This window comes from Arthrobacter sp. zg-Y1116 (genome assembly GCF_024385485.1).
Lineage (GTDB): Bacteria > Actinomycetota > Actinomycetes > Actinomycetales > Micrococcaceae > Arthrobacter_B.
The window spans coordinates 171,863-229,533 of sequence record NZ_JANFLR010000001.1 but is presented as its reverse complement, the minus strand read 5'-3'; the positions used below and the strand labels follow the sequence as shown (position 1 = coordinate 229,533).

Below are 57,671 nucleotides of genomic sequence, written 5' to 3'. Positions count from 1 at the left end.
GGCCGGGCAGGTCAAGGGTCATCTTGAGCAGGAACCGGTCGAGCTGGGCTTCGGGGAGCGGGTACGTTCCCTCGTACTCCACCGGATTCTGCGTTGCCGCAACAATGAACGGTTCGGGCAGGGGACGGGTGACACCGTCCACGGTTACCTGGCGTTCTTCCATGGCTTCCAGCAGGGACGCCTGGGTCTTGGGCGGCGTGCGGTTGATTTCGTCCGCGAGCAGGATGTTGGTGAACACCGGTCCCTCCCGGAAGGAGAACCCGGAGGAACGGTTGTCGTAGATCAGCGAGCCGGTGACATCGCCGGGCATGAGGTCGGGGGTGAACTGGACGCGCTTGGTGTCCAGGTCCAGTGCCGCGGAAAGGCTTCGTACCAGCAGCGTCTTGGCTACGCCGGGCACCCCCTCCAGGAGCACATGCCCCTTGGCCAGCAGGGCAATGATCAAGCCCGTCACGGCTGCGTCCTGCCCCACCACCGCCTTGGCAACCTCACGCCGGACCTGCGCCAGGGCTTCCCGCACAGGGTCCTCTCCCGGGGACGGGGGAGGCGCCGGCGCGGTGCCGTTGGCGGCTCCGGAGGCTGCGGGGGCGTAGGGCTCGTACTGCTGGCTCATGATGAAGTGGCCTCTTCCTCTAGGTTTTTCAGGTCCCGGGCCCAGCGCACGAGTTCCGCGCCGGTTCCGGGCAGTCGCTGGTTGAGCAGATGGTCGGTCTCGGAATAGCTGCGGCCGGATGCGTTCGCCGTCGCACGCGTGACCGTGTCAACGCCGGCTCCCGGTCCCACCCGCAGGTGTGCCGCCAGGCGCGTCAAGGCCGCCGCACGCAGGGTGGCGGCCGCATGGGCCACAGCCTGGCTGTCCTGGTACAGGCGGGCCCGGCCCTCAGCGGTCTCGGCCGCATGGACGATAACGGGCAGGGGTTCCTCCATCAGCGGGCCGAGCCTGCGGCCCCGCCAGAACGCAGCCGCGCAGGCGACCAGCAGGAGCCAGAACAGGAGCGGATTCACCCATGCGGGCAGTAGGGAGAAGGGATCGGCGGGCGCTTCCGAAGGGGGAACGTCGAAGGGGCCGGCCTGGTACCAGACCAGTGTGTCGTCCGCGCCGAGCGTTCGAAAGGCCAGTGCGGCGTTGCCCTCGCGTGCGACGCTTTCGTTGGCGATCAGGTCGGCGCTGCCAAGCACCACGGCGGATCCGCTCGTGGTGGCCGCGTAGGAACCCGCGGCGTCGGTGCCCTGGCTGCCGGGAGCCGGGAAACAGGTGACCGGACCGCGGTAGGTTTTCCCGCCGGCTTCAACGGCACCGGCGGCCTCCGCATCCCGGTTGCCGCAGCCGGCGTCGAGCCGGTGACGGTCGGGATCCTCGGGAAGGAGCCCGGCGGAACGGATCTCGGGGGCGAAATCCGCCAGTTGCTCAAAGGACGGTTCCACGAGCACTACCCGGCCGGCAGCATCGGCGAGGTCCTGGCGTTGTTCACCGGTGAGGAAGCCCGAGGGGTCAAGGAACAGCAAAGTCGCCCCGGGATTATCCTCAAGGGCGGCCAGCGCTTCCGCCATCGTCTGGTGGTGCTGTACGTCCACTCCCCGGTCCGCCAGGATTTCGGCGGCAGCCATGGCTCCGTCCGGGGCAGGGTTGGCGGGGGAGAGCGCAGCGGTGTCGTGGTCAGCGCGTCCCCAGACGGAAGCAACCACAACTGCGCAGAGCAGCAGCAGAAGCAGAAGCGGGACCCGGTGCCGGCGCAGCCAGGCCGTGAACCTGCCGCGGCTCCGGGGCTGCCCGGGCTCCTCATTGCCGCCGCTGGCTTCAAGGCCGCCGGCGGGCGCCGCTTCACTGGCGGCCCGGCTCACTTCGGCACCGCCAGCGACGGCGGTTCAGCCGATGCCGGAGTTGCCGGCCGGGCTGCTTCCAAAGCCGTATCAAGGGCGGCTGCGCGTCCGTAATCCGGTTCCGCGGCAACCGCCTTCCCGTAGAGCACCTCATCGAACCGCTGCTGGATCCAGGTGATCCCGGGGCGGTGGTCCGGGAAGGCGGCGGCCAGCCGGGTACCGGCTTCGGCAGCCGTTCGGGCCGGCCGGGCATCGAAGATGACCCGTTCCTCCGCCGAGCGGACCATCGCGCGGAAAGACTCGGCAAGGGCATCATTCCAGCGGTGCTCCGCGGCGGCCTGCTCCGCGCGGATACGGTGGTCGGTTGCCCGTTCCACGACGTCGTGGGCGAAGACCCCGGTCCGCTTTTTCACGGACGCATTCAACCGGGGGCGAATCACGAGAATGGCGACGGCCACCAGCACGACGGCGGCCAGGACCAGTATCAGGACTCCGGGACCCGCGCCGAGCCCGTCCGCATCCTCGAACAACTCGTTCAGCCACTTGCCGACCCGTGCCCAGAACCGGTCGAGCAGGCCGGGTTGGGCTTCTTCGTACACGCGCTTGGACAACTCTTCGCGCGCCCAGTCCCGCGCCTGGTCTGCATCGGGCTCGATCGGGGCTTCCCCGGCGGCGCCGAACCATGGGCGTGCTGTGGACGGCATGTCTACTTCATGCCCGCAGGGGGACCATGCGGCGTGTTCCGGGCCATGGGCACGGCATTCCGGCCGGGCAGGAAGTCGGAATCCTGTGCCTGCGGATTCTCCTGATCCTTCATCAAGGCAAGGTCGAAGCCTTCCCGGCGGATGCGGAGGTCGACATACAGCAGGGCTGTGACGGCACTTTGGAAGCCGCAGGCCACCGCGGTCAGGAGCAGGGAGAAGGCGAAGATCAGGACAACGCTGACGCCGATGAGGACGGTGCTGTCCGTCAGGGTGAGCATGCTCGCGGCGAAGGAGAGCGGGACCGTAAGGACCTGGGACAGGACATTGACGATCAGGCTCGTCAGGGCCATGATCCCGAAGGTGCGCCACCAGTTGCGCCCGGTGAGGCGCCAGGACCGCCGAATCGCAGGAAAGACACCGATACCTTCCAATACCAGTGCTGCCGGTGCGAGGGAGAGTTTCACCGAGACCCACACCACCGCGGCAACCACCGCGAACAGGGCCGGTATCACCACGAGCAGCCCGGCTGCACCGAGAGTATCGATGATCAGGTAAACCAGCACGGCGAGGACCGTGACGCCCACGGCGGCACCGGCCAGCATCAGTAAGGCGAGGCCGGCAAGCGGACCGAGCGATCCGCGGGCCAGCCGCCAGACCTGGCCGAAGCCGGTCCGCAGGTTAAGGATGGACCGCACCACCGGAAGGACCAGGAGGCCCTGGACAATCAGTACCCCGGCCAGGGAGAGGCCGCCGAGGGTCGAAACCGCCCCGACGACCGTCCCCAGGACCGGCCCTGTGACTTCTCCGCTCGCCGATCCGCTCTGCAGCCACCCGTCTACGGAGACGAAGAAGCCCGCACCCAATCCGACAACCAGCAGCGTTATGACGGCCTGGACTACAAACGCGTTGCCGAAGGCGGCCAACGCGTTGCGGCGGCACGCCTGGAACGCGCCGTCCAGGATTTCACCCAGCCCCAGGGGACGCAGGGGAATGATGCCCGGTTTGGGCGGCGGCGTGTAGCCGGGCTGGGGGAGGGGGCCGCCCCGGTAGGGATTGGGCTGCTCCCAGGCGGATGCCGGGGGCGCGTACCCCGGTGCGGCGGGTGGCTGTGTCCACGCATTACCCTGCTGCTGCGCCCACGGGTTTACCGGCGGCTGAGGTATTCCGGGTGGCGGAGGAGCCTGCTGCGCCCACGGGTTTACGGGCGGTTGCGGCATTCCGGGCACGGGCCCCCGGGCGCCGTCGTTCTGCGCCGTGGTTTGCTGTCCGCTGTCCGGGCCGCTGTTGTTCCGGTTGTTGTGTTCTTGCTCGCTCATCCTCAGCCGTTCCCCCGCAGGCACTAGCGTCTGTTTACCTCGACTATAGTGACGCTCCGCCCAAACAGCACCCGGCGAGCCGTGGCGGGAAATGTGTCCCTTAGGATGATAGGGATTAACCTAGTCGGCTTTAACGCCGGGGGAGCGGCAGTCGATGCTGCTCCGGGCGCGCAGCGGCGCGTGAGTCAAGCAGCGGAAACAGGGAGCTATGAAGGCACGCATACTGGTCGTAGACGACGACGAAGCACTCGCCGAAATGATCGGTATCGTGCTGCGCAACGACGGGTTTGAACCGGTGTTCTGTGCCGACGGTTCCTCCGCACTTGAAGTGTTCCGCAACAGCAAGCCGGACCTGGTGCTGCTGGACCTGATGCTTCCCGGCATCGACGGCATCGAAGTGTGCCGGCAGATCCGCAGCGAGTCCGACACCCCCATCGTGATGCTCACCGCCAAGTCCGACACGTCCGACGTCGTGCGCGGCCTCGAATCCGGCGCCGACGATTATGTGCCCAAGCCCTTCAAACCCGCCGAACTGGTGGCGCGCGTGCGTGCCCGGCTGCGCCCGGGCGACCAGAAATCGCCGGAGACCCTGCGGATCGGCGAAGTCTCCATTGATGTTGCGGGCCATTCCGTGACCCGGGGCAGCGACAGTGTTTCCCTCACGCCGCTGGAATTCGACCTGCTCGTGGCACTGGCACGCAAGCCCTGGCAGGTTTTCACCCGCGAGATGCTGCTCGAACAGGTCTGGGGGTACCGCCACGCCGCCGACACGCGGCTGGTGAATGTGCATGTGCAGAGGCTCCGCTCAAAGATTGAACGCGACCCCGAAGCACCCGAGATTGTATTGACGGTGCGCGGTGTCGGATACAAAGCGGGTCAGAGCTAAGTTGCCGGGGTTCCTGGCCGGGATGGCCGGGAAATCCCCTAAATTGGACATGGCCCTGCAGGGCCTGGCGCACCTGCGCGATTCCTTCCGGCGCGCCACTTTCCATCGGATCGCCCGCCAGTGGCGGAGGTCCCTGCAGTTCAAGACAGTCGTTTCCACGCTCCTCCTGGTGGCGCTCGCCGGCGCGGGGATCGGTGCTTTCCTCTCCCATCAGATTGCCGATTCCCTCTATGAAGAGCGGCTGACCCAGTTCCGGACCGAAGCGACGGCCGGTCTGTCCAAGGTGAAGGACAACTTCCGGGATACCGCCGCGAGCGACCGGGAGGGTACCGACCGGCTGGTCATGGACACCCTTCCGCTGCTGGAAGGGCAGGGTGCAGACGCTCAGCGGACCTATCTGCTCACCCCGTTGCCGACCCAGGACCCCCTGTATGTCACGTCCTCGGTGAACAGCGGAACCATCACCGCCAGCGGCATTCCCGTGGCACTCAGCGACGCCGTTATTGCCAGCGACGCCACAGCGTCCGAGACGGATTACGTGTTCTGGTCTCCGCTTGAGCTCGCCAACGGAGAGCCCGGCATTGCGTTCGGCACCAAGGTCACACTGCCCCCGGACAGCTCCGAATATGCCCTCTACCTGATCTATGACCTGCATTCGATGCAGGAGACGCTCGACGACATCCACCGGATTCTCTGGATTGCCGGATTCCTGCTGCTTGCCATCAGCGGCACGATCGCATGGATCGTAGCCAAGGCCGGACTGGGTGCGGTCAGCGATGCGGCAGAGGTGTCGGAGAAGCTGGCAGCGGGGGAGCTGCAGGAGCGCATGGAGGTCAAGGGCGAGGATGAAGTTGCACGCCTGGCGGCGTCGTTCAACCGCATGGCCGGCACGCTCCAGGACCAGATCACCCAGCTGGCTACACTGTCGCGTATGCAGCAGGTGTTTGTTTCCGACGTGTCCCACGAGCTGCGGACTCCGCTCACCACGGTGCGCATGGCCGCGGAGGTGCTCTACGAAGCACGCGACAGCTTTGATCCGATGTACCGGCGCTCCACCGAACTGCTGTATCACCAAGTGGAACGGTTCCAGGCGCTGCTGGCGGACCTGCTGGAGATTTCCCGGTTCGACGCCGGGGCGGCCGCGCTCGATTTGGAACCTACCGATGTCTTCCATATTGTCCGTGACGTGATTGACGCCACCGAGCCGCTCGCGAACAACTGCGGCTCCGAGGTGGTTGTGGTCTCCAAGGAGGCGAGCTGCGTTGTGGACGCCGACCCGCGCCGGATCGAACGCATCCTGCGCAACCTGCTGGTGAACGCATTGGAGCACGGCGAAGGAGAACCCATCGAGATTGCGATAGCAGCTTCCGAGGATGCCGTGGGCATAGCGGTCCGCGACCATGGCATCGGGATGACCGAAGAGGACGCCGACCATGTCTTCGACCGCTTCTGGAGGGCGGATCCGGCACGTGCACGCACCACGGGCGGCAGCGGGCTGGGCTTGTCCATTGCCACCGAAGACACACGGCTTCACAACGGCTGGCTCGAGGCCTGGGGCGAACCGGGAAACGGATCCTGCTTCCGCCTGACGCTTCCCCGCCGTCACGGTGCAGGCTTTGAATCATCCCCGGTGCCGTTGTCTCCCCGCGAGGTCGTTGCCGGACCCCTGGCGCTCACTGCTGCGGCTCCGGCCCGGGAAGAGGAAATTGATGCCTACTAAGCGGAAGGTGCTGCCCCAGGCACGGCGGGGACGGGCCGGACGGATGCTGGTCCTGTGGCTCAGCATCGTCCTTGTCCTGGTCGGCTGCTCCTCGATACCCACCGTCGGACCGGTAGGCACGGCATCGGCGGAGAACAGCGGGGAAACGGGCGAGGATGCGGTTTTCTCACCCGAGGGCCCGGCCGAGGATGCCTCGCCGCAGGACATCATCCGCGGCTTTATGGACGCAGGTAAGGGCGCTGCCGACGATTACAGCGTGGCCCGGCAATTCCTGGCACCGGAAGTGGCGACTACATGGTCCCCCACGGAACGGGTGACCATTTACCGGTCCTCACGCATCGTGGCCATGCCGGAACCGGACCTGTTCCAGATCCAGCTGGAAGTGCAGGGGAGCGTGGATTCCCGGGGCATCCGGACGGACGCCCCGGAGGGCAGCACCGAAGCATTCCCCGTCCGGCTCGAAAAGGTGCAGGGACAGTGGAGGCTCAGCGCCGTCCCCGACGGGATCATCGTGTCCCTCGCCAGTTTCCCTGCGATCTTCATCGCCCATAACCTCTACTTCTATTCGAGTGACTACCAGTACTGGGTCCCGGATACGCGGTGGTTCATCCAGCGGGCCGGCATTGCCGCCAACATCGTCAAGGAACTCCTGGTAGGCCCGGCTCCGTACCTCCAGGGCGCAGTCCTCAGCGCCTTCCCTGCCGGCACCGCATTGGCACGCGATGCCGTTCCGGTGGCCTCGGGAGAGGCTGTCGTGGACTTCGCACCCGAATCGCTGCGGGACTCCAGCGACCGGAACCGCCAGCAGATGGTGAAGCAGCTTGAGCAGAACCTGCGCGGCCTCAACAACGTCACCTCCGTGAGCATGACAGTGGACCAGCGGGACGTTGACCTGGGCAAAGGTAGCGGCGAGCTGCAGTCCGCCGTGGCCGATCCGTCCGCCGGAGCCACCCAGATTGTGGTCTATCAGGACGAACTTGCCTACTACGCCGACGGTCCCGAGCCGATCGGGGATATTCCCTCAGTGGCGGAATACGGCCCCCGGCATCCGGCCATGTCGGTGGACGGATCGGTCATCGCCTTCCTGAACAGCCAGGAAAACACGCTGCTGGTGACGGGAACCGGACAGGACGTTTCCGTGGTGGCCGAGGCCGAAAGATTTACGGCCCCCAGCGTGGATCCACGCCGATGGGTCTGGACCTCCCAACCCACGGGCACCGGATCCCGGGTTCTCGCGATACCGCCCGGGGGAAACAGCAGTTCCGCGGCCGTGCTTTCCGCGCCGTGGCTGGAAGGTCAAACCGTGACTGAACTGCGGATATCCCGCGATGGTACGCGGGCATTGGTGGCGGCGAACCGGGACGGACGCAGCGAGGTCATGATTGCCGGCGTCGTGAGGTCACCCGAAGGTGTTCCCGTCTCCCTCACGGTTCCGACAATTCTTCAGGTGCCCCCGGAAGCGGGGGCCGTGGACCGGGTCAAATGGGCCTCGGAAGACACAGTGGTTGCGGTGCAGTCCGGTGCCGAGGAAGCCGCGCCGGTAATCCTCAGCACAGCACGCGTTCCGGATCCGCTTTCCGTGAAGGAAGGAATTACGGGACTGAGCGCAGGAAACGGCGCTGAAGACATTTTCATCCAGACCTCAGAGGGCATCTTCAACAAGGTCGGCAGTAGCTGGACGCTCCGGACGGAAGGAATCCGGGACCCGGCTTTCCCGGGGTGATGCAGCGCTCCTGATTTCCTCCACAGCGGCCTGATCGAGCCAATCGCCCGGTTGGATGTCCCCGGGCGGGCGGCACCGCCGCGCGTTGGGTCCGCGCCGGCCCCATCGTGGACGGATGGATATGCCGAACCGGCAGCTGGACCGGCTGCTTTACTCCCCGGCGGGACAGGGAATCGCCGCGGCGGTGTCCGGCTTGGCCGCCGGGCTTGCGCCTGTATCATGCGTGGCCTGCGGAGCGCCGGATCATTCTTTGTGCAGGATCTGTGCGGCGGGGATCCGGCGCGGCACGCTGCATCCGTATTCCGCGCAGGAAGGTGCCGGCGCCCTTCCAGCCGCAGAACCGGGAGCTCCGGTCCCCGGCACTGGTCCGGGTCTCTTTGTCCCGCTGCCGGTCCTGGCTGCAGGTGTGTATGCAGGCGGGCTCGCGCGGACCCTCCTGGCTTTTAAGAACCGGGGGCACACCGACCTGGCCGGGTTCCTGGCCCCGGCCCTGGCCGGAGTCCTGCAGGCCGCGGTAACGGATGCACGCAGAAGGGCGGGGGATATTCCACTGCTGCTGGTTCCGGTTCCCGGCACGGGCGGCTCGCTTCGCAGACGCGGCTATTTTCCGCTGGCACTGTTGCTGGCGCGGCTCCGGCGCCGGCGGTTGCTGCCGGCCGGCTGTGCCGTGGCTTCCCTTGTGTCCATACCAGCCGGGTACGGCCCTGCGGGCACACGGCTGCGGAGCCGCGGGGGAGGACCGGCCGGCGCGTCCGGCCCGCAAAAGGGACTCGGCCGCAACGCGCGGCGGCGCAACGTCCGGAACACCATGACCGCCGGTCGGTCCGGAGGACTAACCGGAGTCAACTGCCTGGTGGTTGATGACGTGCTGACCACGGGAGCCACTATTGCGGAGACGGTACGGGCACTGCGCCGGGCGGGCGCCCGGGTAGAGGGTGCCGCCGTCCTGGCAGCCACACCGGCCCCGGCACGTAACACAAGTCCCGCAGACCCTACCGTTCCGGGGCCACGTTCCATGGACGTCGGAAACGGAAACGAGGGACGTGAATAAAGCTCCACGGTGATCTAACGTGTTGAGTATGGATAGCTTCAAGTAGCGGGGCTATCCTGCGGCAACGGTCGCGAAGGCAATCTGGCAGCGGCCGTTGTTGTGTCACCGAAATCTATTGGAGGGCACCATGGAATTCATGATCAGCGGACGTAACGTTGCAGTCTCAGACCGGTTCCGCGAGTACGCCGAAGAGAAAATCGGCAAAGTGGAGGCGCTCGGCGACAAGGTCCAGCGGGTGGAGGCCAGGGTCACGAAGCAGGGCAACGTCCGGGACGCAGACAGCGCCCTCACCGTGGAAATCACGGTCACCGGCCGCGGTCCGATTGTCCGTGCCGAAGCAACATCCGGAGACAAGTTCGCGGCGTTCGACCTCGCGTACGGAAAGCTGCTGGAACGGCTGCGTCGGGCAAGCGACAGGCGCAAGGTGCACCACGGGCGCCACGCTCCGGTGCCCGTCCGGGTTGCCACCGCTGATCTTGGTCCCGTGAGCACCTCGGAGCCGCTCTACGCGCAGGTCGCGGCGGCCGCCGAGGAACGGGCCAACGATGAGAACGCCCAGAACACAGCAGAGGAAGACGCCACCGGCGACTGCCCCGTATTGATCCGGCGCAAGGTTTTCCCGGGTGCCCCCATGAGCCTTGACGACGCCGTGGACAATATGGAGATGGTCGGCCACGACTTCTACCTGTTTGTGGATTCCGCAACCGGCGCGCCTTCGGTGGTGTACCGCCGGCGGGGCTGGACCTACGGGGTCATCACCCTGGACTCCAAGTGCGCAGACGGTGCGGAAGAGCCGCGGGAAGAGACCCGCGGCTACCGCGTAGCGGAAACCCCCGTGGACGACCGCGCCACCGCCTGACCACCCACCGACTAGACCGTCCAGCCGGACGGCTCCCCTAGGATGAGGGGATGAAAACCCGGCTCTCGCTCCGACAGGCCCGCCGTACGGCGCTGGCGGCGCAGGGACTGGCTCGGGAACGGCCCGCCGGCCTTGTCACCGCAAGGCAGGTGGGCCGTACCTTTGAGCGGCTTGCCCTGCTGCAGATCGACTCCGTGAATGTGCTTGCCCGCAGCCACTACCTCCCGATCTTTTCCCGGCTCGGCCCCTACGACCAGGCAATCCTGGACCGGCTGGGGACCCGGCGGCCGCGGCGCATGGTCGAATACTGGGCCCACGAGGCAAGCTTTGTCCGACCCGAGCTCTTTGCGGACCTCCGCGCGGTCCAACGGCGGACCTGGATGACCGCCCATTCCCTGCCTTCCCCGGTTGCCGAAGACCTTCGTGAACGTATCCTCACGCTTCTGCAGACCGAGGGCAGGCCGTTGACCTCCCGCCAGGTCATGGACCTCCTCGGCCACAGCGCCGTGCGGGAGACTACCGGCTGGGGGTGGAACTGGAATGCCGCCAAGCGCGTGCTTGAGGATCTGTTCGCCGCCGGACAGATCGGATCCGCCGGGCGGACCCCGCAGTTCGAACGGTTGTATGCCCCGACTGCGCTGGTCCATCCTGCAGGCGCAGCGGCGCTGGAACAATCCGATCCCGAGCAGGCAGTGCTGCGCCTGACCGAGGTCGCAGCCCGGGCCCACGGCGTCGCGACGGTTCGGGGGCTTGCCGATTATTTCCGTCTGCAGCAGCGTGAGACGGCCATCGCTGCGGAGGTCCTTGCAAGGAAAGGCATCCTCGAGCGGGTGGAGGTGGCGGGCTGGCAACGGCCGGCCTACCTGCACGCGGAGGCGGTGGTTCCGAGGTCCGTGTCCGGCCAGGCGCTGCTGAGTCCGTTCGATTCCCTCATCTTCGAGCGGCGGCGGCTCGAAGAACTGTTCGGCTTCCACTACCGGATCGAAATCTATACGCCGCCCCAGGACCGCCGGTTCGGCTACTATGTGCTGCCGTTCCTGCTGGGCGAGGAAATGGTGGCCAGAGTGGACCTCAAAGCGGACCGCGCCGCGGGTATGCTGCTTGTTCAGGCAGCCTTTTCGGAACCGGGAGCACCGCCGCAGACGGCGCGTCAACTCGCTGCAGAGCTGCGGCTCATGGCACAGTGGCTGGGGCTCGGGCAGATAATGGTGAAACCCGTGGGAGACCTGGCTCCCGCCCTGAAGCTGGCAGTATGCAGGGAATAAAGGTCTTTAGGGAACAACGGACCTTCACGGTACGTCTCTCACGTAGACTGAGGACGCCAGATTTCGGCAACTAGATTGGGAGCAAATCAGTGGCATCACTACTCGAACGAGTTCTTCGTACCGGCGACAAGAAGACGCTGAAGACACTGCGTAACTACGCCGACGCGATCAACGTGCTCGAGGATGAGTTCAAGGGCATGACCGATGCCGAGCTCAGGGGTGAAACGGATCGCCTCAAGGAGCGCTACAACGGCGGTGAGTCCCTCGACGACCTCCTTCCCGAAGCGTTTGCCGCTGTCCGTGAGGCTGCCGGGCGTACGCTCGGCATGCGGCACTTCGACGTCCAGCTGATGGGCGGCGCCGCCCTGCACCTGGGCAACATTGCCGAAATGAAAACCGGTGAAGGCAAGACCCTGGTGGCAACGGCCCCGGCCTACCTCAATGCGCTGACCGGACGCGGCGTCCATATCGTCACGGTGAATGACTATCTCGCGGAGTACCAGTCGGACCTGATGGGGCGCGTTTTCCGCTTCCTCGGCATGACCAGCGGCTGCATCCTCTCCAACCAGGACCCCGCGACCCGGCGCGAACAGTATGCCGCCGACATCACGTACGGAACCAACAACGAGTTCGGGTTCGATTACCTGCGAGACAACATGGCCTGGAGCGCTGCCGAGCTGGTCCAGCGCGGCCACCACTTTGCCATTGTCGACGAAGTCGACTCCATCCTGATTGACGAAGCCCGTACGCCGCTGATCATCTCCGGTGCGGCCAGCGGCGACGTGAACCGGTGGTACACCGAGTTCTCCAAGGTCGTCCAGCGGCTGAAGCAGGACACCGACTATGAAGTGGACGAGAAGAAGCGCACCGTCGGCATCCTCGAACCGGGCATCGAGAAGGTCGAGGACTACCTCGGTATCTCCAACCTGTATGAAGCGGCCAACACGCCGCTGATCGGCTTCCTGAACAACGCCATCAAGGCCAAGGAACTCTTCAAGCGGGATAAGGACTACGTGGTCCTCAACGGCGAGGTCATGATCGTCGACGAGCACACCGGCCGCATTCTGGCCGGACGCCGGTACAACGAGGGCATGCACCAGGCCATCGAGGCGAAGGAAGGGGTGGTCATCAAGGCCGAGAACCAGACGCTCGCCACGGTCACCCTGCAGAACTACTTCCGCCTCTACGAAAAGCTGGCCGGCATGACCGGTACGGCCGAAACCGAAGCCGCCGAGTTCATGAGCACGTACAAGCTTGGCGTGGTGCCCATTCCCACCAACAAGCCCATGGCCCGCATTGACCAGGCGGACCTGATCTACAAGAACGAAGTGGCAAAGTTCGACGCCGTCGTGAAGGACATTGCCGAGCGCCACGCCTCAGGCCAGCCCGTGCTGGTCGGCACCACCAGCGTGGAGAAGAGCGAGTACCTTTCCAAGCAGCTGGCCAAGGCCGGCATCCGCCACGAAGTGCTGAACGCAAAGAACCATGCACGTGAAGCCGCCATCGTCGCCCAGGCGGGCCGCAAGGGAGCGGTCACGGTGGCTACCAACATGGCCGGCCGCGGCACCGACATCATGCTGGGCGGCAACGCCGAGTTCAACGCGATTGCCGAACTGGAACGCCGCGGACTGGACCCGAACGAAAACCCCGAGGACTACGAGGCCGCCTGGCCGGATGCCCTGGAAAAGGCACGGACCGCCGTCGCCGCCGAGCAGCAGGAAGTAGTCGAACTCGGCGGACTTTACGTCCTCGGCACCGAACGCCACGAATCCCGCCGTATCGACAACCAGCTCCGCGGGCGGTCCGGACGCCAGGGCGATCCGGGCGAATCCCGGTTCTACCTCTCGCTCACCGACGACCTGATGCGGCTGTTCAACTCCGGTGCAGCCGAACGGATCATGAACAGCTCGTCCATGCCCGACGACGTGGCGCTGGAGTCCAAGCTGGTCTCCAAGGCGATCCAGAACGCGCAGGGACAGGTTGAGGGCCGCAACGCCGAGCAGCGCAAGAACGTCCTGAAGTACGACGACGTCCTGAACCGCCAGCGTGAAGCGATCTACGGTGACCGCCGTCGGATCCTGGAAGGCGACGACCTGCAGGAAAAGATCAGTTTCTTCCTGGAGGACGTGGTCACGGCGATGGTCAACGAGGCAACCGCGGAGGGCCACGGAGATGACTGGGACCTCGAGCAGCTGTGGACCAACCTCAAGACGCTTTACCCGATCAGCCTGACCATCGACGAAGTGGTTGAAGAAGCCGGCGGCCGGTCCCGGCTGTCCCGCGACTTCCTGCACAACGAGATCCTTTCCGACGCGAAACTGGCCTACCAGGCACGCGAGGAAGCCCTCGGCTCGGCCACCATGCGTGAACTGGAGCGCCGCGTGGTGCTCTCCGTCATCGGCCGTAAGTGGCAGGAACACCTCTACGAGATGGACTACCTCAAGGAGGGCATCGGGCTGCGGGCCATGGCACAGCGCGATCCGCTGGTGGAATACCAGCGCGAAGGATTCGTGATGTTCCAGACCATGATGGAGGCCATCCGCGAGGAAAGCGTGGGCTACCTCTTCAACGCCGACGTGCAGGTCAGCGAACCTATCGCCCCGGCAGCGAACGGGTTGCCGGGAGTCAAGGACGCCCGCGGCGTCGTCGGTACCCCGGTCATCAAGGCGGCGGGACTCGAAGCTCCGCAGCAGCCGGCCAGCCTGCAGTTCACCGCGCCGAACAGCCAGGGCGGGGTGGAGACCAGGGTGGAACGGACGTCCCGCGACAAGCAGGACACCAAGACCGCTCCGGCGGCCGGCAGCAAGTCCGCCGCGAAGAAGGCCAAGCGCCGCAAGTAAACCCGCGTTACCGGGGGCCGGTTATCCGATCTCCAGGGCAGTAACCTTCCAGAGCCCGCGCCGCAGCTGAACCCTCAGCGCAACGGCGCGGGCTCTTTCGTGTTCCAGTGCCACTACCGTGGCCTCGTAGATTCCTTCCGACACCGGGCAGAGGCGGCAGGAGCGGATGCGTATGCTGCGGTGCAGCAGCTGCGGATCGGGTGCCGTCCTGGACCGCCCCTGGGGATTGTGCTGCAGCCCGCGGACGAGGTTGGAGCGCAGCTGCAGCCGTTCGTAGTTTTCGGGGTCGAGCCAGCGGGCCATCTGCTGCAGCGGACGGACACCGCCCAGGACCTCCAGTGCGGCAAGTGCCACGGATTGGCAGATGGCTTTCACCCGGGCATCGTCCGCGGGGTTCGATGCCCAGTTGGCGGCTCCGGCGGCGGGACGGGGCAGCGGATCCGCTTCGCCGGGGACCCCGTAACGTTCGCGCGGCCTGGCGGGAACGGGAGCTGGAAGCAGCTCCTGTGAAGGGGCCAGATAGACAGCGATGGGCCCCGCATCGCCTTCGGCGCCCGGTCGGCCCGGTTGCGCCGGTCCGGCCGGGGCATCGGGAGCGGGAAGGAATATCACGCTGGTCATGGTGCGTCCTTTCCTTGCGCGGGAGCGGTGCGGTTGGTGGATTCCGCCGGCGGACTGGTGCGCTGGAACAGCACCGGACCGCGGACAGCGGGGGAGAAGTTCAAGGAGGGGGGACGGCCAGAACCTGGCCGGGATGGATCAGGCCGGGATCCGGCCCAATGACCTCGCGGTTCAGTTCGTACCAGCGGGGCCAGAGGGCGGCAGTCTCCGCGTCCGTGGCCTGGGGGCCCAGTTGCGAAGCGGCCAGGGACCACAGGGTGTCTCCCGCTGCAACCACGACTTCGCGCTCGTCCGGCCGAGGAACCCCCGTGAGTAGGCCGCCGGCCGCAGGCTGCGGGGGCGAGGGACGCCAAAGTGGAGAAACGGCTTCCGCAGGATCAGGCTCCGGAGGAGTGGATTGCGCGGCATCCGGTCCAACCGGGATGCCCGTGGGGGCGAACGCCGGTGCAGGTGTCCCGGATACCGCTGCCGCGGTTGCGACGGCCACCGGCACCGTTCCCAACGTGCCGCCGGCGGCCAGCGAGATTCCCAGCGCGGCTGATGCCAGCCGGCGCAGCGGTGCCGGGGCCAGGGAGAGGGTCCGCGTGCCGGCCGTCCGGAACCCGAAGCGGTGCAGGAGGCACCCGGCCAGGGCGCAGGCAAACCCCAGGATCCACCAGAGCGTGAGCAGCAGGCCTGCGGCGGCGGCGCAGAACCCGGCCAGCCGGGTCAGCGAGGCCCGGGAAAGCGGAGCTTCGGAGAGCGGACCGGGGGAGGACAAGACTGAACCTGCGACGGCGGCGTCCGGCAGCATTCGGGTTCCGCACCACAAGAGCAGCAGGCCAAGCGCTGCTGCGGCTGCGGTTGCCAGTGCATCCGCAGCCAGCCCGGGGCGGGAGGTGGAACCGGTCATTGCATTCTCCGATCTGGAGAGGAGAGCTGAGGGGCTCGGGAAATCTAGCCGTTTAGGCCTAGTTGGTTCATTTCGTTTCGATTGGCGAACTTTGATGGCGCTAGAGGTTTTTTAGTGCTGTCTGGCCTGTGTGATGCCCGTGTCTACACTTCGGTTCGACCGGTGTCCAGAGTGGTTGACACGCGTCGTGGACGCTAGCCTTGGGCGATGCGATGGGACGCCCTTTTCAGGGACATGGAGGCGCAGCTGGCCGCAGCCGCCGGGTTGGCAGCCGAAAGCGAGATTTCAGACCGTGTGCGGATGGAACTGCGCGAAGTCAGTTTGCAGGACAGGCTGCGCAGCCAATGCGGGAAGCAACTGGTCTTCGATCTCGGAACAGCAGGGATGCTGCGGGGGATCCTGAGGCATGTGGGGGAAGGCTGGGTGTCGCTCGAGCGGGAACGCGGTGCAGCTTTGGCGGTGTTGTCCCAGGTGGTTGCCGTCAGGGGCCTGGACCGATTTGCGAGTCCGACGGCCGGGAACGTGCGGCTGGGGGTGACGTCAGCACTGCGCAGCATCGCCCGGGACCGCAGCACCGTCGTCGTCCGTTCCGCCGGGGCACCGGCTGACAGCGCCCTGCACGGGACAATCGACAGGGTGGGCAGCGACTTCCTGGAGCTGGCGGCGATACCGTCCGACCAGCCGCGGCGCAGCGCAAACGTCACGGGTGTCCATGTCCTGCCAACGGCCACGGTGGCCGCGGTGCTGTCACAACAGCACAACGGGTGGGAGTGACCGGGTCCCGGAGCGGGCGAAGCAGCCTGCGCCTGTTCAGTTCCCCGCGTTCTCCTCCACCGGGATACCCTGCCGCACGGCCGCAGCGGACTTCCGGTAGGCCCGGGAAATATAGTCTTCGAGCTGCTGCGACTCGACCCGCCACTGGCCCCTTCCGCCGATCTGAATGGCGGGAAGTTCTCCGCTGCGGACCAGGGCGTACGTCTGCGAGGAGGATATGTTCAGCACCTCGGCGACATCTGCCAGCGTCAGGAATCTCTTATCGCCCACGGCACTCACCTTTCGCACCGCACCACTGCGGCTTGCACCCGTTGTATACCAGCACCACCAGTGTGGCACCAGCAGGATGCAGCGGATGGGTTATCCACAGATCCGACTTTCCTGACAACCACCGTTTCTTTCCCGCTGCGCTTCCTCCACAATGACCCGAATGAGGCCCCCGGCGCGGGGCGAGGGGAGCCTGGAGACAAGCCAAGGCGGAACGCAATGGGGATTGCAGTGGAAAACGGGGGAGCATGAGTCTGACTGACCACCGCACACCGGGGGCGGAACCGGCGGCCGCACGGCTGCGCAAGCCGTCATGGCGGGACCCGCGGCTCCTGCTCGGGATCCTGTTGGTGCTCGGGTCCATCGCCGGCGTCGTGACGCTGGTGGACAGCGCCGATCGGACTACGGACGTCTATGCCGTGAAGCAGGATATTCCTCCGGGGGCGCCTATCAGTGCCGAAGACCTGGTTGCGGTGCCGGTCCGGCTGGGGAACGCCGAAGAGCTTTACCTTCCCATTGCCGCGGGCCTGCCGGAGAACGCCGTAGCGGGTGCAGCGCTTCGGCAGGGGGAACTGGTGGCACGGTCCGCACTGGTCGAACGGGACGCGCTGGACCGCAAGCCCGTCGGCCTGCGGGTCGAGGACCCGCTGCCCGCCAGCACCGAGGCAGGATCACGCGTGGACATCTGGGCGGCCACGCCCAATGCCCGCAACGGATTCGACGAGCCGAAGCAGCTGATCGAAGCGGCCGAAATATCGGAGCTGGCCGTCACCGAGTCCGCCCTGGGCGCCAACCGCAGTACGGAGCTCCTGGTCCTGGTTGACGATTCGGACCTCCCGCTGCTGCTGAGCGCGTTGTCCAACCAGGCCAAGATCACCGTGGTCCACAACCCCGCATCAGGCTCGTGAACATCCCTGTCGCTACGGTGGGGGCCGCTACCGCCGGTGTCCTTGACGGGCTGGAACGCCTGCAGGGACCTGTCACGGTGGTGCGGCGGTGCACCGAGCTGACGGAGCTCGTGGCCGTGTCGCAGAGCGGGATCGTGCGTGCCGCCGTCGTCGTCGACGAGGCCGGGGACCTCACGGCGGCACTGGCGGAACGGCTGGCGGCTGCCGGGGTGGCCCTCGTGGCGCTCACCGACGATCCTGTGCTTCAACCGCGGCTGGACGCCCTGCGGATAGTCAATGCCCCCAGCGGAGTTGACCCGGGTGCGCTCGCCGAACTGATTGCCGCTGCCGTCCGGGCGTTGGACCAGGACGTGGAAGGCGGGGCTCCGGCGGGCCGCAACGCGCTCGCCGACCCTGCCGCGGCATTTGGGGCCGGCAGCACGGGACCGGGACCGGCAGGCGCCGCGGAACCGGACGGCTGCAGGGGCACCGTCACCGCTGTCTGGGGTCCGGCAGGAGCACCGGGCAGGACCACGCTGGCCGTCAACCTGGCGGCCGAAGCGGCTGCTGCCGGCGCGGAGGTGCTCCTTATCGACGCAGACACCTACGGCTCCAGCGTGGCGGTGAGCCTCGGCCTCCTCGACGAATCCGCCGGAGTGGCGCAGGCCTGCCGCCTTGCCGACCAGGGGCTGCTCGACGACGCCGCGCTGCGCAGGCTTTCGGCCAGCGTCTCCCTGCGGGGGCAGCGGCTGGCAGTGCTTACCGGTATCACCCGCTCTGACCGCTGGGTGGAACTGCGCCCCGCGGCGCTCGCGGGCGTCCTCGATACGGCACGCCGGGTTGCCGACCTGACCGTCGTGGACTGCGGATTCTCCCTGGAAACAGATGAGGAACTGAGCTTCGACACCATGGCCCCGCGCCGCAACGCCTCCACCCTGCTGGTACTCGACGCTGCGGACACCGTCTACGCCGTAGGTGCCGCCGACTCCGTGGGAGTTCCCCGCCTGGTCCGGGCCCTGTCGGATCTCACCGCGGCGGTTCCGGCCGTCGAGCCGCGGGTCGTGTTGAACAAGGTCCGGGCCTCCTCCGTTGGACGGCAGCCCGAAAGCCAGCTGCGCGGAGCATGGGAAAGATTCGGGCCGGGAGGGGAAATCGCCGCTTTCCTTCCGGCCGACTACGCCGCCGCCGATGCTTCCCTGCTCTCCGGGACCGCGCTGCTGGAAACCGCGCCGGCGTCGGTCCTCCGCGCGGCCATAGCGGAGCTGGCAGGCGTGCAGGTTCCCCGGCGCCGCCGCGGCGCACGCAGGACGGGGGCAAAGTGACCTTTGGCGCATTCGCGGCTAGGCTCGATAAGAAGAGGCTGCAACGGGGCAGCCGGACGTAAGTACTATCGGAGGCGTATTACATGTCGTCAGGATCCCGCATCGCGGATCTTTTCAGTTCGGACACTTCCCTGGATGAATTCATCGGGAACTACTACGAGCATCTGGCGCGTGAAGATGCGCAGGCCTACGCGCCGTCGGTTCTGAGGGAGCGGGCGCAAAAGCACATGGAACTGGCGCTGACCCGCGCCGAAGGCACCGCCGCCGTCGACATGGTGGATCAAGGCGATACCAGCGTCATCCTTATTGTCACGGATGACATGCCCTTCCTTGTCGACTCCGTGACGGCAGAGCTGGTGCGCCGCAACGCCGCTATCCGGCTGGTGGTGCACCCCATTTTCCTGGCTACCCGGGATCCCCGGACCGGGGAGCTGCAGCAGGTGCAGCGGGTTCCCGCTGCCGCCGGCGTCTCCAGCGGCGACACCGCCGCCCTGCCGAACCTGGCCGACCTGTTGGGCGGCGGCGACGGCGGCACCACCAAGGTGGAATCCTGGATCGCCATCGATGTTGCCCGGATTACCGACGAGGAGAAGCGCTCCGAACTCGTCGAAGGCCTGCAGAAGGTGCTGGGCGACGTGCGGATCGCGGTCTCGGACTGGCCGGCCATGCGCTCGAAGGTGCACGAGATCGCGCGTTCGCTCGAAGCGGTGCCCGGGGCACGGGACATCCCCGACCTGCAGCAGGCACGCGAACTGCTGACATGGCTGGACAACGGTAACTTCACCTTCCTGGGCTACCGGGAATACGACCTCATCACCGAAGACGGCGAAGACGCCCTCCGTCCCACTGAAGGCAGCGGACTGGGGCTGCTGCGCCTGCACTCCACCCGGCGGGTCCAGCGACTGACCGGTGCAGGCCGCGCAAAGGCACGCGAAAAGCGCGCCCTGGTCATTACCAAGGCCAACTCACGTTCCACCGTGCACCGGCCTGCCTACCTCGATTACCTCGGGGTCAAGCGGTTCGACGAGCAGGGCAACGTCAACGGCGAACGCCGTTTTATCGGGCTCTTCGCCACCGGCGCCTATACCGGCTCCGTGCGCAGCATCCCGATCGTCCGGGACAAGGTCCGCGATGTGATGCGTACCTGCGGGTTCCCGGCCGATTCGCATTCCGGCAAGGACCTGCTCTCCATCCTGGAAACCTACCCCCGCGACGAACTCTTCCAGATCGACCCCTCGACGCTGTTGGATACGTCCCTGGCCATCCTTCGCCTGCAGGAACGGCGGCGCACCCGGTTGTTCCTCCGGCCGGACATCTACGGCCGGTTCATGTCCGCCATCGTCTTCCTGCCCCGTGACCGCTACACGACGCCGGTCCGGCTGCGCATCCAGGACGAACTGCGCTCCACCTTCAACGCAGAGTCCATCGATTTCGAAGCGCGGATGACGGAATCCGCGCTCGCCCGCCTCTTCTTCCGGATCAGGCTTCCCCGCGGCCAGGAAATCACCGACGTTGATGCCGCTGAACTCCAGGCCCGGCTCGTGCAGGCGACACGCTCATGGAGCGAGGGCATCGAAGAGGTAGTCCGCACCCAGTTCTCCCGCGAGGAGGCAGAAAAGCTCTCCGCACTCTGGGCTGACGCCTTCCCGGCCGCCTACCGCGTGGCCTACGAAGTCGAAGATGCCCTGGAGGACATTGCCCGGTTCGAAGCACGGCTCGCCCGCCCGGAAACCGCGCCGGAACTGTTCGTCTACATTCCGTCCGGCACCCACGGCGAAGGCACCGACGGCGAACGCACCGACGTCGAAGGCCCGGAGGACGCCCGACTGAAGCTCTACCTGACCGAGCCGAAATCACTGACCCAGATCCTGCCGTTCCTGCACAACCTCGGGTTGGAAGTGCTCGACGAACGTCCCTTCGAGATCCGGCGGGGCGACGGTACGACCTTCTACCTTTACGACCTGGGCCTCGTCTACCCCGCCGGCATCGATCCGATGGAGACCGGATCCCTGCTGGCCGAAGCCTTCCGTGCCGGTTTGTCCGGGACTGCCGAGTCCGACGCTTTTGACCGGCTGATCCTGCGGCAGGGACTGCGCTGGCGCCAGGTGGTCATCCTTCGGGCGTACGCAAAGTACATGCGCCAGGTCGGCACGGCGAACTCCTACGGTTTCGTGGCAGGCACACTGCTGGCCAACCCCGACGTCGCCCATGCACTGATCGCGCTCTTCGAAGGACGCTTTGATCCGGACCTGACCGAGGACGAGCGGCGGGCCGCCGTCGAGCAGGCCGGCGCCGCCCTGGAGACCGGCCTCGAGCAGGTGCCGACGCTCGACGCCGACCGCGTGCTGCGCACCTTTGCCACCCTGATCAACGCCACGCTGCGCACCAATTTCTACCAGGACAAGGCGTACGTCAGTTTCAAGCTGAACACCGGTGCCATCGACGGTGCTCCGTTCCCCCGCCCGAAGTACGAAATCTGGGTCTACTCGCCACGGGTGGAAGGCGTGCACCTGCGCTTCGGCGAGGTAGCCCGCGGCGGGCTGCGCTGGTCCGACCGGCGCGAAGACTTCCGCACCGAAGTCCTGGGGCTGGTCAAGGCCCAGACGGTCAAGAACGCAGTGATCGTTCCCACCGGCGCCAAGGGCGGTTTCTACGCCAAGAAGCTGCCCGATCCCGCCGTGGACCGCGGTGCCTGGATGGAAGAGGGCAAGAACAGCTACCGCACCTTCATCCGGGGCATGCTGGACCTGACCGACAACCTCGTGGTCAAGGAGTCCGGCGAGGAAGTAGTGCCGCCGGAGCGCGTGGTCCGCCACGACGGTGACGACAGCTACCTGGTGGTGGCTGCGGACAAGGGCACGGCGTCGTTCTCCGACATTGCCAACTCCATCTCCGCCGACTACAACTTCTGGCTTGGTGACGCCTTCGCCTCGGGCGGCTCCGTGGGTTACGACCACAAGGCCATGGGCATCACCGCCCGCGGCGCCTGGGAATCCGTCAAGCGGCACTTCAGCGAACTCGGGATCGACACCCAGAACCAGGACTTCACCGTGGTCGGTGTCGGCGACATGAGCGGCGACGTGTTCGGCAACGGCATGCTTTTGTCCGAACACATCAAGCTGGTGGCTGCCTTCGACCACCGGCACATCTTCCTGGATCCGAACCCCGACGCAGCCCGGTCGCATGCCGAACGGAAGCGCCTCTTCGAGCTTCCCCGCTCGTCGTGGGCGGACTATGACGAGTCCTTGATCAGCGCCGGCGGCGGCATTTTCCCGCGCCAGTCCAAGAGCATTCCGCTGTCGGCGGAGGTTCGCAAGGTTCTGGGCCTGCCCGACACGGCAACCAAGATGAGCCCGCCCGAACTGTTGAAAGCCATCCTTACGGCACCGGTGGACCTGCTCTACAACGGCGGTATCGGCACCTACGTGAAGTCCTCGGCCGAGACCTCCGCCGATGTCGGAGACAAGGCAAATGACGCCATCCGCGTGGACGGCCGTGACCTCCGGGTCAAGGTTATCGGCGAAGGCGGAAACCTGGGAATGACGCAGCGCGGACGCATCGAGGCGGCCCGCGCCGGGGTCATCCTCAATACCGACGCGATCGACAACTCCGCAGGCGTGGACTGCTCGGACCACGAAGTGAACATCAAGATCTTCGTGGACCGGATGGTCGCCGCCGGCCGGCTGGATCCGCAGGAGCGTGCGGAGTTCCTTCACTCGATGACCGACGAAGTCGGGCAGCTCGTCCTGCAGGACAACATCGACCAGAACATGCTGCTGCTCAACGACCGGCAGCGGGTCGTGGAAGCCAGCCCGAGTTTCGAGCGCCTGATGGACTGGCTCGAGGAACATGCCGACCTTGACCGTGAACTCGAGGCCCTGCCCGGCAACCAGGAACTGCACGCGCGCATTGCCGCAGGTGAGGGCGGCCTGACGTCGCCCGAACTGGCCGTGCTTGCGGCGTATGCAAAGATCGAGCTGACGAAGGCGCTGACGCGCTCGAACCTGGCCGACGATCCCTACTTTGCCGGTACCCTGCGCCGGTATTTCCCGAAGCAGATCGTCGAGCGTTTCGGGGACCAGCTGGACACCCATCCGCTGCGCCGCGAAATCATCTCCACCGTGGTAGCCAACGACATGATCAACATCGGCGGCATCACTTTCGCCTTCCGGGTGATCGAGGAAACCTCGGCGACCGAAGCGGAGACGGCCCGTGCCTTCACCGCGCTGCGGGAGATCTACGGCATTGACAAGGTCCTGGCGGAACTTGGCGGCCTACCCGCCGGCTTCCCGACGGAGACCTGGTCAATGATGCATTTGGACCTGCGGCGGCTGCTGGACCGCGCGGTGCGCTGGTTCGTCAACCACGTTGGCCGGGGAACAACGATCGCCGAGGACATCGAAGCATTCCGGCCCGTCGTCCAGCCGTTGATCTCGGACCTGACGCGTTTCCTGCGCGGTTCCGATGCCGAGCGGGTGGAAGGCATGCTGCAGAAGGCGCGCGAGCTGGACATCCCGAAGGAACTGGGGACGTACTGGGCCGAGCAGTTCGAGTCGTTCGGCCTGCTCGATGTTGCCCTGTCCAGCAAGGCAACCGGAGTTCCGGCGGATGAAGTCGCTGGCGTGTACTACGCCGTCTACGACCAGTACGGGATTGACGACCTGCTGAACCGGATCACGAAGCTGCCCCGTGAAGACAGGTGGCAGTCCCTGGCGCGAGCAGCCCTGCGTGATGACCTGTACTCGACGGTTGCCGATATGACGGTGGCTGTGCTGGAGGCTACTCCTGACCGGTCCGGCACGGATCCGTCGGAGCGCCTGCAGGCATGGGAGCAGGAGAATGCCGACCACCTGCAGCGCGCCTCCAAGATGTTCAGCGAAGTAAACCGCCTGGAGGAGGACGACATGGCATCGCTTTCCGTCGCCCTTCGCCTGCTTCGTTCCATCGTCCGCCGCTAGTCCGGGGTACCAGTGGCAATCTTTACCGACCCGATCAAGGACCACGCGGATTTCGGCCCCGGCGACGCCGAATGGCTGCACCTGCTGGTGGGGGACTGGCAGCTTGTTGCCGATCTCGCATTCGCCGACCTGGCGCTGTGGTTCCCCGTGCCCGACGGCGGCTACGTGGCGCTGGCGCATGCCCGCCCGTCGACGTCGCACACGGTGTTCCACAGCGACTTTGTCGGCGAACGCATCCGCGCGGACCTGCACCCGCTGGTGGACGCTGCGTGGCGAAGCCAGCACATAGAGCGGTCCAGTGAAACCAGCTGGACCGCGGAAACAGCCATGCGGGTGGAAGCGATTCCGTTCGTCCGCAACGGCCGGACCCTGGCCGTGGTGACCTCGCACATGGACCTGTCCAGCTCGCGGATGCCCTCGCGCCTGGAACTGACCTACCGGCAATGTGCCTACGACCTGCTGCGGATGGGAACGCTGGGCCTCTGGCCCGACTTCGCCACGCCTACCGGGTCCCGCCGGGGTGCTCCCCGCGTGGGAGACGGGTTGATCAGGCTCGATGCCGAAGGGATTGTGCAGTACGCCAGTCCTAACGGCGTTTCTGCATTCCGCCGGCTGGGCGACATGGAGACTCTCGAGGGGCGTTCCCTCGCGGAGATCACCACGGCGCTGCTCAAGGACCGGCGCATGGTTGATGAAACGCTGCCGCTGGTGGTCACCGGGCGGATGCCGTGGCGGACGGAGATAGAGTCCCGCGGCGTAAGCCTTTCCCTGCGCGCCATCCCGCTGCGGGACGAAAAGGAACGTTTCGGTGCCCTGGTGCTCTGCCGCGATGTCTCCGAACTGCGCCGCCGTGAGATGGAACTGGTGTCAAAGGACGCCACCATCCGCGAAATCCACCACCGGGTGAAGAACAACCTCCAGACCGTTGCGGCGTTGCTGCGGATGCAGTCACGGCGGATGGAGAGCGATGAAGGCAAACTGGGCCTTGCCCAGGCCATGCGCCGAGTGTCCACCATTGCACTGGTGCACGAGACCCTGTCCCAGGGCCTGACGCAGAACGTGGACTTCGACGAGCTGATCGACCGCCAGTTCCGGCTGTCCGCCGAAGTTGCCTCGCCGACGCAGGAAGTCCGGACCCGCCGCGAAGGATCCTTCGGCGAACTTCCGAGCGACCTTGCCACTCCACTGGCCCTGGTCATCAATGAACTGGTGACCAACGCGGTCGAACACGGACTGGCGGGCCGGCGCGGCACAGTCGGACTGGCTGCGCAGCGGCACGGCGAAGCCGGCCGTGAGGAACGGCTCACCGTGACGGTGAGCGACGACGGCGTGGGCCTGCCGCCCGGACCGCGGCGGGAGGGCCTGGGCCTGCAGATTGTCCGGACCCTGGTCCAGAGCGAACTGGACGGCACCATCGAGTGGTCCGCAGGCGAAAGCGGCGGCACGGAAGTCCGGATCGACATGGGCCTGGATACCGAGTACCGGCGTACCTGATCCCGCGGGAATACTCCCGGTACAACAAAGGGCCGCTGCCAATGGCAGCGGCCCTTTGTTGTACCGGCATCATTTCCGCCGGGGAAGTCCTGCTTACGAGGCGCGGCGGGCGCGCGCTGCGCGGCGCTTCAACGCGCGGCGTTCGTCTTCGCTCATGCCGCCCCATACGCCGGCGTCCTGGCCGGTTTCGATTGCCCACTGGAGGCAGGTATCGATCACCGGGCAGCGGCGACAGACGCTCTTGGCTTCTTCGATCTGAAGAAGAGCCGGGCCGGTATTGCCCACGGGAAAGAAAAGCTCCGGATCTTTATCCAGGCAAGCTGCGCGGCTCCGCCAATCCATGTTGATCACTATCTCCTCTGAAAAGTTGACTCCTACGTGTTTGTGAAAACATTCACGAGCAACTACAAACTAAAGGGGCCGGTTTCGGCCCCTGTTTTCCCTTGTTCTAGCGTGGCACGTCAGGCCAAAGCAAACAAGGGGTATCGGGCGGAAAATATGGCAGCAGGGCTGAGGGATGCATCACATTACCTGCGTGCGCCGAACCGGGAATTGCTAATTCGTTCCAGTTCCGGAAGTCACACAGCCGGACATTGTTGTGTCTCACCCGCCCCTTACCCCGGTGTCTGTCGGGTGGTTAATGTGACGCCGGGACCGGGCCGAACCGGGGCCTTTGCCGGGCGCCGTGAAGAGCTGTCTGCTGGGCCGCCGAGTTCCTTCGGGGCTCCAGGGGAGACGATGTCCGGTATTCTGCCAGTGTGTCAACACCCCAGAAACCTCCCTCGGTGCAGCGTGCCCCCGCTGTGCTTGCCATCGCCGCCGTGCTCGTACTCGAAGCCCTTTGCCTGCTTGGTTTCGCGGCGTGGTACGGCTACCAATTGGCGACTTCGACACCGCTGTCCATGGGCGGCGCCGTCTTCACGCTGGTCTTTGCCGTGGCCCTCGCAGTGTGGCTGCTGGCAGTGGGGCACTTCTTTTTCCGCGGATACCGCTGGACCCGCTCCGCAGCCCTGGTCTGGCAGCTCTTTGTAGTGATCCTGGCCGTTCCGACCCTGCAGGCAGGCCTGGTCCTGGCCGGCCTCGGGTTGCTGCTGCCCGCTGCGGCGGTCCTGCTGCTCCTGTTCACAAAGCCGGTCCTGGCACACACCAGCAGGCTCACGGACAGCAACAAAACCTTCTAGGCGGCATCCCGGTCCCGCCGGGCCCCGGAAAACCGAGCCGTCCGGAGCCTGTCGCTAAGCGGGAAGAGCATAGGCAGCCTGCGCTTCGATGACCTCCGTCCCGTCGACGAGGTAGCACCGGCCCGGCGGACGGCGGGCGGCCGGATCAACCCGAACGCCGAACACATCCCCGTCCGCCTGCGTCACGGGCCGCAGCAGTGCCCCGAGCGGTGCCGATCGGATGTGCAGGGCCAGCGGGACCCGCGCAGTCAACTGGTGCCCGGACACTGCCGCAACGACAATCCTGGCGCCCCGGGCCTGGACCCCGGCGAGTCTCTGATGGGCCGGTACCGGCAGGGAATCCGAGTCATCTACCAGGATCAGGAAGCGGCGCAGATCCTCCTGCCGCCGTTCCAGGGCGGAAAACACCGGTTCCAGTTCTTCCTGTGTCGACACCAAGCAGCACTCCAGGGAGGAGTCGGCGGAGCGCTGGAGCTGGCGGAGGAACGTAGTCCGGCCCGAACCCCGCGGTCCGGCCACCAGGAAAACCGATCCGGGCGGGATCCGGACTGAAGCGGTGTCGAGTTCGTCGCCGTACACCCCCACGGGCAGATGGTCCGTGGTCGGGGCCGGCCCCAGAGCTGAGGGCCGGACGGACACAGGCAGGTTTTCGATCCGGTGCGGCCGCGGGCGGCCCGGCGGCAACGGGATCAGCTGCTCCGGATCCACCCGTGGGTCGTGGGCGAGCAGCTGGGCGGACAGGCCTTCTGCGGTTCCGCATCGTCCTTGAACCAAGGCGCGTCCCCTAACCCGGTCCATGGGCGGAAGCCGTGGCCAGATCAGCAGTGTTTCGGCGCTGGCATCCGCGGGGAAGAACATGCGGTTGGGGATGAGGGGAAAGAAACGGGCGTTGAGGACCTCCCGGTCCCCGGCCAGAACGACGCAGATGCCCGCCCGTTCCCCGTCTCGGACCAGGTCCGCCAGATCCTCTTCTCCGGACAGCCCGCGGCCGGACCGAAACGCCGTACACCAGCGGGCCCAGCCGGTAATGATCAGCGTGGTCCCTCCAGCGGCTCCGCCGTCAGCGGCCATGCCAATGCCGGAGTGCTGCGGGTCGACGCTTCCGGCGTGACTATGGCCGCCCGGTGCCCGGAACGGCGCCGTGGCCTGCAGGATCAGGGATGCCAGATAAGCCAGGACACGGGCGGCGCGGGCCGTGTCATGGGAGCCCACGTAGGCGCCGGTCTGCTCTGCCGCCGCCAGCCACGCGAGGCTGCCGTCTGCGTCCAGAATGTACAGATGCCGGCCGGGCAATTCGGCGAGGTGCTGCCCGGCGATGAGCGCCAGGGCGTCCGGAGCCCCGGACCTCGGAGCACCCAGGACCGCCAGATGGGAGTCTGCCTCCGGATGCCAGGACAGGGTGCGCTGCCGTTGTTTTCCCGGTTCATCCAGCAGTCCGAGCACTAGCCCGCCCGGCAGCTGCTCCCGGATGTCGTCGGCGCAGCGGGTGAGCTGGCCAGCGGTCAGGGAAGAGGGGAGGGGCGGCCGTACTGGGCTGAATGGAACAGGAAAGCCCCCGATAGCGGCTGCCGCCCGAACTGCGGAAACCACCCGATTCAGCGCCTTCGGGTCCCCCACGGCGTCGGCACCCGGGGAATGGTAATACTCCGCCAGTTCCTTGAGGGGACTCTCGCCCGTACCGCTGCGCAGGGACGTGGACAGGCTTTGAAACAAGTGCGGGGGCAGGCCGCCTTTGCTGACGTATGCCCGTCCCGGGATGTCCGGAGGGATGGCGGCCGCCGCGTCCGTGGTGATGACATCGCGGGACTCGACGCCGGACTGAACGCGCAGTGCGATGCTCGTGGCAATGTTCGCCCGGATATCGGTGGTGATGGCTCCCTGGGGACGCTGCGTTGCCAGGAGGAGATGCAGCCCAAGGGAACGTCCGATGGCCGCAATCCGCAGCAGCTCGGGAAGGGCAGCGGGCACCTCGTCAGCGAGCATCCGGAATTCGTCAACCACAACCAGTAACCGGGGGAGCCCCTCCGCCGGACGGTGTCCTGCGTTGTAGGCGGAAAGGTTGTCCGCCCCGACGCCGGCGAGGAGAACCTCCCGGCGGCGGACCTCGGCACGCAGGGAGACAAGCGCCCGCGCAACGGTCTCTGCGGAGAAATCCGTCAGGAGCCCCACGGAATGCGGCAACGGTGCGAGGGGGCCAAGTCCGGACCCACCCTTGAAATCGATCAGCAGGACGGTGAACAGCGTCGGGGGATGCGAAGCAGCCAGGGAGCCCACGAAAGTGCGCAGGAATTCGGATTTTCCGGACCCGGTGGTTCCCGCCACCAGGAAATGCGGGCCGTCCTTATCCAGGTCCAGGGTGACCGGCCCGGATGGTGAGACACCGACGACGGCCGCGGCGCCGTCGGCCCGGGCATCTGCCTGCCAACCGCCCAGGATCTGATCCGGGGCCGGCGGATGGAATTCGTCGAAAGCGGCTGCCGATGGGAGCCGGCCCGGTACGTCGGCGGGCCGCGGTAGCCGACGGGCCGCCAGCCGCCGGCTGAGCCGCTCGAAGGTCCCCGGCTGGATCAAGTCGGGAACAAAGTCGAACGTGGCGGCCCCCGACGCAAAGGTGCCGCGGCCTCCCAGCAGCGTTACCGTCACCGGCGCAGGCGGTCCCCCCATCCTGATGATGCCCGCGTGTGCGGAGTGGGGTTCGGGCAGGGACTGGAGCAGCTGCCCGGCGTGCTCCGCCCAGGAACGGTGGACGAACAGGACGAACGGGACGCCTCCGGAGGGGACGGGAAGATCGCTGAGAAGGGCGCGTAAGCGGGCGGAAGCGGAACCGACGGCCGCAGGCGAAGCCGCCGGCAGTGCCGCAAGGGCGACGCGGGGCAGGAACCTGGCGGATGTTTCCAGTTCTGCGGCGGTCCCGACGCAGACAATCAGCGGGCCGTCCGCGGCGGACGCCTGGAGGAGCAGTGTTCTGCCCAGGGCAGCAGTATCACGCGCGGACCCCTGCAGGCAGATCTCCCGGTCCTTGCCCAGGAAAAGGACCACCGGTGCCTCCTGCAGCTGCGGCGGTTTGAAATGCGGCTGCGGCGGAACCGCCTCCAGATTCGCCGGCTGCGTGCCCGCTCCGATCCGCACCGGACACACCGGGGTGCTGTGCACCCGGCCGTTCCGCTGCGGCACCGATTCCATGGCCAAGGCGGTCGCTCCGGGATCCGGTGCAGCCAGTTTGCGCCGTCGGCCGTCCTCTTCCGCAGCCCGGGCAATGGCAGCGGCCTGTTCGCGCCGCCGGCGGCGGGCACCCGCAGCGGTGATCAGGGCGGTAACTGCGGAGACGGCGCTGAAGGCCAGGAACATCCACATGCCGGTTGCCAATGCGAGCACGATGCCGAGGACCAACGGAAGCAGCGCCCCCACCAGGAGAAGCCCGGTTTTTGCTCCGTGCTCCGGAAACCGGACGGTCAGCGGCTGGAAGGGGTCTTCCGGAGGACCCGGTGCCTCCTGCCATGCGGCGGGAAGGAACAGCCGGCAACTGCTGTAACCGAATTTCAACAGAGATCCTGTGTCCACGACGGCCCTCCGGACACGGCGGCCGTCGACCCAGGTGCCGTTGGCGGAACCCGAATCACGAAGCAGCACTGTTTCGGCTCCCACCACGAGCTCCGCGTGCTGCCGGGACAAGGCCGGGTCGGCAATGCCGACCTTCGGCGGGGGTCCGCCGTCCGCAGGGCCCGCCCTGCCGATGGCATGCGTGCCCCGTTGCAGGGCAATGATGTTCCCGGCATCAGGTCCGGTGCACACGGCCAGCCGCAGGGGAGGGGCGGCGGCATGAGCCGCATCTGCACCGGGGACGCCGCCGTCGGGTGAGTCCGTGGAATGGAGGATCACGGCCCCGGTGATGAACGGGGCGTCGCCCGGCGTCAGCTGCTCCAGCGGGGAACCATGGATCGTATACCGTCCCGGACCGTAGCGTTGCTCAAGGAGCACGGCGACAGCGTTTCCGGAAAGCGCTGCAGTCATCTTGATCACCACCTCGCGCCGGGTCATGCCCGCCGGCGGAACCGTGCCCGGCGCCGAGGCAACGGTCATATGAAGCAGCAAATTTCCTCCAACCCGTGCGGTGGTCTCGCCGATCCTGCTGTTGAGGAATTCAGCCTAAGGGCCGCCCGGCGGCATCCGCCGCGGCGGCCCGGACCCTGGGGATGACGGGTCCGACGGCACCGCCTGTGCAGGAAAGGTGAGGTGCCGGCGTTACACTCCACATGGGGAATGTCGCTTCAGAAAGGCCAGTGTGACCCGCCAGATTTCGTCTTTACCGCAGTCAGCGGATCGGCTTTCGCCGACGCCCGCCAACCCCGGATACCGACCTGAGGTGCAGGGCCTTCGGGCGCTTGCTGTCCTCATGGTGGCCAGCTACCACATCTGGTTCGGCCGGGTGTCCGGGGGCGTGGATGTCTTCCTCCTGGTCTCTGCTTTCCTGCTCTCGCTCTCCTTCATCCGGAAAGGCGAGACCGGCCGGAGGCTGCAGCTGCGGCAGTACTGGACGCGTGTTTTCCAACGCCTGCTGCCCGCCGCGGCAGTCGTGATCCTGGGGACGCTCGTCGCTACGGCGCTGTTCGTGCCCCGGAGCCGGTGGATGGAGATCTTTGCGCAGGCCTGGACATCGCTGCTGTACGTACAGAACTGGGCCCTGGCAGCGAACTCCGTGGACTACTACGCGGAAGACCAGAGCGTGGCGAGCCCGTTCCAGCACTTCTGGTCACTGTCGGTACAGGGCCAGGTCTTCATCCTCTGGCCGTTGCTGTTTGCGCTCTGTGCCCTGATTGCCAGGGCGTGGCGGAAGCGGTTCCGCAGCGTTGTCCTCGCGGTTTTCGGGGTGGTCTTTGCAGCGTCGTTGACCTTCTCTGTCATTGAGACCTACACAAACCAGGCCCACGCCTACTTCGATACCCGTACGCGGTTGTGGGAATTTGCCTTCGGTACCTTGCTCGCCCTTGCCCTTCCCTACCTGCATCCGGGCAGGGGACTGAGGATAGCCGCCGGATGGATCGGCCTGGCCGCGATCCTCAGCGGCGGGTTCATCCTCGATGTGCAGGGGCAGTTCCCCGGGTTTGTGGCGCTTTGGCCCCTGGCGGCAGCGGCGCTGGTCATCCTGGCCGGACAGACCGGCAGCCGTTTCGGCGTGGACCGGTTCCTGTCCTGGGGCCCCCTGGTCCGGATGGGTGATATGTCCTATGCCCTTTATCTGTGGCACTGGCCCGTGCTGGTCATTTACCTTGCCTGGCGGGACCGGCAGGAAGTGGGGCTCGTCGGGGGTTCGTTCATCATTGCGCTTTCACTGGCACTGGCGTATCTGACGACCCGCTTTGTAGACAATCCCCTCCGTGCGGTGCAGGGACCGGCCCCCGGGAAGCGCGCCGTCACTGTGATCGTTGCCTGTTTGGCCGCGGTGGCGGTGCCGTTGGCGGGCTTGCAGTATTCGCTCAAGGTGCAGGATGACAAGCGGCAGGCGGAAGCCGAGATCAATTACCCCGGCGCCCGGGTCCTCCTTCCGGGATACGACGGCGCGCCGACGGGAGTGCCGGTCCGTCCGGCGTCGGCCGCCGATCCGCAGAGCTGGGGAGACCTCCCGCTGAAATGCTCGCAGATCCCGGACGGCCCGTCGGACCCGATTCTCGAAGACGGCTGTTTCAGTACCTCGAACACGGGTTCGGCGGAGCGGACGATCCTTATCATCGGCAGCTCGCATGCACAGCAGTGGATCGAAGCGATCGAACCGATGGTCGAAACGCACAACTATCGGATCGTAGCGTTGCTGCGGGGCGGCTGCCCCTACGGTGATTTTTCGGATAACGAGCCGGAGGGCTGCAGCGGGTTCAACGAGGCGGCAACTGAATACGCCCTGGAGATGAAGCCCGATGCCGTCGTCACCGTTGTCACCGCGGCGAGGGCCGACCAAGGTGACGACGCCATGATGGACGGTTTCCCGGCTGCGGCCGAACGGCTCAGTGACGCCGGAATCGAAGTCGTCGGTCTCCGCGACAATCCCCGCTTCTCCTTCGACATGCAGGTCTGTGCCGAGGTGAACGGTCCCGAGGACTGCACCGTTCCGCTCCAGCTGTCCCCGGACTTTCCGCCCGCCGAATACGCCGGCGGCACTTCATTCATCGATTTTTCGGATCTGATCTGTCCCGAAGGGCTCTGCAGGCCGGTGATCGGGAACAGCTACGTCTACCTCGACGACAACCACCTGACCGCCGGCTTTACGTCCTCCATGGCCTCGGAATTCGAGCGAAGGTTCCACCAGGCGGTCAGCTGGTAGCGGCACCCTGCAAGTGGCCGCCAGGGCCTCCGACGGCGGTCCGCAGGGTGCGCTGAAAGTGCCTGCGCGGCAATAGTCGGATACCCTTGACCCGGGTATACGCCGGTTCGGCCATACCGTACCAAACAGGAGAAACAAGTGAACGTTGACCTCGTCGTCGTTGGGTCGGGCTTTTTCGGCCTGACCGTAGCCGAGCGCGCTGCAAAGGAACTGGGCCTGAAGGTCGCCGTCCTGGACCGCCGCCATCACATTGGCGGCAACGCCTATAGCGAGAACGAAGCCCAGACGGGAATCGAGGTGCACCGGTACGGTGCCCACCTGTTCCACACCTCCAACGAGCGCGTCTGGGAATACGTCAACCGGTTCACCGAATTCACCAATTACGTGCACAAGGTCTACACCAGCCACAAGGGCGAGGTGTACTCCATGCCCATCAACCTGGGCACGATCAACCAGTTCTTCCGCGCTTCCATGGGCCCGGCCGAGGCAAAGGCCCTGATCCTGGAACAGGCCGGAGAGCTCGCCGGCACCGACCCGGCAAACCTTAACGACAAGGGGATCCAGCTCATCGGGCGCCCGCTGTACGAGGCTTTCATCAAGTACTACACGGGCAAGCAGTGGCAGACGGATCCCAAGGACCTGCCGGCTGAAATCATCAGCCGCCTTCCCGTCCGGTACAACTATGACAACCGGTACTTCAACGACAAGTACGAGGGCCTGCCTGTCGACGGTTACACGGCGTGGATCGAACGCATGGCCGATCACCCGAACATCCAGGTGCACCTGAAGACCGACTTCTTCGATGAGGGCCACGAGTTCTCCCGCAACAGCACCCTGGGCCAGGTTCCGGTCATCTACACCGGCGCCGTGGACCGATACTTCGACTACGCCGAAGGGGACCTGTCCTGGCGCACGATCGACCTCGAAGAAGAGGTGCTGCCGATGGAGGATTTCCAAGGCACGTCGGTCATGAACTACCCGGACGAGGATGTTCCCTACACCCGGATCCACGAGTTCCGGCACTTCCACCCCGAGCGGAACTACACCAAGGACGCCACCGTCATCATGCGTGAGTACTCACGCTTCGCGGAGAAGGGCGACGAGCCGTACTACCCCGTGAACACGGCCGAGGACCGCGCCAAGCTCCTGGCTTACCGCGACCTGGCCAAGGGCGAAAAGTCCGTTCTCTTCGGCGGACGCCTGGGTACCTACAAGTACCTGGACATGCACATGGCGATCGGCTCTGCCTTGTCGATGTATGACAATAAGATCAAGCCCCACTTCACCGGTGGCGCAAAGCTGGAAAGCGGAGGAGTGGACGCGTGAGCAGCGAGACAATAGACGAGACGGGCTACCTTCCCGGTATCACGACGGCGCGTCCGGGTCGCGACGACTCCGGGCTGCGGATCCTGCAGCGGGTCGTATTGCCCAATGACAAGGACCTCGACACCTTGCCGCTCTACATCGACAGCGACACGGGCAAGGGCGGCCTGGACGAAAACTCCACCCGGAAGCGCAGCGTCGCTCCTTCCGGCCGCCAGCTGCATCCCGAGGACATCCTCGGCCGTTCGTCGGTCCGCGTCCGTCCCGGAGAGCGCCTTTCCTTCGGCTCCTACTTCAACGCGTTCCCGGCCAGCTACTGGCGCCGCTGGACAACCGTGGAGAGCGTCATCCTGCGCGTATCCACAGTCGGTGAAGGCACGGTAGTCGTCTACAAGTCCAACGCCCGTGGCGCGGCCCAGCGGGTGGAATCCCGCCAGGTAACCGGCTCCGGCACGTGCGATTTCGAGCTCACGCTTGCACCGTTCGGCGACGGCGGCTGGTACTGGTTCGACCTCATCGCCGATTCCGAGGGAATGGAGCTGGAGTCCGCGGACTGGAGCGCCGTCTCCGACAAGCCCGCCGGCAGCATCACGCTTGGTGTTACCACGTTCAACCGCCCGGACTACTGCCTCAACACCATCAAGGCGATCCAGGGCGACGACGGCGTCCTGGCGATCCTGGACGAACTGATCATTGTGGACCAGGGCAACCAGAAGGTTGCAGACGAGGCCGGGTTCAGCGACGTTGCGGCTGCGATGGGCAGCCAGCTGCGCATCATCAACCAGGGCAACCTGGGCGGGTCCGGCGGGTTCGCCCGGAACATGAGCGAGACCGTGAAGGCCGGACGCTCCGACTACGTGATGCTGCTCGACGACGACATTGTCCTCGAGACCGAAGGCATCCTGCGGGCCGCCGCCTTCGCGGACATGTGCCGGAAGCCCACCATCGTGGGCGGGCACATGTTCGACATGTACAACAAGTCGGTGCTCAACGCCTACGCCGAGGTAGTCAACCAGTACCGCTTCCGGTGGGGTCCGGTGGACGGCCTGGCCAACCACGACTTCGCACTCGAAGGCCTGCGGTCCTCCTCCATCCTGCACCGCCGCTGGGATGCCGACTACAACGGCTGGTGGATGTGCCTCATTCCGACCCAGATCATCAGGGAAATCGGATTGTCGCTGCCGGTCTTCATCAAGTGGGACGACGCCGAGTACTCCCTGCGTGCACGGTCAATGGGCTACGCCACGGTTTCCCTTCCCGGTGCTGCGGTCTGGCACGTTTCCTGGGCCGACAAGGATGACTCCGTCGACTGGCAGGCGTATTTCCACGAACGCAACCGACTGATTGCAACGCTGCTGCACTCTCCGTACGCCAAGGGCGGCCGGATCCTGCGCGAAAGCATGAACACGGACGTCAAGCACCTGTTCTCGATGCAGTACTACCCGCAGAAGGCCCGTCTCATGGCCCTGCGGGACGTACTCCAAGGCCCTGAGAAGCTGCACGAATCCCTGCCTGCCATGATGCCCCAGCTTCGTGCCATGCGGTCCGAATACACGGACAGCGTTGTCAAGCAGGAGCCCTCGGCCTTCCCCGAGCCGCACATGCGCAAGCCGCCGAAGAAGCCCATCAGCACCAAGTCGCCTTCCCTGGCCGGCCTGATTCCGTGGGCAGCCAAAACGGTCCTGAAGCAGGCGGTCATTCCGCCCGCCGCCGAATCGCGGGAAAAGCCGCAGCTCGTCGTCGCCAATCAGGACAGCAAATGGTGGGTTCTCTCCAAGCTGGACAGCGCAATCGTGTCCAATGCCGACGGTACGGGTGCCTCCTGGTATCAGCGTGACCCGAAAAAGGTCCGCAGCATGCTTTCCGAGGCTGCGATGCTGAAGGCGAAGCTCTTCGCAGACTGGGAAGAGCTCAGTGCACGGTACCGCGACGCCCTCCCGGACATTACGTCCATGGAAGCGTGGCAGAAGACCTTCGATGAGAACCCCGGTGACTAGTATCCGCGCCACACAGTCAGGGGCAACCCCCATGAATGACGAGCTCACCGTACCGGGGCGGAGCGGAAGCCTCGGGGATATCCTGAGGCACCGTTTCCTGCTCAAGCTCCTGGTATCCAAGGAACTCAAGGTCAGGTACCGGGGATCGGTGCTGGGGCTTCTCTGGTCCTACGTCAAACCGGGCGTCCAGTTCGTTGTCTTCTACGTCGCCCTTGGTGTTTTCATGGGCTTGGAAGAGAGCCCCCGCAACCCCGACGGGCTCGCGAACTACGCCATCTACCTCTTCTCCGGCATCGTGCTGATCAACTTCTTCACCGAAGCCCTGGGGAATGCGTCGCGGTCCATCGTGGGGAACGGCGGATTGATCAAGAAGATCTACCTGCCGCGGCAGCTGTTCCCCGTGGCATCAGTGTGGGTCTCGGGCGTCCATTTCGTTCCGCAGATCCTGATCCTCCTCGTGGCGTGCCTTTTCAACGGCTGGAGGCCCTCCCTGCTGCAGTTGGCGGCCGCCGGTGCGGGGTTCATCATCGTGGGAATGCTCGCCACCGGACTGGGGCTGCTCTTCGGTGCGGTGAACGTCTACTTCCGCGACGCGGAGAACCTGGTGGACATGTTGCTCATGATCGCAACATGGGCCTCGCCGGTGCTGTATTCGTGGAACATGGTCCAGAGAGAGCTGGGGGAGACGTTCTTCAATGTCTACCAGCTGAACCCGATCACCGTGGCCGTGGAAACCTTCCACTTCGCCTTCTGGCTTCCCACCACCGACGGTGCGGAGGCGATTCCGCCGCACCTGTTGTCCGTGTGGATACCTATCGCCCTGGTTGTATCGGCAGCTCTACTGCTGATCGGCCAGCTCGTCTTCCGTCGCCTTGAAGGCCGTTTCGCGCAGGAGCTGTGACCGTGGCAAACGCCATCGAAGTACATAACGTAAGCAAGCAGTTTGTTTTGCGGCACACCCGCTCCATGAAGGAAGCCTTCGTCTGGCTGGTCAAGGGCCGCAAAGGCGACCTTTCCGAAAAGTTCCATGCGCTCAAGGGTGTTTCCCTCGACATCGAGCAGGGCGAGACGGTGGCATTGCTGGGCCTGAACGGCTCCGGCAAGTCCACCCTGCTGAAGCACATATCGGGTGTTATGCGCCCGGACAGCGGAACCGTGGGAACCCGCGGCCGCGTGGCCGGCCTGATCGAGGTGGGGGCAGGCTTCCACCACGACCTCAGCGGCAGGGACAACGTCTACCTGAACGGCGCGATTCTCGGGATGACCGAGGACGAGATCAATTCGAAGTTCGATTCCATCGTGGAGTTCTCGGAAATCGGCCAGTTCATCGATACCGAGGTGAAGTTCTATTCCTCCGGCATGTATCTCAGGCTGGCGTTTTCCGTCGCGGTCCACACGGATCCCGAGGTGTTCCTCGTGGACGAGATCCTCGCCGTGGGCGACGAACCGTTCCAGCGGAAATGCATCGACAAGATCAAGCAGCTGGCGGGGGAGGGCAAGACCCTCGTAGTGGTCAGCCATGACCTCGACCTGGTGTCCCGGATCTGTGAGCGCGGCGTGCTGCTTGAACACGGCGAAGTGATCATGGACGGGCCGGTACGCGACGTCGTCGACCGCCTGCGCGGTATTGACGGGTGAGGTTCGCGGCGGGCCGCCGCAGCCGGCGGCAGGCCCTGTACTACGCTGGTCTAGTCTTTTAGCAAACTGAAGGTAGGTAAGAGTGTCCTGGTGGTCCGAAGTCCCACTGTTTTTGGCGACCGCGGGATTGTTCCTCATTCCTGGGCTGCTGGTTGCGTGGCTGAGCGGCGTCCGCGGCTTTCCCCTCTTCGCGTTTGCGCCGGCGCTGACCGTCACGCTGGTCTCGGTGGGGGCGGTGCTGGCACCCCTGGCCGGACTCAACTGGATAGTGGGCGTTGGTCTCTTGACGGTGGTCACCGCAGGGATTGCGTTTGCCGTTCAACGGTGGCGTGGAGACGCTGTCGGCCGCCCGGCCCGGGACTGGGCCAATACAGCTGCCCTGGTCTTTGCCGTAGCCGTGGCATTCTTCCTGATCGGCCGCAGGCTGCTTTTCGTCTACGGGGAGCCGGACGCTTTCTCCCAGACCTTCGATAATGTCTTCCACCTCAACGCGATCCGCTACATCATGGAAACCGGCGCGGCGTCGACCTTCGATGTCGGACGGATGGCCGGGAACTCCTATTACCCAGCCGCATGGCACGACATGGTGGCGCTTTTGGTTGAGTTCACCTCTGCCGGGATCCCCGTAGCGGTCAATGCCGTCAATTTCTTCTCTGCCGCCGTTGTATGGCCGCTGGGATGCATCTATCTAGTCCGGCAGCTCTTCGGCCGCAGCATCGTACTGACGCTGCTTACCGGCGTATTGTCCGCAGCCTTCGGCAATTTCCCGCTGCTGATGCTTGACCACGGCGTCCTGAACCCCAACGTCCTGGCAATTGCGTTGCTCCCGGTGGTCTTCGGCGCAGCGATCAACGCGCTGGGCCTGTCCAGCGAAGTGCACTACAGCTCGACGATCCGGTGGCTGCTGCTGCTGGCCATGATCCCTGGCATGACCCTCTCCCATCCAAGTACCACAATGGCCTTGCTGGCGATGCTGGTCCCTGCTGCTTTTGCTTTGGCCTTCCGGCGGACGGTGACGGTACCTGCCGATGTACCTGCCGAAGGGCAGGGCAGCCGGACGCGGGCCGCCAAGCTCTGGCCCTGGGTCGGGGTGGCAGCCTACATCGGTGCCGTCGCTTACCTCTGGACCGTGGCGCGTCCACTGGAAGCCGCGTCGACCTGGGTTCCCATCCAGTCCACCGGCCAGGCCATAGGCGAGGCAGTCTCGGGCACGGCCCTGGGCCGGCCGGTTACCTGGACCGTGTTTATCCTTACCGCGGCCGGACTGGCATTCCTGTTTGCGCAGCGGGGAACCCGCTGGATTGGCGCCGTGTACGTCGTCATTGCCGGCTTTTACGTTGTGGTCTCATCCTTCCCGCAGGAGGACCTGCGGATGTACCTGACCGGTGTCTGGTACAACGATTCTCCCCGCCTCGCAGCGCTGATCCCGGTGGTGGCGGTTCCCGTGGCCGCCTACGGCGGCTGGAAGCTGCTGGCGTGGCTGGCCGGACTTCCCCTCGTTGCTGCCGGCGTGGACCGGATCCGGCATGCGACGTTCGGCAAGCCCGCTTACGGGGCCGTGGCCGTTGTTGCTGCAGTTGCCCTTGTCGGGGCCAGCACCTACCTCACGCAGAAGGACAACATCCGCGACGCAGCGGAGTCGGCTCAGCGCAGCTACCTCCTAACCCCGGAGTCCGGCCTCATTACAACGGACGAACTCGAACTCCTCAATCGGTTGGATGAAGAGGTGCCGGAAGATGCAGTCCTGACCGGCAATCCCTGGACCGGAACTTCGCTGGCTTACGCCCTTGCGGACCGCAGGACCCTCCAGCTGCACCTCCTCGCGACATATGGAGACGACGTCGACATCATCTACAACCACCTGCGCGATGCCTCGACGGATCCGGAGGTATGCCCGGCAATCGAATCCACGAGTGTGGACTACGTCCTGGACTTCGGCAGGCAGGAAGTCCACGGCTACGACCACGGCTTCGTCGGGCTCCAGAACCTGGAAGAGACCGGCACAGTTCGGCTGGTCGACCAGGCCGGAGACGCGAAGCTGTATGAAATAACGGCCTGCAAATAGAGTCCCGGGACACAGGTCCCCGCGTATACAAAACCGGAAAAGGTAACAGCATGAGTTTCGTAATCACGGGCGGCAACGGCTTTCTCGGCTGGCACACCCGCGTCTTGGCCCACAGCCTGGGCGAGTCCTGCGTCAGCATCGGCCTGGGCGACAGGTTCAATCGGGAAGAGGCCGTTTCCGCTCTTGCCGGGGCGGACACCCTGGTTCACATCGCCGGTGTAAACCGGGGTACGGACGAAGAAGTAGCCGAGGGAAATCTCCTGTTTGCTACTCAGCTCGAGGACGTCCTCGCGGCCGCCGGCCCGTCGCTGAAAACGGTTGTGTATGCCAACTCGGTGCAGCAGGGAAACGGCACTGTCTACGGGCAGGCCAAGGCCGACGCCGGCCGGACCCTCGCCGCAGCGGCGGCCCGGGCGGGGGCCGAGTTCAAGGACATCGTGCTGCCCAATCTGTTCGGCGAGCACGGGGTGCCCTTCTACAACTCAGTCGTGGCGACCTTCTGCCACCTGACCGCAGCAGGTGAAACGCCCACTGTGCAGGATGACAAAGTGCTGACGCTCCTGCACGCACAGGACGCTGCGGAGCTTCTCCTGGGCGTACGGCCGCAGGCGGAGCAGCAGCAGGTGGAAGTGCAGTGTTCCGTGAGCGGCTTGCTGGAACGTATCCAGGCCATGGCTGCGGCATACGAGACAGGGACCATCCCCCGGCTGGACTCGGATTTCGAGCGCAACCTCTTTAATACCTACCGTTCCTTCCTTACCGGCGACGGCCTGCCGCGCGTGCTGGAACTCAAGACGGACCCGCGCGGGTCCTTTGTCGAACTGATCCGCTCGGAAGGCGGAGAAGGACAGAGTTCCTTCTCCACCACCAAACCGGGGATTACCCGCGGGCAGCACTACCACCGGCACAAGATTGAGCGGTTTGTGGTCATGTCGGGCACCGGCGAGATCGCCATGCGCCGAATGTTCTCGGATGAGGTCGTTCGATATTCTGTAAACGGAGAACAGCCTGTTGCCATAGACATGCCGACAATGTGGTCGCACAACATTACGAACGTCGGACCCAACGAGCTCTACACAGCATTCTGGGTCAACGAAATCTTTGATCCCGCATCACCCGATACCTTCCCGGAGGAAGTATGAATACCCCGTCACGCAAGCTCAAGGTCCTCACCGTAGTTGGAACGCGGCCTGAGATCATCCGTCTCGCCGCAACCATCCGGCGTCTTGACCGGTCTACGGAACACGTGCTTGTGCACACCGGGCAGAACTACGACTACGAACTCAACGAGGTCTTCTTCGAGGACCTGGGCCTTCGCCGCCCGGACCACTTCCTTGCCGCTGACACGAGCTCACTCGGAGCGGTCCTCGGCAGCATCCTTGCCAAGCTTGAGACAGTGCTGCTGCAGGAAAAGCCGGACGCCATGGTGGTGCTGGGCGACACCAACAGCTGCATCTCAGCGCTTATCGCGCGCCGCCTGAAGGTTCCCGTGTACCACATGGAAGCAGGCAACCGCTGCTTCGATGAGAACGTCCCGGAGGAAGTCAACCGCCGGCTGGTGGACCACGTTGCGGACTACAACCTCGTCTACACCGAACACGCCCGCCGTAACCTGCTGGCCGAGGGTATCCACCCGTCCCGCATCCTGCTCACCGGGTCGCCGATGCGCGAGGTGCTGGAAGCCAATGCCAAGCAGATCGCCGAGAGCAATATCCTCGCAGACCAGGGACTGACTGCCGGGGAGTACTTTCTGGTCAGCCTGCACCGTGAAGAAAACGTGGACAACCCCAAGCGCCTCAAGGAGGTGCTGGGTGCCCTGCAGCATCTCGCGCAGAACTATGGACTGCCGGTGCTGGTTTCCACCCACCCGCGCACGCGTAAGCGGCTTGAGGACCAGCCGGAGGAGCTGAAGCAGGGTCTGCGGTTCCACGCACCCTTCGGCTTCAACGACTACGTCCAGCTGCAGATGTCCGCAAAGCTGGTGCTCTCCGACAGCGGAACGATCAGCGAAGAGTCCTCCATCCTCGGCTTCCCGGCCGTGACCCTGCGTGACTGGATCGAGCGTCCCGAGTCGCTGGACTCCGGCGTCATCATCACCACGGGCGTCGAGACGGACTCGATCGTTGACGCGATCGAAATCGTTCTGGACCAGGCCGGTACCGACGGGCTGGCCGATGCGCCTGCGGAGTACCAGATCACGGATACCTCGCGCCGTACGGTCAACTTCATCCGGTCCACGGCACACAGCCACCACCGCCGGGCCGGCCTGAACATGGACAAGGCCTAGGCTCCCCACTAAAAAGCTCCCCCCGCTGCCTGGCAGCGGGGGGAGCTTTTTTGCGTTGGACGCGGCGGGCCTAGTGGCCAGGCGCTTGCTGCACCCCGCCCTGCGGGGACGTATCGCTGCGCAGCAGCTGTCCGGCGTCGGAAGGGGTGCCGGAGGCCTGCTCCTCCAGGGCCAGGACCGAGGACCGGAGGATAGCGACTTCCTCTGCCAGAACGCGGATTTCCTCTTCGCTGACGGACTGTTCCCAGGACAGGTGCAGGCAGACACCGATCAGGAGCAGGAAGGACATGCCGAACAGGAAGTTTGAACCTACCTGTACCCCGATTGCGGAACTGACGATGTTCAGCAGGTTGGGCCAGCCGGCCAGGACCAGCGACGCAACGCCGACCACCAGCCAGAGGGCAGCGTATTTCTCCTTGAAGTGCTTGCGCCGGACCAGCTCAAGCACGAGCGCGACGACAACGAATGCGAATATAAACGCGGCAATATTGATCATTTTGAGGCAACCTCCGCCTGGTGCGGCTTGCTCCCGCTGCGGCTCAACGCAAAGAGGAGGGCGAATACGGAACGCAGCAGGTAGATCGCTGCCTTGGCCGGGTTGTGGCTGGGCTGTCCGCCCTGCCGGGCACGCATGGCGACCGGGACCTGAGTCACTGTGCAGCCGGACTTGATAGCCACCACCAGGGAATCGATGGTATCCCCGAGGTACTCGGCTGGATAATGCGCAATGTACTGGTTTATTGCCTTGACATTTCCCGCCCTGAAACCGGAAGTGACATCAGTCAGCTTGGTCTTGGCAAGCCGGGAAATAACGGCTGCGAGAAATACCATGGCCCATTTCCGGGGGCCGGAAACCGTATAGTTTCCCTTCTCCGCGAAACGTGCGCCAATGGAAATATCCGCATGCTGCAGTCCGGCCAGGACGGTTTCAATTTCAGCGGGATCATGCTGCCCGTCGGCGTCGACCTGGATTACCGTCTCGTAGCCAAGCCGCTGGGCGTATTTGAAACCGGCGCGCATCGCGCCGCCGACGCCCATGTTGAAGGGGAGTTTCAGGACGGTGGCCCCGGCGGCTTCGGCAACGACGCCGGTACCGTCGGTGGAACCGTCATCCACAACCAAGACGTCGTAGCCGCGGTCGGTGTCCTGGATCTCCTGAACGGTCCGGCCTACCGTTTCGGACTCATTCCAGGCAGGCATGATGACCAGCACACGAGGGGAAGTTTCAGATGACATGCCTAGAGTTTACTCGGCGAATGCGGCCAGCCATTAATCGACGGGCGCCCGGCGGGGCATTCCAGTCTTGTGGCGCGCGTCCCGTCAGGCGGATCCAAGGCATAACCGCTGATATCATCTAGGGGGTTCCGGGGTCCGGCATTGGATCAACCCGCGACATTTTCTATCCCTGAGGAGACCAGTTGTTCAGGAACAAGACTCTGCTAATCACCGGAGGTACCGGCTCGTTCGGCAATGCTGTGCTGAAGCACTTCCTCCACACAGATATCGCTGAAATCCGGATCTTCTCCCGTGATGAGAAGAAGCAGGACGACATGCGCCGGGAATTCAACAGCCCCAAGCTCAAGTTCTACATCGGGGACGTGCGGGACATCAACAGCGTGCGGGAAGCCGTACGCGGCGTGGACTACATCTTCCACGCAGCTGCACTGAAGCAGGTACCCTCGTGCGAGTTCTTCCCCATGGAAGCAGTGCGTACCAACGTCATCGGGACCGACAATGTCCTGACGGCAGCCATTGACGCCGGCGTGAAGAAGGTTGTCTGCCTGTCCACGGACAAGGCTGCCTACCCGATCAACGCCATGGGCACCTCCAAGGCGATGATGGAAAAGGTTGTCATCGCCAAGTCCCGGAACGTGGATCCCAAGGACACCCTGATTTCCTGCACCCGCTACGGAAACGTGATGGCTTCGCGCGGTTCGGTAATTCCGCTCTTTGTCGAGCAGATCAAGGCCGGCAAGGACCTGACGGTGACCGACCCGGATATGACCCGTTTCCTCATGAACCTCGACGAGGCAGTGGACCTGGTCCTCTTCGCTTTCGAACACGCGAACCAGGGCGACCTGTTCGTGCAGAAGGCTCCGGCGTCCACGGTGGGGGACCTCGCCGCAGCCATGAAGCAGATCATGCGCGCCGACGTCGAAATCCGCACCATCGGCACCCGGCACGGCGAGAAGGCGCACGAGACCCTGCTGACCCGCGAAGAGCGGGCCAAGTCCGAGGACCTCGGCGGCTACTTCCGCGTTCCGGCCGACACCCGGGACCTGAACTACGGAAAGTTCTTCGACGACGGCCAGGACATGGCGCAGGTTCCTGAGGAATACACATCGGAAAACACGGAGCGCCTCACGATTGACGAGGTCGTCTCCAAGGTGATGACCACTCAGTACATGCGTGACCTGCTTGCCGGGGAACCTGCGGTCAGCTAAGTCCGGTTGCCCGCCGGCAACGGCGTCCAGCAGTAAACATCAGGTGAGGAGCCTTGAACGTGCCCAACGAGAGAATCCTGGTTGTCTGCCAGCACTTTTGGCCTGAAGGATTCAGGCTCAACGATATTGCGGCGTATTTCGTGGAGAACGGCCTCGAGGTCGAGGTGCTGTGCGGGCTGCCGAACTACCCCAAGGGCGAACTGTTCCCGGGGTACACGTTCAAGGGTCCTTACCGGGAGAACCACAACGGGATCGACGTCCACCGGACGCTTGAGATTCCCCGGCGCGGCAACACCAGCGCCAGGATCTTCCTGAACTACGTTTCGTTCCCCTTCTTCAGCCTGTTCCACATCCCCAGGATGCTGTTCGGGAAGTATGACCGGATCTTCCTGTACCAGCTTTCCCCGGTCATGATGTCGCTGGCAGGCATCATCGTGGGCAAGATCCGCAGGATTGAAACCACGATGTACGTCCTGGACCTTTGGCCGGAGAACCTTTACTCGGTCATCAACGTGAAGAACAGGTTCCTCCGCGGGATGCTCGAGAAGGTTTCCCACTGGCACTACCGCAACGTGGATAAAATCGTGGTTCTTTCGGACCTGATGAAGGAACGGCTGTCGGGAGTGTCCGGCCTTCCCGCCGAGAAGATCACGGTCATCCCGCAGGCCTGCGAGAAACTCTACGAAGAGCAGATTGTCGACGAGGATCTTGCCCGCCGGTTCGAGGGCGGCTTCAAGGTGGTCTTCGCCGGCAACATCAGCCCTGCCCAGTCCTTCGACACCATGATCGAGGCTGCCCGGCTGATCCGTGACGAAGGCATCGACGACGTCCAATGGGTGATTGTCGGTGACGGAATGAGCAGGGCCGAGGTGGAAGCCACGGTGCAGGAGAAGGGCCTCTCCGACAGCTTCCACTTCGAAGGCCAGCGGCCGGTCGGGGACATTCCCCGCTACACGGGCATCGCTGACGCGCTGGTGGGATGCCTGGTGACCAGCGACCTTCTCGAAGCGACCATCCCCGCGAAGGTGCTTTCCTATATCGCCTCCGGCAAGCCGCTGGTCCTGGCGATGGACGGCGAGGTCCGCCGCCTCGTGATGGACGAAGCCGGCTGCGGTCTCGTGGGACCCACGGAAGACGCCCGTGCGCTGGCGGACAACGTGGTCAAGCTCTACCGGATGAGCAATGCCGAACGTGAATCCCTGGGGGAGTCAGGCCGGGCCTACCACTTCGAGAACCTGGAACGGAACATCGTGCTGGGTAAGCTGAAGGACTTCATCCTCGAGGCGTAAAGCCGCCCTGTCACTGCCTGCTTCGGCGGCGCTGCCTATGAGGCGGCGCCGCCTTTTACGTGGCGGCGCTACTTAGCGGTGCTGCCGGAGGGCAGCCGGAGCAGGGCAATGACGTGGACGGCTATCCCGGCCAGCGGTCCAACCGTCAGGCTCAGGACGCACCGCAGGTCCAGCGGGACCGGAAGCAGCAGCAGCAGGACGGACACGACGGTACCGAGAATCCACCCGATCGAGTAGACCCGGTGATGGCCCAGGGCGATGGCCGCCGTACCGGTCAGGGTGATCAGGGCGATCAGGCTCGCGGCGAATGTCAGCCCGGCCAGGACCCAGCCGGAAATACGGTAGTCAGGCCCGAAAATGCCCATCAGGGACGGTCCGACCAGGGCGGCCAACCCGGCGCCCACCAGTCCGACAAGCAGGATGGCCCCTACCGGCTTCACGAAGGCGGAGAGGCTCCCGCGTGCCTGCATAATCAGGTTCATCGCCACGCCCTGGAAGGCCTGCAGCGGAATCATGATCGGCGCGCGGGTCATGGAGACGGCCAGCAGCAGCGGCGCTGAAAGCGCGTACTCCTCCGGCGTTGCGGTCATCTTGACCAGGATGGGGAAACCGACCACCAGGGTGGCCGAGGACGCCGCTGACAGCAAGGCGTAGCCGGTTTGGCGCAGCGTGCCGCCCAGGCCTACGTCCGAGCGTGCCCACGCCGCCGAACGCGCTGCGGGGGAGAAAATGATCAGCGAAAGCCATGCCGCCAGGGAGGCGATGCAGGCCAGCTCGACGCCGATCAGCGGAGCGGCCAGGAGCGCCGCCGCGCCGATGGCGGCAAACCGGATCAACGATTCCAGGGTCACCAGGTTCGCGAAGGTTCCCCAGCGGTCGGTTCCCTGAAGGCTGCCGGCGAGGGCTGCGTGCCCGGAATACAGGACGGCGAAGACGGCAAGCGCCGTCATCACCAGTCCGGTGTTTCCGGGGAAGAGATGCCGGCCGAGCGGCCAGAGGGCCAGTATCACGGCGGCCGCACCCACTCCGATGAGCGCCCCGGAAAGGATCGGGCGGGAGAACCATCCGCCGTGTGCAGGGGCACCCAGAACCACCGCATGCGTGGATCGTGTGGACTCTGCCTGAATGCCGCCCAGCGTTCCCTGGACGAAAAACAGGGCCGCCCAGAACGCCAGGAAGTCCGCGTTCTCCTCAATGGAAAGCGTCCTGCTGGTCACGAGGAGGATGAGGACGCCGGCGAGGGCGGAGATGATGGACGAAATCCCTACCCTGGAGGCGCTTTTCCCGGTGAAGCCACCGCCGCCCGGTCCTGAGACTGCCTTGGTGGGGTTGGTTTCACGTCGCGTCAAAATCAGTGCCTCTTGTCCTGTCGGTGCCCCAGCCAGTCTACTTTACCCGCAGTGCCCTAGGCCCGGCGCGGGGTTACCCGGACACCGCCTGACTGTGTCCACGTAACGGTTGTCCGCTCGAAGTTCTGCGTGCAGGAGGTGCTGCCGGAGCAGGTCTGGTTTCCCGTCGACATTCCCCAGGTGCCGTGGATTCCGCCGGAGGCGGTCCACGCGGTGCCGATCTGGCCGGGCAGGTAGATGCTGCTCACTCCGTTGGCCTGGGTCCAGTACGCGGTGGTCCGTTCAAAGTCCTGCGTGCAGTAGGTCGGGTAGCACACCTGGTTTTCCGTCGGCATGCCCCACGTTCCGTGGATCCTGCCGGACGCGGTCCAGGCCTTGCCGATCGGATCCGCAAGGACAACAGTCTTGACGCCCTTGGCCGCAGTCCAGTACGCGACGGTCCGTTCAAAGACCTGCGTGCAGTAGGTGGGCTCACAGGTCTCGGGAGACTGGGGCAGGCCCCAGGAGGAGGAACCGAAGATGGTTCCCGAGGCGGTCCAGGCCTTGCCGATGGGGCCGGTGGTCTGGACCGTGGTTACGGCTCCGTTTTTCGGCCAGTAGGCCGTGTGGCGTTCGAATACCTGCGTGCAGTAGGTCGGGTAGCACGCCTGGTTGGTCAGGGGGATGCCCCAGGACGCGGCGCCGCCGAGCCCGCCGGAGGCTTTCCAGGCCTTGCCGACGCTCTCATTCAGTGCCACGGAGGTGACGCCGGTGGCCTGCATCGAATAGACGGAACGGCTCTCGAACTCCTGCGTGCAGTAGGTCGGGTAGCAGGCCTCGTTGCCGGTGGGCCTGCCCCAGCCGGAGGTTTTGCCAGCACCGGTCCAGGCGCCGCCGATGAGGGAGGACGTCCTGACGGTGTGGACTCCCGAAGCCTGGGTCCAGAACGCGGTGTCCCGTTCGAAGGTCTGGGTGCAGACGTTGCCGGTGCAGGTTTCCCCGCTGGTGGGCATACCCCAGGAAGCGGCGCCGTAGATGGTTCCGGCAGCCCGCCAGGCGCTGCCGATGGCGCCGGGCAGGTAAATGGTGCGCACGGCGCCGTCGTTGCCGCGGTAAGCGGCGGTACGTTCAAAGGACTGTGTGCAGTACGTGGGCTCACAGATGTGGTTGCTGCTGGGGATGCCCCAGGACGCAGAACCGTAGATTGTGCCTGCAGCGGTCCATGCCCGGCCGATCTCCGTGTTGAGGAGGACCGTGCTGACGCCCGAGGACGGCCGGAAGTAGGCCACCGCCCGTTCGTAGCTCTGCGTGCAGTAAACGCTGCCGTAACAGACTTCTGCGCCCGTGGGCAGGCCCCAGGACGAGGCGCCGTAAATGGTGCCGGCGGCCTTCCAGGCATTGCCGATGGCTCCGGCGGTGTAAACGGTCCTGACTTCTCCTGTGGAGGTAATCAAATAGGCCGTCGTCCGGTCGAAAGCCTGGGTGCAGTAGGTCGGATAGCAGCTTTCGTTGCCTGTCGGCAGCCCCCAGGAGCCGTCAACGCCGTTGGCTGCCTGCCAGGCCGCACCGATCGGCCTGCGGGTATCCACGTTGTAGCTGTCGGCGCGGCGGCTGAATTCGTGGAGCTCGGTGGAGCTGCCGTTGAAGACGTTGGAGTCCCCGGCGAACGGTCCGCTGCTGCTGTACTGCCAGACGTTGTAGCTTGACCAGCCGGCGGGCAGGGCGCCTGCACCTACCTGGTTGTAGTTGGCGATGTGCAGCGGGTGGTCGGCAAACGCCGTGCTGCTGCCCGTGCACCGGTTCCACCAGTCCGTCGTGGAATAGATCATGGGCAGCCGGCCGGTCCGTGCCTTCACCGTATTGGAGAAGTCCCGGATCCAGGACACCATCTGCGCCGCGGAAAGGTTGTAGCAGGTGTTGCCCAGCTCGGCGTAGGGGTTGTACTCGATGTCCAGCAGCGGGGGCAGCGTGCGGCCGTCGGCGGACCACCCGCCGCCGTTGTTGACGAAGTAGTTTGCCTGATCCGCGCCCGAAGAGACACCGGGAATGGCAAAGTGGTAGGCCCCGCGGTACATGCCTACGTCCACCGAGCCGTTGTACTGCTGGTTGTAGTAAGGGTTTTTGTACGACGTCGCTTCGGTCGCCTTCACGTACGCGAACCGGGAACCCTGGTTCCAGGCGTAGCGCCAGTCGACGTCGAGCTGGTGGCTGCTGACATCCATGCCCTGGATGCCCGGCGGACGCCAGTCCGCTGCGAGCTGGATGTTGGCTGCCAGCGAGATGGAGGCGGCCGGGGCAGCCTGCGGTGTTTTCGTTGCCGGAGCGTCCGGCAGCACGCCGTCCCCTGCCAGCCGCTCGACCTTTGCTTCCAGCGCTGTTTCCTCAGCGGTGGGCACCTGGGCATTTCCCGTTTCTTCCAGCCGTTCCAGGCCCTGCCCCATTTTCGCTCCGAGCGGTCCGATGAGTTCGGCCAGCCAGTCTTCCTCGACGGCGCCGCTTTCGGGCTCCACCGGCGGGGTCGCCTCGGGCGTGCCCTCAGCGGGCGCGGACGGTGTGGCGGGCACCGGAGCCGCTGTCGGCCGGGGTGCCGGCGCGGCGCTCTCGGCGGGCTCCGCGGGTTCAGCCGTGGGTGCCGGGCTGGTTGCGGGTGTTTCGACCGGTGCCGGCTGCTGGACGGCGCCAGGTTGTTCCGCGGCTACGGCGGGAAGTGTGCCGGAGGTCAAGGCAACGGCGAGGGCGACCCCGGAAAGCCATTTAAGGGAAAGGGTGCGTGTCATGGGAGCTCCGGTGGGGCAAATGTTAAAGAAGGGGCGGGTGAGAAGAGAATACCGGAAGAACCGGGACGTTTCGGGATATCGGCAATAAGCCGGAGAAGCGCCTGTCGGAGAACGAATTGACCGCGTAACACTCGTTTTTAAAGCAGTGATCTTCTAGTGTCGGGCTTCAAGTCATCACAGGAAGTAAGGACCAATACCCCGTGCGGCTCACCTTGATCCACCCTGAACAATGACCGGTTTTCCGGTAATCGCCGGTGCGGTCGTAGTGCTGGCGGCGATTACTGTCCTGCTTCGCCGGCGGAAGCTGCGGGAGAAATACACGTTTCTCTGGTTGATCGTCGGGACGGTGACCCTGGTACTCGCCCTGTTCCCCGGAATCCTGCGGTGGGCGAGTGAACTTCTGGGCGTTCAGGTGCCCTCCAATCTGCTTTTCGCCGTGGCAATTGTTTTTCTGGCCGGGGTGTGCCTCCACCTTTCACTCGAGGTGACAGCAGTGGAAGATGAAAGCCGCATATTGGCAGAGGAACTTTCGATTCTGCGCGCACAGTTCGAGCAGGCACGGCAGCGCGGCGAACCGGGCAAGCGCGGCGAACCGGGCAGGGGACTGCCGGGCGACGGCGGGCAGGAATCCGGAGGCAGGGCCGGCGGGAACGGGGAAGACCCGCCGGGCTAGGTCAGTGCGTGGCGGCCCAGGACCTGGATCCCGGTGGACGTGGGCCGCGGCAGGGAACGCATCAGCAGCGACACGGCGTGCAGCCGGGATGTCCAGTGCAGCCGGGCGGCGCGGGCCGCCCGGTTCCAGCCGAGCCCGGTGAAGCGCAGCGCCTGGTCCTGGAAGAACCGGCGTTCCTCATCAAAGCGGCGGCCGTCCATCGCCCGGACCGAGGAATCCGAGGCGTCGTGGCGGCGGTAGTGGAAAACGACGTCGCCCGTGGACACCACAATGGAGCCGCCCGAGGCGGCAATGTCCATCAGCAGCGCAAGGTCCTGCACGACGTCGTACTCCGGCCGGAAACCGAATCCCTGGATCACCTCCCGGCGCCAGGCCAGCGAGGGAAAGTAATGCCAGCCGGCGTGCAGGAGGCTGGCTGCCATTTCTTCTCCCGCGAGGGACACCGTTCCCCCGGAACCCGGCGTCAGCACGGATTTGATCCGGTCCACCAGGGTCGAGACGGCCAGCCCGTCACCGTCGATGACGCTGACCCCCGGCTGTACGACGGCGGCCCCGGGGTAGGCGTCCAGCAAACCCAGGACGGCGTCCAGGTAACCGGGGAGCATCACGTCGTCGGCGCCCATCATGACCACTACCGGAGCCTCGGCAAGGCCGAGTGCCTTCTGGAAATTCCTGTTGGCACCGAGGTTCTCTTCGTTGCGTTCGTAGTGGATCCGCGGATCCTGCAGCGAGGTGAACCACCCGCGCGGATCGCCGCCGGGATACGCATCATCCAGCACCAGCAGCCGCCAGTCCGGACTGTCCTGGTCCTGGACGCTGCGGACGGACTGCCGCATCAGGTCTTCGTCGCCGTAATAGGGGAGCAGAATGTCGACCGCAGCCATGGCGCCGCCCTTGAATCGCGCCTTTGGCGCCGGGAAAGCAGAGAAACCCGGCTGCCTTGAATACGGCCAGTTTAGGATCCGGGTACCTAGCCAACAATAGAAAATCACCTAGGTGGTACCTGCTTCCGGTGATTCTCCTGCGGAGTTTCGCGGGCCGCATCCACCGGGGCGGTCTTTATCCACAGCTGCCGGGCACTACCCTCGCCTTCGCCCGGCGCAGCCTTTATCGTGTGGCCCGTTGGCCGGAGCGGACCAACGCCAGTCTCGTGCCGGTGCCTTCGGGCAGCGGCCATGCCGGGGGTAGCGATGGATGCAGCGCGGATAGTCGAAGACGAGGTACGCGAGCTCATCCGCGTGCGCGGGCTGGATCCGCAGGAACAGTCCGCGGAGGTTCGCCGGCTCGTGGATGCTGCCGTCTCCGATTACGACGACCGCTCCCTGCTGGGGACCCTGCCGCCGCTGGGGCGGCCGGAATCCGTTCGCCGGCAGGTCTTCGACGCCGTGGCGGGCTTCGGTGCGCTCCAGCCGCTGCTGGATGATCCCACGGTCGAAGAAGTGTGGATCAACTCGCCCTCCGAGGTTTATGTCGCACGGGACGGCCGGTCCGAGCTGACTTCCCTGACGCTGACGGCCGAGCAGGTCCGGCTGCTGGTGGAACGGATGCTGAAGTCCTCCGGCCGGCGGCTTGATCTTTCCTCCCCGTTCGTAGACGCGGCGCTACCGGACGGGTCCCGCCTGCACGTGGCCATCCCGGACGTGACCAGGCGGCACTGGGCCGTGAATATCCGCAAGTTCGTCGCCCGGGCCCGCCGCCTCGACCACCTTGTGGAACTGGGCACGCTGACCCCTGATGCTGCCCGCTTCCTCGGAGCCGCCGTGGCTGCCGGGTTGAACATCCTCGTCTCCGGCGCCACGCAGGCGGGGAAAACCACCATGCTCAACTGTCTTGCTGCGGCCATCGGACCAAGGGAACGGGTGGTTACGGTCGAGGAGATCTTTGAACTGCAGCTCCCCCTTCGGGACGTGGTGGGGCTGCAGTGCCGTCAGCCGAACCTGGAGGGACAGGGTGAAATCCCGCTCCGCAGGCTCGTGAAGGAAGCATTGCGCATGCGCCCGGACCGGCTGATCGTGGGGGAGGTCCGTGAAGCCGAGAGCCTCGACATGCTGATTGCGCTGAACGCGGGTTTGCCCGGCATGTGCACCATCCACGCGAACAGCGCCCGGGACGCGGTAACCAAGCTGTGCACACTGCCCCTGCTGGCGGGGAACAATATTTCCAGTGCCTTCGTGGTTCCGACCGTGGCGTCCTGCATCGACCTGGTGGTCCACTGCTCCAGAACCGGCACGGGACGACGCGAGGTCACCGAAATCCTGGCCTTGGGACGGCGGGTGGAAGGCGGAATCATCGAGTCGTCCCCGGTATTCGGCCCGGTGGACGGCAAGCTGGCCGTGACGGCTTCCTCCATGCCGTCGGCTGACAAATTCGCTCTGGCCGGCGTGAACGTCGCTGCCCTGCTCGGGGCGGCAGCATGAGCGCTGCAGCGGGGTTGACCCTGGGCATGGGATTGCTGCTGCTGTGGCAGTCCTGCTGGAGCACGACAGCCCGTACCCCTTCCCGGCGGCGTCGAACCGGATACCTGGACGATCTGCTGCGGCAGGCCGGCATCGAACGGGTCAGGGCCGCCGGACTCCTCGCCGCGTGCGCCGTCACGGGTGTTTTCGTCCTTCTCCTGTTCTTCATCCTGACGCTGTCATTACCCATCGCGGCCTGCTTCGCGCTTTTCGGGGCGGGACTGCCTTACGCGTTAGTGCGTATGCAGGCCCGACGCAGGAGGGCCTCGCTGGCGGAACTGTGGCCCGACGTCGTCGACCACCTGCGCTCTGCAATCCGGGCAGGCCTGTCGCTTCCGGAGGCCCTCATCCAATTGGCCGGGAACGGCCCGGAGGAGCTGCGGGGATACTTCCGGGCCTTTGCCGCCGACTACCGGTCCGGAGGCAACTTCGAGGATTCGCTGACCCGGCTCAAGGACAACCTCGCGGACCCGGTGGCGGACCGCATCATCGAAGCCCTGCGGATCACCCGCCAGGTAGGCGGCACCGATCTGGGCAGGCTCCTCGGCACACTGGCCGGTTTTCTCCGTGAAAACGCGCGGACCCGGAGCGAGCTGCTGGCACGGCAGTCCTGGACCGTCAACGCAGCGAGGCTGGCCGTGGCGGCGCCCTGGGCGGTGCTGCTGCTGCTGGCGGCGCGCCCGGAAACCGCCGCAGCCTACAACTCCGCTGCGGGCGCGACGGTCCTGGTCGCCGGAATCGGCATCTCCGTCCTTTGCTACCGCCTGATGCTCCGGATAGGCGCGTTGCCCGAAGACGTGCGGGTGCTGCGGTGACGCCCGGGATGGCGGCAGCGGTGCTGGCTGGAGCCCTGATGGGCACCGGGCTGTTGCTGGTCCTCCACCGGCTGCCGCCGCTGCGGCAGAGGACCTTCACTGCGCGCGTGGAACCGCAGCTGCGTTCCGTGCGGCCCGCGTCGGGGCTCCTGCTGTCCGCCTCCGACATCACGCCTTTCGGCCCGCTGGAGCGGATCCTGCGTCCGTTGCTCCACGACGCCGTCCGCCGGCTGGCCCGCTGGTCTCCGGCCAACCGGACCCTCGCGCAGCGGCTGCAGCAGGCAGGCGGGAACAAATCCGTGTCGGACTACCGTGCAGAGCAGGTCTTATGTGCCGGTTCGGGGTTCCTGGCCGGGGGAGCCGCAGGCGCGCTTCTCGCCGGGAGCGGTCGCATAGGACTTGTATCGGTGGCCTTTGGTATATGTGCCTGCGCCGTTGCCGGATTCCTGCTGCGGGACTACCTGCTGACCCGGCAGATCGAACGGCGCAACAGCCGCATCCTCGCCGAATTCCCCAGCCTTGCCGAAATGATGGCGCTCGCCGTCAGCGCAGGGGAAAGCGCCGTCGGTGCGCTGGAACGCGTTTCCGTCGCTGCGCAGGGGGAACTGGCAGACGAGTTCAGTCGTGTCCTTGCCCAGACCCGCTCAGGACACCCGCTCACCAAAGCCCTGCAGGACTTCTCCGACCGGATCCGTCTGGCGCCGTTAACCCGTTTCGTCGACGGAGTCACCGTTGCCGTCGACCGCGGAACACCATTGGCAGATGTTATGCGTGCACAGGCCCAGGACGTCAGGGACAGCGCCAAGCGTGAACTGATGGAGACCGCAGGCAAGAAGGAAATAGCCATGATGGTGCCCGTGGTTTTCGGAATCCTGCCGTTGACCGTGCTGTTTGCGGTGTTTCCGGGCCTGGCGCTGCTGAGGCTGGGGCTATGAGGCGGCAGGTGAAGGCAAGGCCAAGCATGTCGAGGGATGGAGACAGGATGAGCAGCAATAATGCGAGCAGGCACCGGAACAGCGCACATGCGCCAGGTGAAGGATGGAGAGCGGCCGTCGCACTGGCAGCGGGATGGTGGTACCGGCTGGTGCGGCAGTGCCAGGCAGCTCTGCACCCGAAGGACCCGGAGCGCGGAGATGTGCCCGGGTGGGTGATGATCACCCTCATGTCCGCCATCCTCGTGGCTGGACTGCTGCTCCTGGTGCAGCCGGCCCTTGAGCGGTTGTTCGAATCCGCAATAGAACAGGTGCAGCCATAAAGCGCTGGCAGGGTCGCCGGGCGGACCGGTTTGCCGGCTGCGGTCCGGAGCGGGAACGGGGATCCGCCGTCGTCGACTTCGTTATGGTGGGCGCGCTGGTGAGCCTGGTGTTTATGGCTGTGGTGCAGTTGGCGCTGGTGCTGCACGTTCGCAACACCCTGATCGACGCCGCAGCCACGGGCGCGCGCTACGGCACGCTGGCGGACCGCACCCCGGCGGACGGCGCGGCGCGTACGGCCGCCCTGATCGGCAGCTCACTCGGCGAGGAGTATGCCGGGGACGTTAGCTACGCAGAGCAGACCGTGGACGGCGCACGCCTGCTGGAGATCACGGTGCGGGCACCGCTGCCGGTCATCGGTTTCATCGGACCCGGTGACGGAATCGAGGTGAAGGGGCATGCGGCCAGACGGTGAGGGAGAGACGGGACAGGCACCAAACGACGCCGGCAGTGCCGTCGTCGAGTTCATTTTCCTGGGCCTGATCCTCCTGGTGCCCGTGGTGTATCTCGTGATCACCGTCGGCCGGATCCAGGCGGCGTCCTTCGCAGTGGTCGGTGCGGCCGACGCTGCGGCCAAGGTCTATGCGGCAGCACCCGACGCTGTGGTTGGCGAACAGCAGGCGGCAGATGCGGCCGAGCTCGCGCTGAGCGACTTCGGGCTGCAGGCGGACGGCATGCTGATGGACATCAGCTGCTCCGAAACCTGTCTGGCACCCGGCTCGACCGTCACTGTCAGCGTCCGGTATGAGGTGCCGCTTCCCGGGCTTCCGCGGGCTGACGGGTCGCCGGTAGCGGTGGATTCCGAGTCCACGCAGGTTGTGGAGCGCAACGGATGAGCCGGGGGTTTGGGAAACGGCCGCCGGCCGGGCAGCGGGAGGACGGGGAGCGCGGGCAGGTCGGGGTGCTGATCATCGGGTACACCGTGCTGGCACTGCTGACCGTCACAGTGGTGATGGCGGCGTCGTCCGTCTATCTCGGGCAGAAAAAGCTGCTTTCGGCTGCCGACGGTGCGGCCGTGGCTGCGGCGGACACGTTCTCGCTGGGGGAGGCCGCCGCAGGAACGGGGCCGGCGGCCGTGCTGGAGGCCGACGCCGTCCGCAGCGCCGCCCGCCGCTATCTCGCCGAAACGGGTGCGGAGGAACGGTTCACGGAGCTTGCGGTAACCGAAGAGACCGGCACGGCGGACGGCCGGACCGCGCGCGTGGTTCTGGCGGCGCGGGTCCATCCGCCCATCGTCAATTTCCTGGTGCCGGACGGAATCTCCATCACCGCGGTCAGTGAAGCCCGGGCCCGGCTGCTGCAGTGAAAAGTTACGAAGCCTTCCGCTGTGCCTGCGCCTGCGCCTGTGCCTCGCGCACCGGGCCGTGGCCCCAGCCGCCGTGGTCCACGTCCAGGATCCGGCCGTCCTCGCCGTAGCAAATGGTCACCGGCTCACCGAACTGTTCGCAGTCGCTGTCAGGGCACTTGTCCTTCATATTGCCCACATACTCGTTGGAAAAGTGTTGCTCCCACTCGTCCACTTTGCCCATGGCCCAGGGATCGCCCTGCTCGGCAAGGTCGTTGAGTTCGTCCAGGGTGTACATGCGTCCGCGCTCGGGATGGGTCAAGAGAGGCTCCTTCGAAAGGGCGTACATTCCATATCCGTCCCCATTAATCTAACGCCGCCCACGGACACCGCCGCGCGCATCGGCCCCGGCGCGTCCCGGTGTCGGCATTGCCCGGCACGACGACGGCGGGCAGCGGCGCAGGGACATGGCGTAGTCTGTAAGCACCATGGCAGAAATAGATTTTCCCGCAGAAATCCGCGCCCTCCGCTCCACTTTCGCCTCCATTGAAGAGGTCTCGGACGTGGCAAAGATCAAAGAGGACATCGAAGAGCTGAGCGAGATGGCCGGCGTCCCCGATCTTTGGGACGACCCCTCCGAGGCGCAGAAGATCACTTCCAAGCTCTCGCACCGCCAGTCGGAGCTGGAGCGCCTGCAGACCATCGAATCCCGCATCGACGACCTTGAGGTCCTGGTGGAACTGGCCCAGGACGAGGCCGACGCGGATTCCAAGGCCGAGGCCGTGACGGAACTGGAGTCCCTGCGCCGGTCCCTGTCCCAGCTGGAAGTCGTCACCCTGCTTTCCGGTGAATACGACGAACGCGAAGCCGTGGTGACCATCCGTTCCGGTGCCGGGGGAGTGGACGCCGCAGACTTCGCCGAGATGCTGCTGCGCATGTACCTGCGCTGGGCCGAACGGCACGGATACCCCACCACCGTCCTGGATACCTCCTACGCCGAAGAGGCCGGCCTCAAGTCCGCCACCTTCGAGGTCAAGGCTCCCTACGCCTACGGCACCCTGGTGGTGGAGGCCGGCACGCACCGCCTGGTCCGCATCAGCCCGTTCGACAACCAGGGCCGCCGGCAGACGTCCTTTGCCGCCGTCGA

The 57,671-nt window shown here is 65.5% G+C and carries 46 protein-coding genes and 1 pseudogene (2 of these 47 running past the window's edge); 32 read left to right on the top strand and 15 right to left on the bottom strand.

Annotation, left to right across the window (positions count from 1 at the left end):
- The 4 genes in view from NNX34_RS01020 to NNX34_RS01005 are tightly spaced (at most 2 nt apart) and all read right to left on the bottom strand, a layout consistent with a single transcriptional unit that may run on beyond the window.
- A protein-coding gene (locus NNX34_RS01020) for a MoxR family ATPase (protein ID WP_255764734.1) crosses the window boundary here: on the bottom strand, positions 1-613 show its 5' portion. Its footprint begins 422 nt before the window's first position; the window shows 613 of its 1,035 coding nt (coding positions 1-613); the start codon lies at positions 611-613; the stop codon falls past the left edge of the window.
- Positions 610-1,842: a DUF4350 domain-containing protein gene (locus NNX34_RS01015; protein WP_255764733.1), complete on the bottom strand. Its 1,233-nt coding sequence runs from the start codon at positions 1,840-1,842 to the stop codon at positions 610-612. Before NNX34_RS01015 ends, NNX34_RS01020 begins: the two co-directional genes overlap by 4 nt.
- Positions 1,839-2,525 carry a DUF4129 domain-containing protein gene (locus NNX34_RS01010; protein ID WP_255764732.1) on the bottom strand — a complete coding sequence of 229 codons (687 nt, stop codon included), beginning with the start codon at positions 2,523-2,525 and terminating at the stop codon, positions 1,839-1,841. The genes NNX34_RS01015 and NNX34_RS01010 overlap by 4 nt, the downstream gene beginning before the upstream one ends.
- A gap of 2 nt (positions 2,526-2,527) precedes the next feature.
- Entirely contained in the window at positions 2,528-3,841 is a 1,314-nt protein-coding gene (locus NNX34_RS01005; RefSeq protein ID WP_255764731.1) for a hypothetical protein, read from the bottom strand.
- 208 nt (positions 3,842-4,049) lie between these two features.
- On the opposite strand from NNX34_RS01005, the gene mtrA reads away from it, so the two are divergent.
- The 7 genes from mtrA to secA all read left to right on the top strand — a co-directional run bounded on the left by mtrA (position 4,050) and on the right by secA (position 14,185).
- The gene (gene mtrA, locus NNX34_RS01000; protein WP_227918371.1) at positions 4,050-4,727 is read left to right on the top strand and encodes an MtrAB system response regulator MtrA; all 678 of its coding nucleotides are present in this window, start codon (positions 4,050-4,052) and stop codon (positions 4,725-4,727) included.
- Between the two features lie 49 nt (positions 4,728-4,776).
- The gene (mtrB, locus tag NNX34_RS00995; RefSeq protein ID WP_255764730.1) at positions 4,777-6,447 is read left to right on the top strand and encodes an MtrAB system histidine kinase MtrB; all 1,671 of its coding nucleotides are present in this window, start codon (positions 4,777-4,779) and stop codon (positions 6,445-6,447) included.
- The gene (locus NNX34_RS00990) at positions 6,437-8,170 is read left to right on the top strand and encodes an LpqB family beta-propeller domain-containing protein (protein ID WP_255764729.1); all 1,734 of its coding nucleotides are present in this window, start codon (positions 6,437-6,439) and stop codon (positions 8,168-8,170) included. Before mtrB ends, NNX34_RS00990 begins: the two co-directional genes overlap by 11 nt.
- A gap of 55 nt (positions 8,171-8,225) precedes the next feature.
- Positions 8,226-9,221: a ComF family protein gene (locus NNX34_RS16095; protein WP_370647204.1), complete on the top strand. Its 996-nt coding sequence runs from the start codon at positions 8,226-8,228 to the stop codon at positions 9,219-9,221.
- Positions 9,222-9,348: 127 nt separating this feature from the next.
- On the top strand, positions 9,349-10,080 hold the full coding sequence (gene hpf / locus NNX34_RS00980) for a ribosome hibernation-promoting factor, HPF/YfiA family (protein WP_255764726.1): 732 nt from the start codon (positions 9,349-9,351) through the stop codon (positions 10,078-10,080).
- Positions 10,081-10,130: 50 nt separating this feature from the next.
- Complete coding sequence (locus NNX34_RS00975; RefSeq protein WP_255764724.1) at positions 10,131-11,345, top strand: winged helix-turn-helix domain-containing protein; 1,215 nt, start codon at positions 10,131-10,133, stop codon at positions 11,343-11,345.
- A gap of 89 nt (positions 11,346-11,434) precedes the next feature.
- Positions 11,435-14,185 (top strand): preprotein translocase subunit SecA, encoded by a 2,751-nt coding sequence (gene secA / locus NNX34_RS00970; protein ID WP_255764722.1) that lies wholly within the window; start codon positions 11,435-11,437, stop codon positions 14,183-14,185.
- A gap of 21 nt (positions 14,186-14,206) precedes the next feature.
- Here secA and NNX34_RS00965 read toward each other — a convergent pair whose 3' ends face one another.
- Together NNX34_RS00965 and NNX34_RS00960 are read right to left on the bottom strand one after the other, a co-directional pair.
- Positions 14,207-14,806 (bottom strand): Rv3235 family protein, encoded by a 600-nt coding sequence (locus NNX34_RS00965; RefSeq protein WP_255764721.1) that lies wholly within the window; start codon positions 14,804-14,806, stop codon positions 14,207-14,209.
- 100 nt (positions 14,807-14,906) lie between these two features.
- Positions 14,907-15,698 (bottom strand): LysM peptidoglycan-binding domain-containing protein, encoded by a 792-nt coding sequence (locus NNX34_RS00960; protein WP_255764719.1) that lies wholly within the window; start codon positions 15,696-15,698, stop codon positions 14,907-14,909.
- A gap of 207 nt (positions 15,699-15,905) precedes the next feature.
- On the opposite strand from NNX34_RS00960, the gene NNX34_RS00955 reads away from it, so the two are divergent.
- Positions 15,906-16,472, top strand: a complete 567-nt coding sequence (locus NNX34_RS00955) for a hypothetical protein (protein WP_255764718.1) — start codon at positions 15,906-15,908, stop codon at positions 16,470-16,472.
- A gap of 36 nt (positions 16,473-16,508) precedes the next feature.
- Here the strand turns inward: NNX34_RS00955 and NNX34_RS00950 are convergent, their stop codons facing one another.
- Positions 16,509-16,742, bottom strand: coding sequence for a helix-turn-helix domain-containing protein (locus NNX34_RS00950; protein WP_255764717.1), 234 nt, complete (start codon positions 16,740-16,742; stop codon positions 16,509-16,511).
- Between the two features lie 245 nt (positions 16,743-16,987).
- On the opposite strand from NNX34_RS00950, the gene NNX34_RS00945 reads away from it, so the two are divergent.
- The 4 genes from NNX34_RS00945 to NNX34_RS00930 all read left to right on the top strand — a co-directional run bounded on the left by NNX34_RS00945 (position 16,988) and on the right by NNX34_RS00930 (position 25,400).
- A complete protein-coding gene (locus tag NNX34_RS00945; protein ID WP_255764716.1) occupies positions 16,988-17,647 on the top strand; it encodes an SAF domain-containing protein in 660 nt (219 codons plus the stop codon).
- On the top strand, positions 17,644-18,948 hold the full coding sequence (locus NNX34_RS00940) for a chromosome partitioning protein (protein WP_255764715.1): 1,305 nt from the start codon (positions 17,644-17,646) through the stop codon (positions 18,946-18,948). Before NNX34_RS00945 ends, NNX34_RS00940 begins: the two co-directional genes overlap by 4 nt.
- Positions 18,949-19,031: 83 nt before the next feature.
- Positions 19,032-23,906 (top strand): NAD-glutamate dehydrogenase, encoded by a 4,875-nt coding sequence (locus NNX34_RS00935; protein ID WP_255764714.1) that lies wholly within the window; start codon positions 19,032-19,034, stop codon positions 23,904-23,906.
- Between the two features lie 12 nt (positions 23,907-23,918).
- Entirely contained in the window at positions 23,919-25,400 is a 1,482-nt protein-coding gene (locus tag NNX34_RS00930; RefSeq protein ID WP_227918357.1) for a sensor histidine kinase, read from the top strand.
- Between the two features lie 93 nt (positions 25,401-25,493).
- On the opposite strand, the gene NNX34_RS00925 is transcribed toward NNX34_RS00930, so the two are convergent.
- Complete coding sequence (locus NNX34_RS00925) at positions 25,494-25,742, bottom strand: WhiB family transcriptional regulator (protein WP_055239553.1); 249 nt, start codon at positions 25,740-25,742, stop codon at positions 25,494-25,496.
- Between the two features lie 416 nt (positions 25,743-26,158).
- Between NNX34_RS00925 and NNX34_RS00920 the strand changes: the two genes are divergently transcribed.
- Positions 26,159-26,581 carry a hypothetical protein gene (locus NNX34_RS00920; RefSeq protein WP_255764713.1) on the top strand — a complete coding sequence of 141 codons (423 nt, stop codon included), beginning with the start codon at positions 26,159-26,161 and terminating at the stop codon, positions 26,579-26,581.
- A gap of 54 nt (positions 26,582-26,635) precedes the next feature.
- Here the strand turns inward: NNX34_RS00920 and NNX34_RS00915 are convergent, their stop codons facing one another.
- Positions 26,636-30,661 (bottom strand): FtsK/SpoIIIE domain-containing protein, encoded by a 4,026-nt coding sequence (locus NNX34_RS00915; RefSeq protein ID WP_255764712.1) that lies wholly within the window; start codon positions 30,659-30,661, stop codon positions 26,636-26,638.
- Between the two features lie 283 nt (positions 30,662-30,944).
- On the opposite strand from NNX34_RS00915, the gene NNX34_RS16090 reads away from it, so the two are divergent.
- The 8 genes and pseudogenes from NNX34_RS16090 to wecB all read left to right on the top strand — a co-directional run bounded on the left by NNX34_RS16090 (position 30,945) and on the right by wecB (position 42,204).
- Entirely contained in the window at positions 30,945-32,894 is a 1,950-nt protein-coding gene (locus NNX34_RS16090; protein WP_255764711.1) for an acyltransferase family protein, read from the top strand.
- Positions 32,895-33,017: 123 nt separating this feature from the next.
- Positions 33,018-34,220 (top strand): annotated as a pseudogene (gene glf, locus NNX34_RS00905) (UDP-galactopyranose mutase); the annotation flags it as partial.
- Positions 34,217-36,214 (top strand): glycosyltransferase, encoded by a 1,998-nt coding sequence (locus tag NNX34_RS00900; protein WP_370646907.1) that lies wholly within the window; start codon positions 34,217-34,219, stop codon positions 36,212-36,214. The pseudogene glf and the gene NNX34_RS00900, both read left to right, overlap by 4 nt.
- A 31-nt stretch (positions 36,215-36,245) precedes the next feature.
- The gene (locus tag NNX34_RS00895) at positions 36,246-37,115 is read left to right on the top strand and encodes an ABC transporter permease (protein WP_255764709.1); all 870 of its coding nucleotides are present in this window, start codon (positions 36,246-36,248) and stop codon (positions 37,113-37,115) included.
- Positions 37,116-37,117: 2 nt separating this feature from the next.
- The gene (locus NNX34_RS00890) at positions 37,118-37,852 is read left to right on the top strand and encodes an ABC transporter ATP-binding protein (protein ID WP_255764707.1); all 735 of its coding nucleotides are present in this window, start codon (positions 37,118-37,120) and stop codon (positions 37,850-37,852) included.
- 82 nt (positions 37,853-37,934) lie between these two features.
- On the top strand, positions 37,935-39,917 hold the full coding sequence (locus NNX34_RS00885; protein WP_255764706.1) for a DUF6541 family protein: 1,983 nt from the start codon (positions 37,935-37,937) through the stop codon (positions 39,915-39,917).
- A 50-nt stretch (positions 39,918-39,967) separates the two neighbouring features.
- Positions 39,968-41,059, top strand: coding sequence for an NAD-dependent epimerase/dehydratase family protein (locus NNX34_RS00880; RefSeq protein WP_255764705.1), 1,092 nt, complete (start codon positions 39,968-39,970; stop codon positions 41,057-41,059).
- On the top strand, positions 41,056-42,204 hold the full coding sequence (gene wecB, locus NNX34_RS00875; protein WP_255764704.1) for a non-hydrolyzing UDP-N-acetylglucosamine 2-epimerase: 1,149 nt from the start codon (positions 41,056-41,058) through the stop codon (positions 42,202-42,204). Before NNX34_RS00880 ends, wecB begins: the two co-directional genes overlap by 4 nt.
- Positions 42,205-42,274: 70 nt before the next feature.
- Here wecB and NNX34_RS00870 read toward each other — a convergent pair whose 3' ends face one another.
- Both NNX34_RS00870 and NNX34_RS00865 read right to left on the bottom strand, forming a co-directional pair.
- Complete coding sequence (locus NNX34_RS00870; protein ID WP_255764703.1) at positions 42,275-42,700, bottom strand: DUF2304 domain-containing protein; 426 nt, start codon at positions 42,698-42,700, stop codon at positions 42,275-42,277.
- A complete protein-coding gene (locus NNX34_RS00865) occupies positions 42,697-43,440 on the bottom strand; it encodes a glycosyltransferase family 2 protein (protein ID WP_255764702.1) in 744 nt (247 codons plus the stop codon). Before NNX34_RS00865 ends, NNX34_RS00870 begins: the two co-directional genes overlap by 4 nt.
- A 182-nt stretch (positions 43,441-43,622) precedes the next feature.
- On the opposite strand from NNX34_RS00865, the gene NNX34_RS00860 reads away from it, so the two are divergent.
- Both NNX34_RS00860 and NNX34_RS00855 read left to right on the top strand, forming a co-directional pair.
- Positions 43,623-44,648: a polysaccharide biosynthesis protein gene (locus tag NNX34_RS00860; RefSeq protein ID WP_255764701.1), complete on the top strand. Its 1,026-nt coding sequence runs from the start codon at positions 43,623-43,625 to the stop codon at positions 44,646-44,648.
- Positions 44,649-44,707: 59 nt separating this feature from the next.
- Positions 44,708-45,937: a glycosyltransferase family 4 protein gene (locus NNX34_RS00855; protein ID WP_255764700.1), complete on the top strand. Its 1,230-nt coding sequence runs from the start codon at positions 44,708-44,710 to the stop codon at positions 45,935-45,937.
- Positions 45,938-46,005: 68 nt separating this feature from the next.
- On the opposite strand, the gene NNX34_RS00850 is transcribed toward NNX34_RS00855, so the two are convergent.
- Together NNX34_RS00850 and NNX34_RS00845 are read right to left on the bottom strand one after the other, a co-directional pair.
- Positions 46,006-47,286 carry a hypothetical protein gene (locus tag NNX34_RS00850; protein ID WP_255764699.1) on the bottom strand — a complete coding sequence of 427 codons (1,281 nt, stop codon included), beginning with the start codon at positions 47,284-47,286 and terminating at the stop codon, positions 46,006-46,008.
- A 56-nt stretch (positions 47,287-47,342) separates the two neighbouring features.
- Positions 47,343-50,042 carry a GH25 family lysozyme gene (locus NNX34_RS00845; protein WP_304659651.1) on the bottom strand — a complete coding sequence of 900 codons (2,700 nt, stop codon included), beginning with the start codon at positions 50,040-50,042 and terminating at the stop codon, positions 47,343-47,345.
- 229 nt (positions 50,043-50,271) lie between these two features.
- Here NNX34_RS00845 and NNX34_RS00835 point away from each other — a divergent pair, with 229 nt between their 5' ends.
- Positions 50,272-50,715, top strand: coding sequence for a DUF2304 domain-containing protein (locus NNX34_RS00835; protein WP_255764698.1), 444 nt, complete (start codon positions 50,272-50,274; stop codon positions 50,713-50,715).
- Here the strand turns inward: NNX34_RS00835 and NNX34_RS00830 are convergent.
- Complete coding sequence (locus NNX34_RS00830; protein ID WP_255764697.1) at positions 50,712-51,599, bottom strand: glycosyltransferase; 888 nt, start codon at positions 51,597-51,599, stop codon at positions 50,712-50,714. The two genes, NNX34_RS00835 and NNX34_RS00830, sit on opposite strands and share 4 nt — an antisense overlap.
- Positions 51,600-51,905: 306 nt before the next feature.
- Between NNX34_RS00830 and NNX34_RS00825 the strand changes: the two genes are divergently transcribed.
- Genes NNX34_RS00825 through NNX34_RS00795 form a run of 7 tightly spaced genes read left to right on the top strand, consistent with a single transcriptional unit; the run spans position 51,906 to position 56,545 of the window.
- Positions 51,906-53,132, top strand: a complete 1,227-nt coding sequence (locus NNX34_RS00825) for a CpaF family protein (protein WP_255765691.1) — start codon at positions 51,906-51,908, stop codon at positions 53,130-53,132.
- Positions 53,129-53,986 carry a type II secretion system F family protein gene (locus NNX34_RS00820; protein WP_255764696.1) on the top strand — a complete coding sequence of 286 codons (858 nt, stop codon included), beginning with the start codon at positions 53,129-53,131 and terminating at the stop codon, positions 53,984-53,986. Before NNX34_RS00825 ends, NNX34_RS00820 begins: the two co-directional genes overlap by 4 nt.
- Complete coding sequence (locus NNX34_RS00815; RefSeq protein ID WP_255764695.1) at positions 53,983-54,921, top strand: type II secretion system F family protein; 939 nt, start codon at positions 53,983-53,985, stop codon at positions 54,919-54,921. The genes NNX34_RS00820 and NNX34_RS00815 overlap by 4 nt, the downstream gene beginning before the upstream one ends.
- A gap of 47 nt (positions 54,922-54,968) precedes the next feature.
- Positions 54,969-55,241 carry a hypothetical protein gene (locus tag NNX34_RS00810; protein WP_255765759.1) on the top strand — a complete coding sequence of 91 codons (273 nt, stop codon included), beginning with the start codon at positions 54,969-54,971 and terminating at the stop codon, positions 55,239-55,241.
- Positions 55,238-55,654: a TadE/TadG family type IV pilus assembly protein gene (locus NNX34_RS00805; RefSeq protein WP_255765690.1), complete on the top strand. Its 417-nt coding sequence runs from the start codon at positions 55,238-55,240 to the stop codon at positions 55,652-55,654. Before NNX34_RS00810 ends, NNX34_RS00805 begins: the two co-directional genes overlap by 4 nt.
- A complete protein-coding gene (locus tag NNX34_RS00800) occupies positions 55,638-56,075 on the top strand; it encodes a hypothetical protein (protein ID WP_255764694.1) in 438 nt (145 codons plus the stop codon). The genes NNX34_RS00805 and NNX34_RS00800 overlap by 17 nt, the downstream gene beginning before the upstream one ends.
- Positions 56,072-56,545 (top strand): pilus assembly protein TadG-related protein, encoded by a 474-nt coding sequence (locus NNX34_RS00795; RefSeq protein WP_255764693.1) that lies wholly within the window; start codon positions 56,072-56,074, stop codon positions 56,543-56,545. Before NNX34_RS00800 ends, NNX34_RS00795 begins: the two co-directional genes overlap by 4 nt.
- Before the next feature lie 4 nt (positions 56,546-56,549).
- On the opposite strand, the gene NNX34_RS00790 is transcribed toward NNX34_RS00795, so the two are convergent.
- A complete protein-coding gene (locus NNX34_RS00790) occupies positions 56,550-56,846 on the bottom strand; it encodes a hypothetical protein (protein ID WP_255764692.1) in 297 nt (98 codons plus the stop codon).
- Positions 56,847-57,012: 166 nt separating this feature from the next.
- Between NNX34_RS00790 and prfB the strand changes: the two genes are divergently transcribed.
- Positions 57,013-57,671, top strand: partial view of a peptide chain release factor 2 gene (prfB, locus tag NNX34_RS00785; protein WP_227933148.1) — the 5' portion only. The gene runs 460 nt beyond the window's last position; the window shows 659 of its 1,119 coding nt (coding positions 1-659); it begins with the start codon at positions 57,013-57,015; the stop codon falls past the right edge of the window.

What these genes read in the sequence shown, in the direction of transcription:
- NNX34_RS00965 (WP_255764721.1), bottom strand. Translation starts at nt 14,806, where the DNA reads ATGACCAGCGTGATATTCCTTCCCGCTCCCGATGCCCCGGCCGGACCG.
- NNX34_RS00975 (WP_255764724.1), top strand. Translation starts at nt 10,131, where the DNA reads ATGAAAACCCGGCTCTCGCTCCGACAGGCCCGCCGTACGGCGCTGGCG.
- NNX34_RS00845 (WP_304659651.1), bottom strand. Translation starts at nt 50,042, where the DNA reads ATGACACGCACCCTTTCCCTTAAATGGCTTTCCGGGGTCGCCCTCGCC.
- NNX34_RS00800 (WP_255764694.1), top strand. Translation starts at nt 55,638, where the DNA reads ATGCGGCCAGACGGTGAGGGAGAGACGGGACAGGCACCAAACGACGCC.
- NNX34_RS00870 (WP_255764703.1), bottom strand. Translation starts at nt 42,700, where the DNA reads ATGATCAATATTGCCGCGTTTATATTCGCATTCGTTGTCGTCGCGCTC.
- hpf (WP_255764726.1), top strand. Translation starts at nt 9,349, where the DNA reads ATGGAATTCATGATCAGCGGACGTAACGTTGCAGTCTCAGACCGGTTC.
- NNX34_RS00955 (WP_255764718.1), top strand. Translation starts at nt 15,906, where the DNA reads ATGCGATGGGACGCCCTTTTCAGGGACATGGAGGCGCAGCTGGCCGCA.
- NNX34_RS00835 (WP_255764698.1), top strand. Translation starts at nt 50,272, where the DNA reads ATGACCGGTTTTCCGGTAATCGCCGGTGCGGTCGTAGTGCTGGCGGCG.
- NNX34_RS00825 (WP_255765691.1), top strand. Translation starts at nt 51,906, where the DNA reads ATGGATGCAGCGCGGATAGTCGAAGACGAGGTACGCGAGCTCATCCGC.
- wecB (WP_255764704.1), top strand. Translation starts at nt 41,056, where the DNA reads ATGAATACCCCGTCACGCAAGCTCAAGGTCCTCACCGTAGTTGGAACG.
- NNX34_RS01010 (WP_255764732.1), bottom strand. Translation starts at nt 2,525, where the DNA reads ATGCCGTCCACAGCACGCCCATGGTTCGGCGCCGCCGGGGAAGCCCCG.
- NNX34_RS00895 (WP_255764709.1), top strand. Translation starts at nt 36,246, where the DNA reads ATGAATGACGAGCTCACCGTACCGGGGCGGAGCGGAAGCCTCGGGGAT.
- NNX34_RS00990 (WP_255764729.1), top strand. Translation starts at nt 6,437, where the DNA reads ATGCCTACTAAGCGGAAGGTGCTGCCCCAGGCACGGCGGGGACGGGCC.
- NNX34_RS00880 (WP_255764705.1), top strand. Translation starts at nt 39,968, where the DNA reads ATGAGTTTCGTAATCACGGGCGGCAACGGCTTTCTCGGCTGGCACACC.
- NNX34_RS00925 (WP_055239553.1), bottom strand. Translation starts at nt 25,742, where the DNA reads ATGGATTGGCGGAGCCGCGCAGCTTGCCTGGATAAAGATCCGGAGCTT.
- NNX34_RS00830 (WP_255764697.1), bottom strand. Translation starts at nt 51,599, where the DNA reads ATGGCTGCGGTCGACATTCTGCTCCCCTATTACGGCGACGAAGACCTG.
- mtrA (WP_227918371.1), top strand. Translation starts at nt 4,050, where the DNA reads ATGAAGGCACGCATACTGGTCGTAGACGACGACGAAGCACTCGCCGAA.
- NNX34_RS00810 (WP_255765759.1), top strand. Translation starts at nt 54,969, where the DNA reads ATGAGCAGCAATAATGCGAGCAGGCACCGGAACAGCGCACATGCGCCA.
- NNX34_RS00945 (WP_255764716.1), top strand. Translation starts at nt 16,988, where the DNA reads ATGAGTCTGACTGACCACCGCACACCGGGGGCGGAACCGGCGGCCGCA.
- NNX34_RS01005 (WP_255764731.1), bottom strand. Translation starts at nt 3,841, where the DNA reads ATGAGCGAGCAAGAACACAACAACCGGAACAACAGCGGCCCGGACAGC.
- NNX34_RS00820 (WP_255764696.1), top strand. Translation starts at nt 53,129, where the DNA reads ATGAGCGCTGCAGCGGGGTTGACCCTGGGCATGGGATTGCTGCTGCTG.
- NNX34_RS16095 (WP_370647204.1), top strand. Translation starts at nt 8,226, where the DNA reads ATGTCCCCGGGCGGGCGGCACCGCCGCGCGTTGGGTCCGCGCCGGCCC.
- NNX34_RS00865 (WP_255764702.1), bottom strand. Translation starts at nt 43,440, where the DNA reads ATGTCATCTGAAACTTCCCCTCGTGTGCTGGTCATCATGCCTGCCTGG.
- NNX34_RS00795 (WP_255764693.1), top strand. Translation starts at nt 56,072, where the DNA reads ATGAGCCGGGGGTTTGGGAAACGGCCGCCGGCCGGGCAGCGGGAGGAC.
- NNX34_RS00935 (WP_255764714.1), top strand. Translation starts at nt 19,032, where the DNA reads ATGTCGTCAGGATCCCGCATCGCGGATCTTTTCAGTTCGGACACTTCC.
- NNX34_RS00915 (WP_255764712.1), bottom strand. Translation starts at nt 30,661, where the DNA reads ATGACCGTTGCCTCGGCGCCGGGCACGGTTCCGCCGGCGGGCATGACC.
- mtrB (WP_255764730.1), top strand. Translation starts at nt 4,777, where the DNA reads ATGGCCCTGCAGGGCCTGGCGCACCTGCGCGATTCCTTCCGGCGCGCC.
- NNX34_RS00960 (WP_255764719.1), bottom strand. Translation starts at nt 15,698, where the DNA reads ATGACCGGTTCCACCTCCCGCCCCGGGCTGGCTGCGGATGCACTGGCA.